This window comes from Mesorhizobium sp. P160927 (genome assembly GCF_057766385.1).
In genome coordinates this window covers 115,344-171,347 of the sequence record NZ_JBYMDW010000002.1, presented here as the reverse complement: position 1 = coordinate 171,347, position 56,004 = coordinate 115,344, and the positions used below count along the sequence as shown (strand labels likewise).

The window sequence follows — 56,004 nt, the reverse complement described above, 5'->3', positions numbered from 1 at the left end:
GGCTCATATGGCTCAGCCGAGCCAGTGGAGAAGCGACCGCCAACCAACTCGGACAAGTTGGTTGACGTTTTTACTGACGGGTTTGACGAAAATCCAACACCAACCCATTCAAGGGAGGAAGATGCTGGATCTTAGACAGCAAAGCCAACAAGGGGTAATCCATGGCCTTTCCTAATTCGTCGCCTTACGTGATTATCGGCGCTGGCATCCATGGCCTATCTACCGCATATCATCTGGCTCTAGCCCTCAAAAAAGCCCGCAAGGGTTCGGGCACGGACATTCTTGTGATCGATAAGAGCGGCATCGCGGCGGGAGCATCCGGCATTGCCTGCGGCGTTGTCCGCAACAATTACTTTCAGCCTGCGATGCGCGAGCTCATGGCACACTCAGTTAGCGTTTGGGAGAGCGACGCCGAAGCCTATCGATACAACCCGGTCGGTTACATGCAGATCAGTTCGGAATCGATGCACGAAGACGTTCGCAGCATCTATGAGCAGCAAAAGGCCATCGGCTATTCCTCGGTCTTTGTTGAAGGCAAAGCAGACTGCGACGCCTACATGAAGGACCTATTTTCGGATTGGCAGGCAAAGAACATCACCTCCGTGCTTCACGAAAAGAAGGGCGGCTACGCCCACAACGGAGCGGCGATCTACGCGCTGGCGAAGAAGGCCGAAAGCGAAGGTGTCCGTATCCTGACCGGGGTGAGGGTAACTGGCATGACCTTCGCAAACGGATCAAGCTCGGCGGTGACTGGCATTGACACCGATCAGGGCCACATCACATGCGACTATCTCATCGTTGGAGCAGGCCCGTGGGTCCGCGATTTTTGGCGTATGGCGGAGCTACCGCAGACCGTCCAGATCCAGAGCAAGGATGGACAACTCCATGGCAGTATCCCCATGTGGCGGTTTTGGCAGCTTGAGGAGGGCGTACTCGGTGTCGACCCCAACACCTTCAGAACCAACCATGGCAAGATGCCGCCGGTCATCCACGTCGACACGGACGCTCCGCTTTACTCAACCGTCGACGGAAGTCTGATCACGGAGAGGATGTGGGGGATCTACTACAAGCCCGACTTCAATTTCGGCGGCGTCCAAGGAGGTGCAATGCCTTACAAGGTCGAAACACCGGTGGACGAAGTTCAGATCGATCCCTACGGCCCGTCCTCGCCGGAATTCATCGCTAGCGAGGAATTCGCCCATATGTGGGTCTCGGCACTGGCTCACTGCAACAAACGGTTTGAAGGTACGATGGACAAGTTCCACCGCGAGCCGTCGGGCGGCATCGGTTGCTTCACACCGGACAACTTCCCCGTCTTCGAAGCATTCCGTGAGAACGTCTACATGATCGCCGACTCCAACCACGGTTACAAAATGATTGGCGTGGGTGCGCTTGTCGCAGGAGAGGTTCTGGGTCATGAATCACGCCTGCTAAAGCCGTTCCGCCTAGACCGCTATGAAAAGGGTGAGCTGCACCCAACCTCGAACAGTCCTTATCCTTGGAGCTAATCGAGTTGGACAGGCCTTCGGCGCCGAACGCCTGGAACCGGCGGACCGGCGGACCGGCGCGTGAATGTGAACATGCTCAAAAGAATGCGAGTTCAATGGTCCAAGGCTTAAGAACCAATGCATAGCGCCATCAATACCTTGCCCGTTGGGCAAGCAGAATTGGTACAGGCCGCGAGCTCCTCCTCGTACTATGCCATGGTCTCTGACCCGGCATGACCCGCTTCGGCACCAGCATTGGATGAGACCGACGATGTGAGAAGACCAGACACTTCAGCGCAGGGTTAACCCTGCGCCTGTCTGGAAAGGCTGTTTTGAAAATCGCTTGGTTGGGTTCCGCCTGAGGATGGGCTATGATCAAGGTCCGAATGAACGCAGCAGAGCCTTGGCCGGATGTTGCGGATCGCCAAGGAGACAAGCTCGGCGGCTGCGAGATGGATGATAGCATTGAAGCTCTGCTCGGTTTTGCCAGCTCGCATGGCGATACGCTTGAACTCTTGCAAAAGAAGTTCTGGAAGAGATGACGCCAACTTGATATTCGAGATCGGGAGGCAGCGGCAAGGCGCGCCTTGGATGCTGCGAGATTACGATCTTGGCGCCGCGTTCGTTCAGATCGGCAATGATGGTGTTGCTGTCGAAGGCCAAGTCAGCGATCAGCCCGCGAAGAATCATGGTGGTCATGCCGCCTTTGGAGCGGCCTAGCCTGGCTTTGAGTCCCCCTTTTGCGCCATCGTGGCGGTGGACCTTGATGATGGTTGCGTCGACCATGGCGAACTCCATGTCCGGCTGGTCCGAGCGGGCCTCGAAAAGCCGAAAAAAAACGTCGGATATGTATCTAATCGTCGTATCGCTTGAAGACGGTGTTCCAACTTCAGAAAAAGGCTGGGAGGTCACCCATTTACGGCGAACTTGATTGCACTGTTACTGATAAAGCCTTGATCCTGATGCGAGCAGCATTGATTGCTTTAACCCAGGACTCCGGACGTGGATTGTATACCAAACTGTCAGAGGAAAGCCGAGAGGAGTGGCCAAATCATGAAACTTGGCGGCAACGAAAAACGGCATGAGTGCGTCGAGTTCTTGCTCCTCGATCTGTTTTCCATGATGTCGGTGACCTGCGCGATTGAGCCGCTGAGGGCGGCCAATCGACTTCTCGGATTTGAAGCCTATAGCTGGCGCTTCTCTTCAGAAGATGGGTCAGCAGCCCATGCCTCCAACGGAATCTCCGTAAATGTGGACGAGCGCTTCGGCACTTCCGATGCACCTGAGTACCTCTTCGTCTGCGCAGGCATGACGTTCCTCGCGAAAGACCAGACCCGGTTGAACGTCATGTTGAAGAGGCGGGCACGCGAAGGGTGTCATATGGGCGCGCTGTCCATGGGCACCGTTTTTCTCGCCCGCGCAGGGCTGCTGACCGATGCGCGATGCACCCTGCACTGGGAAGGGCAGCCAGCTTTCCGCGAGGAATTTCCGTTCATTGAACTAAGCAATCAACTCTACGTCATCGACAGGAACAGGTACACATGCGCTGGCGGAGCCGCCTCTCTCGACATGATCCTGCACATCATCACACAGGCACATGGCGCGGTTCTGGCGCGGTCCATCGCGAACCAGTTTCAGGTTGAGCGTATCAGGACCGGTAATGTCGAACAGCGGTCGGGCAGCTCGGTCCGCCTCGTCACGCTTCCTCCGGAATTGGGCCAGACCGTCGGACTTATGATGCGCAACTTAGAAAAACCTTTGAGCACCAGTTCGATCGCTCGCACCTTTGGATTGAGCGTCAGGAAACTTGAGCGTCTTTTTCAGCGGCATACGGGTTACCCGCCCGCCCGCTACTACAAGATCCTTCGGCTCGAACACGCCCGGGATCTGCTGCTGCACACCAGTCTCGCAAATATTGATATCGCCATCGCGACTGGGTTCTGCTCGAGTTCCTATTTCTCAGCCTCGTACGCCGAGCATTTCGGACACACGCCGTCTCAGGAACGTCAATAAATCGGAACGGAGCGCGGTATCGCAGGCCGCCACTGCTCGCGTAGCAACGATCTTTGGGGATTTGATCAAGCGCCTCCTTTGAGGAAAGTTGTACATTGTCAGACACGATGGTGAAGGACAGTGACGAACAGAACCCGGCGGAATGCCATACGCCGGGTTCTGTCGCAGACCTGGAATGGGGTTGTGAACGGCTATTTCGGCCTGTCCGTCAGGCAGCGAGGGTATCGAATTGCTCGGCGATCGACAGACTGGGATTGTAGGCATACCTCGTCTGTCGCTTGCGCATCATATGGATCGTCTTGCTCGCCTGCGACTTGAAGCCGAGCATGGCTCGAATGCGGCGCTTGATACGCCGGTGATCCTGTTCGATCCGCCGTTGAGATACCGGCTATTGCGGATGCAGATCGGCTTCAGCGGTCGCCGCCGGGATGGCCCGGCGCAGCCAGGCCGGCACCGCGATGATCGGCGCGACCGCCGCGGCACCGGGAAGGGCCCCGTAGCGTAAAGAGGGTTTGGGACGCAGAATCATCGAAAGCAGGATGAATCACGGCGGCCCTTTGAGCAACAAAAATAGGCAAAAGCGCTGCGCCTGTCGTGGTGATACAACGAACGATAAGGCAACATTGTCGTTCGTTTTAGAAACCCGTGCAGAAACGGCCGCTCTGGCTCGTTTTTCATCGCCAGACGACCCGGTTTCGGCGTCAGATCGACGAGAATTCGCGTTCGTTGCGCGGACCGGATTCGCGCTCAATTGTCGGACGTCGCCCGGAAAGGTCGCTGTCGTCGAGCAGAAGCCCAAAAATCACGCTGATCGTCGCTGCGGGCCGTCCCACAGCAGGACGGCCTCTCCTGAACGACGGTGAGGGTTTAGTGCATATCTCCCCACCGACGCTTTCAACCCTACGGATGCAAACCCGGCGCCGACCGGTAGAAGATCACCCCCACCGACGGAACAAGCTGGCTGAGGTAATCGAAATCTCCAACATTGCCCGTCAGAACTGTCGCTCCCAAAAGACCGGCTTGGTGAAAGATCAGCGCATCGTTGAGGAAGCGGCGTTCGTGCCCCTCCCCTTTCGGCAGATGGCTCAGTCGGAACAACAGGCCGGCAAGCATGCCGGCGCGTCCCCAGGCGGTGGCGTCTGGTGCATGCAGCCGGTGCGCGGGGATATCGTCGATCGTGTCCGCAACCACTTTCAGGACCGGCTTCGTCCTCGGGTGCGCCGGGTCGAGCCGGCCGAACACGTGGCTGAGCTCGGCAAGACAAACGGCGGAGTGGTGGCAAAGCCGATAGGTTAGAAGGTCATCGACCACTTCGGGCGTGCGTCCCTGCAGGACATCCAGATAGACGCTGGTGTCGAGAAGCAGGGTACTACCGACAGGCGGTTGGTCCCCTGCCCAGGACAGAGCGGAATCCGGCCGCCGTTCCAGCCCTCCGGTACGCCGCTGTGGCTTGAGGGAACGCAGCGCGCTCCCTAGATCAAACGCCAAGATCAATGTCCGCGGGGATGCTGCCCTTGCGGCCGACGAGCCGGGCGCCAAAATTGTCCTCGATGGCAAGCCGCGACAAGGCGAGCTCAAGCAGCTCGGTGTCGGAGGTCACATGCGCGCGCTTCTTTGCCGCCTCGATCAGTTCCGACGGCACCCTGCCGGAAAGGCGTGTGTTCTTGGCCGCGCCAAGCAGGCCGACCGCCCTCGCCTGCTCAAGCACGAGGCGGTTCCGGGTGTGGGCGATCCGCTCCTCACTTGCATCTGCCGCTGCGCCGCGTGCCATCTTGTTGGGATCTCCATCTGTTGAACGGAATATAAAGAATGTTGAACATGAAAGCAAGGAGGGACCGCCTCCCAAGAGGTCATCACTGGATAGGACAGGCCTGCTCCCGGTGATGCGATACCCGGACCCGACGGGACGCAAATCTCGCAGCTATTCCGCCACGCAGCTTGCTGTGGACAATTCCGAGCTTTGGCAGCACCTTGGCCCAAGAATCGCAGTGCTGCGACATCAAAATCGACGAGACTTAATGGGCAATGCCCGCAACTTGATGGTTTCCGCCGCCGCAATCGACCCAGATGACCTGCCGGACATTGTCGACGTCGTCATGGAGATGGGGCGGCCGAATGAAGACCCCTCCCCTTCCCCGCCGGTCCTCGACCAGCGGCAGGCATCGTTGCCTACGCATCTCGAAAAGCTCGCCGACCGCGCGCGTGATTATGTCGAGGCAGCCAGTTCAGCAAACACCCGTCGCGCCTACGCCGCCGACTGGAAGCATTTTTCCGCTTGGTGCCGGCGCCAATCGTTCGATCCGCTGCCGCCAGATCCACAAGTTGTCGGCCTCTAGATCACCGCCCAGGCCTCGGGATCGGAGCGGGTCAAAAAGTCGGTGTCGACGATCGAGCGCCGCCTGTCGTCGCTGACTTGGAATTATACGCAACGTGGCCAACCGCTCGACCGCAAGGACCGCCATATCGCAACCGTCCTTGCTGGCATCCGAAACAAACACGCCGCCCCTCCCCGACAAAAGGAGGCCGTCCTGCGCGAGGATCTCATCGCTATGCTGGAGACGCTCGACCGTGGCACGCTGCGCGGCCTGCGTGACCGCGCCATGCTACTTTTGGGATTCGCAGGCGGCTTGCGCCGCTCCGAAATCGTCGGCCTTGATCTTGGCCGCGATCAAACGGAGGACGGTCGCGGCTGGATTGAATTTTTCCCTGACAAGGGCGTGCTGGTTACATTGCGGGGCAAGACCGGCTGGCGCGAGGTCGAAATTGGTCGCGGCTCGTCCGACGCCACCTGCCCGGTCGTCGCCCTGCAGACCTGGCTGAAGCTGGCCCGTATCGCCCATGGCCCCCTCTTCCGCCGCGTCACCGGTCAGGGCAAAGCGGTGGGGTCCGAGCGGCTGAACGATCAGGAGGTGGCGCGGCTGGTCAAACGCGCGGCCTTGGCCGCCGGCGTGCGCGGGGATCTTTCCGAGGACGAGCGCGGCCAAAAATTTTCTGGCCATTCGCTGCGCGCTGGCCTCGCCTCCTCAGCCGAGGTCGACGAGCGTTATGTGCAAAAGCAGCTTGGCCACGCCTCGGCGGAGATGACTCGCAAGTATCAACGACGGCGCGATCGCTTCCGCGTCAATCTAAGTAAGGCGTCAGGATTGTAGAGTGCGGTACGCCCCCCCCAGCTGCGGGTGACTCTGGATGCCGCCGATCCACCCCGGCGCCACAGATCCAACCCTCAAGTTGATGGGTTTCTAGAGTTTATTGGAGCGGCGCAAGCCTCCAGCTTGAAGAGCTGTTCCCAGCTGGGAACTCAAATTACGGGTTGTGCGAGAAGTTTGCTTCTCGATGAGTTCTCCAGGATCCTTCGCCGACACTGCTGATTGCTGTCGAATCGCGTGCGTCGCCTGGCGTTAGAGCTAGCCGCTGAGTTGCCATTCGCGAGAGTCGCTCTGCCCGGAGGGAAATGCCTCGTTGCAGGGTAGGGGCCGTGGGGCGTCTAACTTGTCAGCTAGGGGGCGATCACCGAAGCGACATCGAAGCGGCGCGGCATGGCTGCATCACAAACACAACCCATCGGCTCCAACGCAAAGGATGGTGACCCCCTGGACTGCGCGAGCTCAGTGTCTCCTTCACAACGGGAATTTCGCCGCCGCGCCAATGTGGGGGAGGGGGGATCTCTCCATGCGCCGAAACTTGCCTGCGCTTTTGTAAGGTGACTGGCCGCCGTCCGCGGAAGCCAGAGGGCAATCGGCACACCAACGTCGACTATCTACGAGAACAAAACGGGCAACGGGCTCGCCCGTGCCCCATGCTGCGTGACCAACTTCATAGCTGTCGTTTTCAATGCCTGATGCGCGACTTTGACGGCACAGGGAAGCCAGCGATAACGAAAAGTTCCCAGCTGGGAACTGCCCTGTGTCCATTTGCTCGAATGCTCCGAATCGGGCATACCTCCAGTAACGGAAAAACCGCGTAATTCGAAAAGTTGGCGTAGTTGGCGTGGCGTTAACAGCTTGTTAACCACAGTCGCTATCAATAGGCGCTGGGTGCAAGAGGAGAATCTGGGTGACGCGGCATCTAAGTAGCCTTCAGTTCATGAATACCTTTTCGACGAAACTCGAGAAGGCACTCAACAATCTTTCGCTGGCTCAGTATCCTCCTGATGCGATGCGTACGATGCGCAAATTCACTTCGACGGAAGTGGCAGCATTGCTAGGAGTGACCGAAGCTTACATAAGGCAGGTCTCCTTGAAAGGGCAGGGACCTGAGCCAGAGACAACGACCACCGGAAAGCGCCTATATTCTGTGGAGCAGGTGCTGGACCTTCGGATGCACCTGGCGGAAAAGGCACGGAAGAAATGGATCAATCCTCGTCGTGTTAAAGGTGAGGATTGCCAGATCATCGCGGTCACGAACTTCAAAGGGGGATCGTCCAAGACAGCGACCACTATTCACTTGGGTCATTGGTTGGCACTACGGGGATACCGCGTTCTAGCAGTCGACATGGATCCCCAGGCGTCGTTAACAAGTCTGCAAGGAGCGTTACCCGGATTTGACTACCGAGAGGGTGACACCCTTTACTCAGCGATTCGGTTTGATGATCCGGTGCCAACGGAAAAGATTATTCATCAGACGCATATCATCGGATTTGATGTCATCTGCGCCGGTCTTGAGCTGACAGAATTCGAGACGGCCGTCACCCTTGAGATGCGCAAGAGCGGTGGAACCAGTTTTCTGCTTCGAGTGTCACAGGCCCTCGAACAGATCGTCGACGACTACGACATCGTTCTTCTCGACTGTGCGCCGTCACTCAATTTCCTGACACTTTCGTCGCTCACTGCCGCTACCGGAGTGCTAATCCCAGTTCCAGCGCACATGCTCGATGTCGACTCCACAGGGAAGTTTTTGGAGTTGGCCGCATCTTATATGCAAATCCTGGATGAGGCTGGTGCAGGCGCACGTTGGGATTTCGCCAAATTCCTCATCACAAAGTTTGAGGCCAACGACCACCCGCAAGCCAACATGCAGGCCCTAATGCGCCAAGTGTTTGGCGAGGATTTACTTCTGAATTCGGTCTCCAAATCCACTGCGGTTGCGGACGCTCTCACTTGGAAGCAGAGCCTCTATGAAGTGCAACGATCGAGGTTTTCGGCACCTAAAACTTATGATCGTGCAATCGAATCGATCAATGCCGCGAACGCGGAGATAGAAAGCCTCATCACAATGGCATGGAGGCGTGAACAGTGAGCCGTAAAGATTCTAAGGGCATGTTTGCTGCTGTTTTGGGGCAACTCGGGGAGGACAATTCGGAGGAGGGCGTCAGCCGCCGCACGTCATCGCCGCACCTGATGAAGGTGGCGGCTGGTGTCCGCCAAATGCAAGAGCGTAGCGATATCGCCGACAAGTTACTGAAGTCAGGCGAACAGATCATTGAACTCGATCCCGACAAAATACGGCCGTCGTGTATCACCGATCGATATGATGACGCCTACGAGATTTCCGCCATTGCTGAGATCACTGAATCCATGCGGGAGCGCGGTCAGATTGTGCCTGGATTGGTTCGGCCAGTGCAAGGCAAGGATGGCGAGTTTCAAATCGTCTATGGTCGCAGAAGATTAGCGGCAGCTAAGCAGCTTGGGATCGGATTCAAAGCGGCCGTCCGCGAGTTAACTGATGAACAAGCAGTCATTTTCCAAGGCGAAGAAAACACCGCTCGAGAGGATCTTTCATACATTGAAAAGTGCGCTTTTGCGCTTGCGCAGCAGGAGGCGGGATACAAACGGGACACCATCTGCGCTTCGCTGTCGACAGGAAAATCGCATGTCTCCGAGATGATCAAAATCGCCTCATCGGTCGACAAGGAGATACTGCAATCGATTGGTAAAGCTCCCGGGATTGGTCGAGGACGATGGCAGGAATTCTCGAACCGCTATTCCATAGACGGCTCACTCGCAAAAGCTTTCGATCTTACTCGCAAAAACAAATTCCGCGACGCAACGTCCGACGACAGATTCATTATTCTGCTTGAGACGCTTCCATCGGATCATAATGCGATCAAAGAACCTGCGGGTCCGGCCAAGCCATCAAAGCACAAGATTGCTATGAAATCCTGGGCTGCTCCAGACAAAACAGTCAGGGTCAGCCTCAAGGACAACGGAAAAACTACCATGATTGCTGTGGGAGAGGCTGAAGGATCGCGTTTCGCAGCGTTTATCGCCGGACAACTGGACGACCTGTTTGAGGCCTTTCGGAAGTCCATCACGAAACAAGGAGTCTGAAACCGCAAAAGAAAAAGGCCCCCAAACGGCAAGCCGTGGAAGCCTCTCTCTGAACTAAGCACTCTGAGAATCGCATCTCCACGAATCACTGTCAAGAGTCATTGGCGTCGTTTTGGCGAGCAGGTTTCTTTTGCCTATCGAGGGTGAAAGAAAATGGAGACGAATATTGCAACGACGCCCTTTGGGCGGCGACCGATGACGCTTGGCATGATTTCAAGCCAAGTCACCGCAAGGGCGGTGCCGAAGGACGCGACCGTCCACAAATGGCATGTCTTCCAAGATATCAAGGACGCCAGGATCGCTCTGGGCGCCACCGATCGCGCTCTGGCTATTCTCGACGCGCTGTTGTCGTTCCATCCGGTCACGGCGCTTTATGGCGACAGCGAACTGGTTGTATGGCCATCCAACGAGCAGCTGATCCGCCGCGCCAACGGATTGCCCCCAACGACGTTACGGCGGCACCTGGCCGTTCTGGTCGAGTGCGGCTTGATCATCCGTCGGGACAGCCCAAACGGCAAGCGCTTCGCCCGGAAGGGTCAGGGGGGCGAGATCGAGCAGGCCTATGGCTTTGACCTCTCGCCGATCGTGGCGCGCGCTGAGGAGTTCAAGAATCTTGCGGAAGCGGTCAGATCTGAGAAGAAGGCCTTTCGTCTCGCTAAGGAGCGGCTAACCATATGCCGCCGTGACATCGTCAAGATGATCGACGCCGGGATTGAGGAAGGCGTGCCGGCGAACTGGGGAAGGGTCCAGCAGGCCTACCAGGCGATTGTCGGCCAGATACCACGCACCGCAACCAGACAAACCCTCGAGGCGATTGCCGAGGAGCTTGAAGGCCTTTGGGCTGAAGTGCGTGAGGCATTGGAATCATTTCTAAAAACACGGAAAGTGGACGCCAATGAGTCCCGAAATGGGCGCCACATACAGAATTCAAAACCAGACTTTAAATTTGAATCTGAAAGCGGCTCAGGAAACAAAGATGAAGCGGGCGGCAACGTTGACACCGACAACGTACGCAGCCTACCGAAACGCGAACTGCCGCTAGGGATCGTGCTGGATGCCTGCCCGAACATGCTTTGGCTGGTGAAGGGCTGCGGCGGAATCCGCAACTGGCGTGAATTTCTGGCTGCGGCCGAGGTTGCCCGGCCGTCCATGGGCGTCAGCCCGAGCGCCTGGGAGGAAGCGCGAACGGCAATGGGTGAGCAGCAGGCGGCGATTACCATTGCCGCGATATACCAGCGGCAGGACCAGATCAACAGCGCCGGCGGCTATTTGCGCAGCCTGACAGATAGAGCAAAGGTCGGAAAGTTCTCGGTCTGGCCGATGGTGATGGCCTTGTTGCGGGCCAAGCTTGACGCGTCGAAGACGACCGGAACCGGAGCTGAAGCCGCTGCCGTCGATTTGGAGGGGGCAGGCAAGGTTGTGCGCACCGAATCCCGGCTGGACATCAGCGATGCGTTGCGCCGCAGCCTCGACAAGCCAGGGCGCGGATCATGATCAGCCGGGCGGGTTTCGATGCGTGGACGGTGGCTGCAGCGCTTGTCGGGATGAGCGTCTTATGAGAGCATTGAGGCATGAAAAACGACACGACCGGGAACGGACGCCGGATGAAACCGCCGGAATGGTGTGGTGGAACTCACTTGCCGAATCCGATCGTGCGGCTTGGCTGGCGCGGGCCGGCAGCGCTGTTCCAGCTGCTGCCTGGGCCGCGTACAAGCGGCTCGGGAATGTTGAACGTCAGGCATGGACCGTAAACTGAGGACTGTTCTGCAGCGGGATGACGGTTAGCTCGCGGGTAGTTCGGCGACGAGCCCAACCCGGCGGGCTCGATCGAGCAGAGTCTTGACTGATGAGGCAGACCATTTTGCGCTTCTTCGTGGGGTTCGCTCATGCAGGCGCTCGAGCTGGCCAGCGATGTCTCGGAGCGACAGGTCTGGGTTAGACATGGACGACGCCGAGCCCGACGTGCTGGCCTACATGACCTTCCCCAAGGAACATCGTGCCAAGCTCCACTCGACGAATCCGATCGAACGTCTCAACGGCGAGATCAAGCGGCGCACCGAGGTCGTCGGAATCTTCCCGAACGACGATGCGATCGTGCGCCTCGTCGGCGCAATCCTGCTCGAACAGAACGATGAATGGGCAGTGCAGCGGGCCAGTATGACTCTGGAAACGATCAGCCAGATGAGCGATGATCCCCTGATCAGCCTGCCAGCCGTGGCGCGCTGATCAGCCCGGCCCATGCCGGAGAGCACGGCGACTAATGCCGCCAGCTACACCACTCCGCGGGAGTACGTCATGCCAAGCTGATGATTGCTTTTGGGTGCCATCCGGCCAAAGCCGTAGCGGGCAAGCCGGGACCGAGTCTTGCGGGCGTCGCGGCAACGCGGGGTCTGAAGTGTAGACAGGAGCCATGCGGGGTGCGGGAATGAGCCTCGAAAGGTGGATGTTCGCGGAGGCCGAGTGTGTTCCCTAGTCACTAAGGCAATATGAGCATCGTCGTTACGCGAGACGTTGCCGCTCCGTCGGGGTCGATGGCCGGATCACGCATGGAAGGTAATCATCGGAACATGAGAGGCCCGACCGGGTCCGGTGGATTGGTCTCCAGCGGGGGACAGCAGCAAGGTACTGCCAGAGCTGCCGTCCGAGCTGAGGTCGGGAGTCGGACTGGTTCATAGTACCCGTGAAGCCGTCGAAGGAAACGAGGCGAGTGGAGGGAAGGGACCAGCCTGAGGGGAGCCTGCGCGAGGAAGCCAAGGTCCGGACACAGAGCCGGGTTGCCTTGCCGCTGAACCTCGAGCGGGTGAACGCGGCGGCCAAGCAGGCTGCCCAAACCCGGTTCACGGCCCTGCTGCATCACGCCGACGAAGAAGCCCTTTACCGGGCGTTTCGGCGACAGAAGCGACAGGCGAGTGCTGGGGTCGATGGGATGACCGTGGCTAAGTACGAAGAGGGGCTGACGGATAACATCCGTGATCTCTGCGAACGGGTCCACACCGATCGCTACCGGCCACAGCCGGTGCGGCGGGTCTACATTCCCAAAGCCGACGGCGGTAAACGGCCTCTCGGGGTGCCGGCGATGGAAGACAAGATCGTCCAAAGCGCGGTGGCCGAGGTGCTGAGTGCTGTCTACGAGGTCGACTTCCTGGGGTTCTCCTACGGCTTTCGGCCGGGGCGGAGCCCCCACATGGCGCTTGATGCCCTGCATACAGCGATCATGAGCCAACGTGTGAACTGGGTGCTCGATGCCGGCATTCGCAGCTTCTTCGACTCGGTCGACCACGAGTGGCTGCTGCGGATGGTGGCGCACAGGATCGCTGATCCTCGTATCCTACGGCTCATTGGGCTGTGGTTGCGGGCTGGTCCTTGAGAGCGGCGAGAAGCAAGAGGCGGACAGGGGTACCCCGCAAGGGGCGGGTATCAGCCCGCTCCTCGCCAATATCTTCCTGCAATACATCCTCGATCTTTGGGCCCACCAATGGCGTCGTTGCCATGCATACGGTCGCGTTGTGATCGTGCGTTACGCTGACGACTTCGTCATGGGCTTTGAGAAGAAGGCCGATGCAGAGGAGATGCTGTTGGCCCTCAAGGCGCGGCTGGCCGGCTTTGGCCTGACTCTCCACGAGGACAAGACGCGGTTGATCGAGTTTGGGCGGTTCGCGGCCCTTTCACGACAGCGGCGTTGCGAGCGGCGACCCGAGACCTTCGCCTTTCTGGGCTTCACCCACTACTGCGGGCGGACCCGGGATGGCCGGTTCATCGTGAAGCACAAGACGGAAGGGGAACGCCTGACCCGCAAGCTGACGGCGCTGCGCCAGGATGCCTGGCGGCTCATGCACGCGCCAATGGCTGCGCAGCACAGGTGGTTCGCCGCCGTTCTGCGTGGACACTACGGCTACTACGGCAGGCCGCACAACTACCCAGCGCTCAACGGATTCCATCGGCAAATGCGCCGGAGATGAAAGCCGAATGGCTGAGCTACTCGACCACGATCCTTGTGTCATTCAAGCCGACGCTATGAGGGACATTCCTATGCGTCTGAAGTGGGGCGTTGGGGATCGTCAATGGCGAAGCGCCGGCAAAGATCTCAGGTCGGGTCTTCGCGCTGCAGGTCGCGGATAGCCACGCCATCGACATTGGTTGGCATCGTCAGCCACTTCCGATGCCGCAAGGTCCGCTGCGTGTCTTCCAAGCCTGTCTCCCAGTGCTCGCGCATTGAGGTGCGCGAGAACTCATAGTCCTTGGCGTGGCCTTCATAGCCTTTGTGCTGGTAGATCAGGTGGACGATGTTGACCACGCCGGCATCGGAATAGTCGGCCATCAATTCCTTCTCGCCGTCCTTGAGCTGGTCCGGCGGCACGCGCTTCAGTGCATCGAGCAGCTTCATCTTGAGCGCGTGGATGCGCTGAAAGTTATCAGTGTTCTGGCGTGTACGGCTCGAATAGATAATGTCTTTGTGGCGGGACAGCACGTCGGGCATGCTGCGTGGCAGCGCGCCACGAGCGCTGAACAGGTCGACCTGGAACACCAAGGCAGAACGGTCTTCTTTCTGGTCGAGTAGATATTGCAGCGGCGTGTTGGAGACGATGCCGCCGTCCCAGTAATATTCGCCGTCGATGCGGATCGACGGGAAGGCCGGCGGCAGCGCGCCGCTCGCCATGATGTGCTCCGGGCCGATGCGCCCCTTGTCTGTGTCGAAATAGACGAAGTTGCCAGTCCTGACATTGACGGCGCCGACGCTGAGCCGCTTCTTGCCGTTGTTAAGCACTTCGAAGTCGATCAGGCTCTCCAGAGTGTCCTTGAGTTCGGCGGTGTCGTAAAAGCTGGTGGCGCCATCGGCGCCAGGCGGCTGGAACCACGGGTTGGGGTTGCGCGGCTTGAAAAAGCCGGGCTGGCCCATGGTCATCGTCATCCACGAGGAGGTGCGGTTGCGGATGTCGCGGTAGATGTCGCCTTCCGGCGTAAAGGCCCAGATGTCGCGGCCCGAAATCGTCTGCCAGAATTGCTCGAGCCGCTGCAGCCGGCGGCCCGGCTCATTGCCGGCAATAATGGCAGAGTTGATGGCGCCGATCGACACGCCCGAAAGCCAGCTCGGCTCGCAGCCTGCATCGGCCAGTGCCTGGTAGACGCCCGCCTGGTAGGCGCCGAGCGCACCGCCCCCCTGAAACACCAGTGCGATGCGGTAATACTGCGCCGAAATTTCCGCGATGGTGGCGGTGGCTTCCTTGTTGTGATTGCGTTCAAGCATGGCTTTGTCTCCGATTTGTTGGGCTCTGCATGGCTGATGCGATCAGGTGCGGTCGGTCAGTGAGATCGTTGTGCCACCTCGCCCAGACCAAGCGTCAGATCGCGAGTGGCCGGTGTCGAGCACCGGGCAGCCGGGCATGCGCCCATGGCATCGGAGCGCGGCGGGCGCCGTCCAAGCTCGCCGTGTGTTGCTTTGCGGCACCCATCAAAATACGCATCGTTGTGCCCAAAGTTGAATACGCCTGCGGCGGAGAGAAAATCGTCAAACTCCGTTCCATTCTCCGCCTCGAGAATGGATCCCGCAGCCCTTCTCGATAAGAGCCCACGTTAGGGTTTTGAAAGCAGCCAGGGAATTGGAGGTGCTTTCTTAAACCATAAGTCTTCCCTTTCCAAACGATGGCGCCACGGCAGCAAATTGGAATTCTGATGGCTTGGCAGCTTGGACCCTGAAAGTCTGGAGTAAACGTTACAACGATTGGTAGCTTTCTGCTGCAAATGTTTATATAAACTTGCCTGACGAAATATGGCAGTAGCTTAACGGAATCGTTATATAAGTGAGTCGATGTATAGAAAAATTAATTAATTATAATGGTCATATTTGTTACCATTTATGTTACGGTTGAAATGCCCTTATGCATCCTACACCCCGTATATTGCCGTCATAGTGAACAGTGGCAGAGACGACCACGAGCGGCGGACGAATCGGCGCTTCGCCTGCCAAAGTGAAAGGAGCAGCCACTGAGATGCAAAAACAGCGTGAGTACGTCAGAGAGATCGCTGACCAGAAGGATAACGAAATGGCCAAGTCCGAAGATAAAGACGTCGAAATTATCCACTTTCCCGCATTTGACCCGGTCAAAGCGGCCGATCAGCTGCATTCGGTCGCCCAAACGGCCGAGCAGTGGTCAGGAGCTCTTCTCAGAGTCACGCCGGGCGCTGAAGACGCCCAGAAGATGCTTAAGACTATCTTCGAAAACACAGCGGCGGTCGGTATCGAACTGTCGCTGAAGGGGATCGCTACATTCTGGGCCAACGCCGAGGCAGATCTCTCCCATCTGCAGGCGCTGGTTGGCGCCAAGCTGCCGTCGCAGTTTATCGCGCTGCAGTCGACCTTCTTGCGCAAACGGGTCGAACTCTTTGTGGAGCAGGCCAAGCAATTCCAGGCACTCGGAACTAGGGGCGTGGCCGACGTCAACAAGCCGGCCAAAAACGCCTTAGATCCGGAAAAGGTAGGCGGAGTTGCGGAAACACCCTGAGCGCCAGCAGCACCCGCATCGCCTCTCGTCGGACGAGGGCACATGAATGGCCCGCGTGGCGCGCGTCTGGGGTCTTGCTGTCGATGTCTGGGAGAACGAAGAGGAAGCGCGCGATTTCTTGTTTCGGCCGCACCCGATGACTGAGGACAAGCGACCGATCGAGGTCGTTATCCTGAGCGAGTTCGGCGCCGAAATGGTGGTCGATATCCTCGGAGGTCTGAAGTATGGCCTGGAGCTGACGCCGCAAGCTGTGATGTGTCGGATGGATCTGCGACTCAGACGATTATCCGCGCCGCCCGCCCGAGCGGGCGTTCGGCATCGTTGTAGTAGTTCGACGCCTGCTGCACGGAGCGATGCTGCGACTGCTGCATGGCTTCCGGAAGCGGGATACCGCGGCGGGCGGTTTCGGTGAGATAGCCGGAGCGCAGGCCGTGGGCGGAAAACGCCGCGGGGTCGAGCCCGGCCTCGGCGATGCGGCGCTTCAGGATCAGGTTGACGGCTTGCGGCGTCAGGGCTCGTTTTTCGAGGTTGCCCCAGCGATCGATGCCGCGAAACACGGCGCCCTCGCTGATCCCGGCCCGCTCGAGCCAGTCTTTCAGGGCCAGCACCGGGCGGCCGACGAGCAGCACGAAAGCATTCCCATCGGCCTGTGTCGTCTTGGTGCGGCCAAGCCGGATTTTTAGGCAGGGCAGTTTTAGCCCCTCTGGATCCTTGGGATCGGCCGGCACAGGCTCTTCCTCAACGAACTGCTCGACACGCAGGGACGAAACCTCGCTGCGGCGGCGGCCGCCGGAGGCGAAGGCGGTGATGAGGATCGCGCGGTCCCTGACGTCAACGAAACGGTCGCCGGCGCAGGCCTTCAGGAGGGCGGCCAAGATGTCGACGGTCACCGCCTTCCTGCTCTTGCGGCCGCGCGGGCGGGCGCTGGCGCGTACGGCCAGTTTGATGGCGCTCTGCAGCCCCGGCGCGTTGAATTTGCCGCGCAAACCGCGCCATTTGGTCAGCGTCGACCAGCTCGACAACCGCCGGCGCACGGTGGCGGGCGCGTGCGGGCCGTCAATGCGCAGAAGCCCTTCAGCTTTCAGCGTTATCGCGACTTCGGCGGGCATGCCGTGCGCCGGATCGGTCTCCCGTTTCGAAAAATCCCAGAGATGATGGGCAACGAATTTGATCAGCAGTGCCTCCGGCGCGGGCCAGGGGAGCGAAAAACCGGTCGCGGCAAGCGACCAGGCTTGGAGGTAGCCGAGATCCGAGGCCAGCGCCCGCAGCGAATTCTCGCCGATGCCCTCCTTGGCGAGGTGGCGCAGGGTGGCGACGTCGTCGTCGGTGAGGATTTCGGCCAAAAAGTCGCGGCGGTCGAAGGGCAGCACGGACTCCAGCGCGTCCAGCGCTTCGGCGCGGCGCAGTTTTTGGTCGGATGCGGGCTTTGGCAGACGAAGGTCCATGACGCCGGCTCAGAACAGATATTTTCTGTCTGCCCAGGCAAGCAGCACGGCCGCATCGTGGTCTGGCAGGCGCACGCGCCCGGCGCGCAGTCCGTCGGCGATGATGTCCCCGACATCCGGATCGACCCAGTGCCCGTGCGTCATGAAAAAGAACCAGGCGAAGGCCAGTCCGATTTTTTGGTCGATCGCCTCGGTGCGTTCCACCAGCCGATGTACGGATACGCCCTCTTCGCCCAGCAGCCGCTCGGTCGGCATCTGCAGCAGTCGCGGAATAAGCCCGATCTCGCGTTTTTGGCCGGGACCCTCAAAATCGTGGATGTCGAAGGCCCAGTGGTCAAAGATGCGTACGCTTGCGGCACTTGATCGCGCCCAGTCGGCAAAAAAGCGGTTTTCGCGCGGTACAAAATCGAACCAGCCGGGATTGGCTTCCAGGAACGGAATGTCCCTGACCCCCTCGGGGCCGACCTCGTGGATGACGCGGTTTTCGAGTTCGGGCCGGCTTGCCTCTCCGGCGAGCTGCTGCGCCCCAACCGCGGACTCGCGAGAAACCAGGGTCGGTTCAAACAGATGGTCGGCGCTATAGGGGCGATAGTCGGGATCGACCACCGGGCCGGCCAGATGTTCCGACTCGCCGCCGAGCGAGAGCTGAACAAAATCGGCGACGCCCGGACCGGTCGGCGCAACGGCGAAGACGGAAGCGCCGCGCCATTCCGAGAATTTTCTCCGCTTTCTCGATGCCGGTTCCAGAAGGCGGTGAGATCGCCATCGACTTCGGCCAGTGCGCGCTCGACCCAGGCGCGATGGTCGCCGCGGCGCGTGCCGTCGGCAGCGACGACAGCATGAGGGTTGCTCCAGTAGGGGTCGTCGATCCTCGCGACGGTAAAGGCGAAGCCCGGAAAGGCCTTGTTGAGGGCAGGGGCAAGCTCGGCGTCGGCCGACTGCGGCTGCAGAGCTGCGAGCACGGTTTCGACGGAAGCGGCGTCGGGCAGGCGGACGGGTTTTTGCTCGGGCATGCCGGGTGCTTCTCTATTGGTCTATTGGCCAGAAAAGGCCGTCCAGAACGCCGACCGTACGACGCCGGCGGCCATCTTGGGGGCGATTTTGGCTGATTTGCGCAGCGAGAGCAATCACTATCGATAAGAGGTCATTATCGATAGTGACTTTTCGCCCTGAAGAAACACGTTGTAAGTCCAGTGAGACCCACGCTAGCTTGACCAACGCGAATCAGCCATCATGAAAACAATGGCTTACACGCTCGACAAACTGCCCCTCGAGACCCTGATCGGGTCGGTTGCCCGTGCGACCGAGGTTTTGGTCCGCCTCGACGAGCGGGTCGCCCGTTCGCCGGTCCGCGACGGCTTGGTCGAGCGCCAGCATTTTGCCGACGCGGCTTCCGCGCTCTGGCTCGAGGGCGAACTCGTCCACCTCGAGGACCTGGTCCTGCACGACGCCCACATGGACATCCGCACCCCGACCCACGAACTCACCCGGGCGCACGCGGTGCTGCGAACCCGCCGGCGGATTTTTGCGCAAAAGCCGGACTGGGCGCTCAGCCGCGACGGTTTTTTGGCGCTGACCGGTCGCGGCGGCGCCATGCCGGCGGCGGGCCAAAAAAGCCGGGAGGGGGAGGGGGCTGGAGCCAGCTCCTTTGAAGCCGACGATCGCGATGACGCGGAGGCCGATCTGCTGGCCGAAGAATTTGCCGAGATCGATGCGGTCCTGGCGCGCTCGTCCAGGATTCTCAGCGGCGCAGACGTGCCTGGTCGAAAGGAGGAAGCGTCAGGACGTGACCGGCCGGAGCCGCAAAACGGCCTGATCTACGATCTCGACTGGAATGAAGAAGAACGGCTGGCTGAATGGCAAGCTGTGATCGCCAGGACGCGCGATCTGCCAGTCGTCCTGCAAGCGGCGGTCCTGCTCGAAGCCTGGTCGGACATCGAGGTGCTGCAGCATGCCACGTGGCTCGGGCCGCTGCTCGTGGCTGCACTGCTGCGCCACGAGGGGCTTGCCGCCAACCATCTCGCTTGCCTGCATCTCGGCTCGAAAAACATTCCGCGTGAGCGGCGGCGGGCGCCCAATCGCTCCGATCGGCTGCTCGCCTTGCTCGATGGAATCCACGACGCAGCAGTGGCTGGCCTGAAGGAACACGATCGGCTGGTGCTGGCCAAAAGCCAGATGGAGCGGCGGCTCAAACAACGGCGCGCCAGCTCGAAACTGCCCGATCTGGTCGAGCTGGTGCTCTCGCGGCCGCTCGTCTCGACGGGCATGATCCAGGAGCGGCTAAAGGTGACAAAACAGGGGGCGCTCAACCTGGTCGGCGAGCTCGGCCTGCGCGAGATGACGGGCAGGGGAAGGTTTCGCGCCTGGGGAATAATCTGAAGCGAGGATCGAGAGGTTGCCGCCCTTGTCGTGGGCGATGACAAGAGACTAAGCTACTGATAATGCAAGATTATCGTTCGTTTGATCTGTGCGACAGGCTGTGCGTTTCGGTGCGAAATTGATGGCGCAAAGCGCACAGCCGCTTTACCCTCCAAATCATGATTCGCCTTGATCCCTCGACCGCCGGCTCTTCTGCGCCGCCCGCCGTCCCCGCCTGGGCACTCGCGCCGGGCCGCGATGGCAGCGACGCCGGCGCCGCCTTCCAGGCCGGCGCCGCCCTGGGCGCGCTCGACAGCCTCGCCCGCGCGCAAGCCAGCTGGGCCGGCGCCTGGCGCCAGCGGCTGGCGCTTCGCTGCGCCGCCGCCGCGATGCGGCTCGCCGGCCGCGCCGAGGACGAAGCCGCCCTGCGCGACGCCTGGCATTTTTGCCCGCCCGGCGCCGATCCCGGCCCGGCCGGCGCCATCTTTGGCGCCTGGCGCCAACTGGCGCTGCAGCCGCCGGCGGTCAGCGCCGAACGTCTGGCAAAAATGCTCGAACTGCTCGGGCTCGCCTGGGACAGCGCGGCGCTCGCCGAGCTGTGCACGCAGATCGACGATCAGGTCCGCGCCGGCCGGCCGGCGCCGTTCGCCGCCGCGGCGATCGCCGCCCGTGTCGTCGCGCTACGCCCCGATGCCGAGCTCCTGGCCTGGTGGCTGGCCGACCTGGTGCTGGCGCAAAACCTGCGCTGGCCGCGGCCGCTGCCGCTGTTTTTGGCCCAGGCGTTTGGACCCGCCCTTCGCGAGGCCGGCGGCGGCCGGAGAAAAAACCGGGCGAGAAAGATTTCGAGCGCGCGGTCTGCGTCGCGCTGGTGCAAGCGGCGGCGGATGCCTGCCGGCTGGCCGGCGAGGTTTCGCGGCGCGCCGAAAAGCTCATCGCCATCGCGCCAAAGCTGCGCGCGAAAGGCGCCGGCGACGTGATTTTTTTGCTTCTCAATGAAGACGCCGTGCCTGGCACGCTGACGACCAAAACCCTGTCGCGCTTTGCCACGCGCCGGCTGTTCGAGCGGCTGCTAAAACTCGAGGCCGTGCGAGAACTCTCCGGCCGCACCAGCTTTCGGCTGTTTGGGCTCTGACGATGAGTGAGGCCGCCGCTCGCCGCAAGCCAGACGATCAGCCGGCGCTGCTCGACACCGAGCTCGAGCATCTGCCGCCGGAACTGCGCTGGCGCGAGTGGATGGGCCGCGTCGAGGCGGTCATCTTTGCCGCCAATGAACCGGTGACGCGTAGCGTACTTGCGCGGGTGGTGGGCAAGAACTGCAATCTCGAGCTGATCATCGACGATATCCGCGCCGAGCTCGCCGGCCGCCCCTATGAGCTGGTCACGGTCGCCGGCGGCTGGCAGCACCGGACCAGAAAGGCTTTTGGCGACGCCATCCACGCCGCATTTGGCCAGCAAGGCGGCCAGGGGACAAAAGAGCTGTCGCGGTCGGAGGCGCTCGTGCTGATGTGCATTGCCTATTTTCAGCCGATCACGCGTGGCGAGCTGTCATCCTTCTTCGGCAAGGAGGTGTCGCGCGATCTGATCGGCGTGCTGCGCGCGCAGGAGCTGATCGCCTCGGGACCGCGCAGCCCGCAGCCGGGCGCGCCCTACACCTATGTGACGACGAAAAATTTCCTGTCGCAGTTCGGGCTCGACACGCTGCGCCAGCTGCCGGATTTCGAGGCGCTCGAGGACGCCGGGCTGTTGTCGAAGAAGAAGCTGCTGGCCGGCGACATCATGCCCGAGTTTTCACCTCATCATAGAAACGCCGACGTCGAGATCGAGTAGCATTGCGGAAGGTCGCGGCCGCCTCAATACGCTGACTGCTTAAGCAGACAGGGGCCAGGAGTTCTTGGCGACCGTCGCGTTGTCCGAATTTGTAGGCATATGTCGGGCAAGTAGCGGTTTATTCAAAACGTTCGTCTCGGCGGCGCACAAGCTTGCGCTACGAGCAGCAACTCGCTGTCGTGCTCGTGCCGTTGTTGAAACAGCCGCCGGAAAAGACCGTCGTCAGTTAGTCCGGCAAGCGATTCATTCTTGCCCACCGTGGCCGCGAGTGCCAAGGCGATCCGGGCGTTTCCGCCTGAGAATTCGGAGATGGTTTGTGCATCGACATCGGAGAGCGATGCAAAGCGCCGGCTGACCAGTTTCTGGGCTAGATCGGGCGACGACGGTTCCAGCGCAAAAACTTCGGTGCCCTCGGGTTCGTCCTCCCGGATGTCGTATTCGATTGTGATTACGCTGATCGTGCTGCCGGCGGTACGGACGAGTTCCGAAAGCCGCCGGTGCAGTTCCTGCGGGCAATTGTCTATGACCAAGATCGCCCGCGTGCGTCGGGCGGCCAGATTGCTAGTGAGCGCGATCGGTTGCGGATCAGGGGTGTCTGCCATGTCGGCATAGATGGCTAGCGATGGGTCGAGATTGCCCGCGCCGACAGCTGGATCGAAAAGTGCTTGGACGAAGCGGGTTTTCCCCACACCGGAAAGTCCAACCAAACGCACGACTTTACCGGGTTGCCCCAGAAGATCCCGGATTTTCTCGAGGCCAGCGAGCGCGGAGACCCCACCACCATTTTCCGCGCTGTCGGTCCGGATGCGCAATGTGTCATCCAATAGGTAATTATCGTCGCGCCAGCAGGCGCGTGCGCCCAAGAGCCATAGGGTTGCCATCCTGACAGGGATTTGCCGATGCGATCGCGAACCCATGGGATGAGGCCTGAATGATCGCGTACCCATGTCGCGACGCGCCCGCGATCATAAAAATCGAGAGCGAGCTGATCACGCTGCGGAATGTCCTTGACCGCATCGGCCATCGCCTTGCGCCGGTTGGCAAGCACACCGTCGGCCGTCGATCCGGTCGCGCTGACAATGATGTAGGCGCCCGCTTGCGTCGCCAGTTCCTCAATGACGGGGCGGACCATTCCGGCAGGGCGCATTTCGGCGAGAATTTCGCCGCGGGGCATGTCGGGGTTTCTTCACTTGAAAGCCGGTGGCGGCGCGTGGGACGAACCCGTCTATCGGCGTTCCGGCGGGAAGGGAAACGCGGACGTCGAGGCCGCCATCGGCGGCGGTTTGATTGCCGCCCCAGGTCACGGCCGAAGCGGGCAGGCCACGGCGGCGCAATTCCGCTTCGCAAAGAAGAGCGACAAGGGCCCGAAGGTCCTCGTCGCTCAAAAGAGCGATGTCGTCACCGGTGATTTCAAACATGCCAAAACCTAGGCACGCGAGTGATTCCGGTCAAATATCCGCCGAACGGCAGGATTTTGAGCCTGCACAAAGAGAACGGATCTCGTCAAATACTGAAGCTACGCGCTTCGATAGCAAGCGCCTGAGACTGCGAGTTTGGCCTCCTTGGGAAAGGATTGGCGAAGGTGACGCGTCCGTCCGGCAGTTTCTACTATTCCCAGAATCATGCTCGGGTGTGCAGTACAATTTAATCGCATGTCCTGAAATCACATCGACATAGAAGCCCTCTGAATTACTCTCACCGCAGAAAAGCTAGTCGGAAGTCGAGTATCGAACCAACCCGGTAGTGTCGCAAACAGTTAGAAAGTGATCGGAATGGGACGCACGGATCGTTTGAAGGAGCTTGGCATCCATGCGCAGCCGGACCACCGGCTGCTCCCAAAGCATGTCCTCGAGCAGATCGAAAAGCTGCCCCGCAACGAGCGCCGCCTGCGCAAGAAGGTGATCGATCGGGCGCTTGGCAGCGCCTACAAGCGCATGATTGCGGATAACAGTTCGGGTGCAGGTTATCCGATCGACATGCAAATCAGGGAATTCCTTATGGAATACAACGACAGGCAATTGGGGCATGGATTGCTGACATTGCCGTCGACCTTCAACGTGATGGAGGGTTTCCTAGAGTTTTGCGCCGAGCCGCCGGTACATTTCTTCGCTCTGCGGCCTGAAAAAGATCATCTCTTCTCCCTCTCGGATTTCTTCGATTTTGCGACCAGTGGGAATCGTCGCGAGGACGGGCTGCGGACGCTGGCGGGCTTGCCAGACGGGCTCATCCTGAATTTCACACCCATCGGCGACGTCCGCGACCTTGCCTTTTTGCATGCCGACAGCCATCGCTTCGTCATTGCGGGATTCACGCTGGTGCGCCGCGACGACCAACTCCACTGGGCGATGGTCGGGGGGCCAATCGTCGATCTTGATGAGGAAACCCACAAACTGCGCGAAACAGGCACTGGCGCCGTTCGTGGCCGCCCGCCTGAGAAGGCGCACATCGACGTCAATCCGGACCTCGAATATCGCGCCGAATCGCTCAAAGGTACCGACGATGTTTGGAAGACGGTGGTTTATGGGCGTTTCAATCTTCGCACCGAAAGCCACGAGGTAAGGGGGATCGCTCGCGACTACGGCAACCAGTACTACATCATTGCCGACGATCCAGACATGTTTGACGCTCCCGATCCGTCGAAAATGTCGGCGAGGGACCGTGAAACCGCAGAGAGCATGATCGCACGCCTGGAAGCCGACCATCTGTTGATCGAACTGGCGGAGACCTGTTTCCTGCTGCCGTCGTACTTCGATTTTCGGATCACCTTGATCCGTGAGTCCATCCGAGCAACTGCCATTGGCGAAATGTCCGCGCTGGAGCGCAACCGTATCAGCGGCCTGGCCGATTCCATTCGCCCATACATTCGCAAGGTTGCGGCCCTGGAGATCGTCGATCTCGGTCAGGCGCCCGTTCTTCGCAGCTACAACCCACCCAGTTTCCGGGTGGAGGTCGAAGGATTTTGGCGACGGCTAACGCCGGACACACCCGGCCACGATCAGCAGGGGAACCCTGTCAGAGGCCGAACGTGGGTGAAGGGCCATCTGCGATGGCGCGACAGGCCCAGTAATCCGCACGTCATCTACCTCAAGAGTTCGATCTCCTCGGCACGCGCAAAGGCAGCAGCTGTGCTGGCAAGCTACGCCAGCGCTGCCATTGTCGGTGATGAGGTGCACCTCCCGCAAGAAATTGTTCCGTCGGAACCAATGATCGGAACCCGCGGCTGGCTCTATGTGATGCGCTGCCCGCTCATGGATGACGACGTTTACAAAATCGGTTGGTCGAGCAGGCACCCCAAAGATCGTGCCGCCGAACTGTCCAACGCGACAGGGGTTCCGATGGCATACATTGTGGTTGATTGCTGGAAACTGGATGACGCCCGGGAAGCTGAAGTCAAGGTGCATCTTGCTTTGTCGTCTTTCCGTATCAATCCGCGTCGCGAGTTTTTTAGGGCGCCATTCTCGGCAATCCGATCCAGCATAGTGAATACGATTGGAGCGCGTGACACTGTCTCAGAATAAATTGAGCAGATCCTTCGCATGCAACGCACTTTCTCTCAGTCAGCCAGTGCAATATTGTCTACAAATGTCCCATGCAGTGAGCGAGCGCAATGTTCTACCTTGCACAGTATCCGGAAGATCCCCCAGGTTATGCGGAGCCCCTATCCACTGCCGCTGCATGGGAGCCGTGGCTGAACGCAACAATACCCGCGGGTCTCGACGCCGGAGTCCAGAACCGTCTAGGTGCGAACCTTAAACACATACTCGTCGGCCTGGAGATGAAAGCTGCCTTGATAGTGCCGCATGCTATGCGGGTTTCAAAAAAGGCGGTACTCTTTGAATCTTACAGTCAGCTGTTGACATTCGAGTTCTGTGTCGGAGTGTTCTCGGTCTGCGAGGGCATTGGTTCAGCGCTTTGGCTTCGTAGTCAAAATAACGATGGAGCCGCCGCCCCAGCGATCGCGCCGAACGATTGGATTGGGGCTCTGGTGGCGTTGGCGGACCCGCATGGCGCGCTCGGCTTCGAAGCCAAGCTGCGCGGCGCAAAAGCCGTTCGGGACAAGATCCATCAGGATAGACTTGGCGCGCGTACGGAAATTGATTGGCACGCTTTCGATTACAACCACGCGTTTGTTCCTGCAAAGGATGCGCTTAGCATCGTGTTGCGCCTGCACGTGGCGAGCCTGCCCGCAAACACCAATCTGAATTGAAATCCTACCGTGCAAGTAACCATGGCTTCCGTCCGACCAGGACAGCGTTTCCATGCATTCGTAGCTAATCTGGAACGCATGCTCGCGCACCGGGATGGTGTGATTGTGGAGTTTTCCCCGCGCTTGCGCGACAAGGACACGGGACGGCTTCGCGAACATGACGTCCTGATTGTCCGCGATACGCATCACGGGCCAAGCACAACCGCCATCGAATGCAGGGACCAAGGAAGAAAGGTAGGGGTTCCCCAGATCGAAGCTTTCGCTAAGAAATGCGAAAAGACCGGAATCCACCGCGGGATTGTCGTTTCTGCGAACGGCTTTACGAACACGGCCCGCACCAAGGCTGCTGCATTGAACCTGACGTGTATGGAGTTGTCGGAGGCAGAGACCTTCGAATGGGTCGGCAACGTTACGATCGTCGGCCAGTTTTACAACTTCACCGCAATCGAAATTTTTGTCCGCGTGGTGGAGGATGGGCGAAAGGCCGCTAAGCCAGCTAAGGTGTATAGGCCGGACGGCGCGCTTTACGCCGGTGAGGACGCGCGATCCGTCATCCTGGACCACCTACCACCCGAAATCCGCAGCAGCTCCAACCGCCCGCGCTGAGCAGTCGAATCGTTGTGCCCATGAAGGGGTTCTACGTCATAGACGCTTTGGACCAGCGTTTGCCTGTGGAAGATGTCACGTTCAGGTACGCGTTGGAGATCGAGGTCATCGAGCGACCGTTCACGCTTCATCGATACGCCGGAGAAAACGCTGCTTTGGAGATCGCTTCTGGGCAAATCACCTTCTCCAGCGGGCAATCGATGTTGGCTTTCGTCAAATCGAAGGATGGCGTGATGGGCTACATCGTTTCGACGAACGCTTCGGAACACCGAGTAAAGGTCGGCGATCTTCCGGAGAGGCGGTTCACCTAGCTTCGCCTTCTAGGAATCGCGGGGTCTCACTCGTCATTTCTATTGGCGGGGCGATCAATTTCTATGTCGAGATTTGGAAAGAGGTCCGGCCATTCTGTCCGGTGGGCCGAGCACGGCCCAGAATGGGTTCGCTGACTTGACTGGCAATGACATTGTTTCACTATATACGTTAGACGGATTCGGAGAAATTGGTGCCAGATCTCGCCTCTGAAGCAGTTGCCGCTGATAAACCACAAGACGTGATCCGTGAAAGCATCTTCATCAGCCACGCGACGCCGGAAGACAATGCATTCACGCTATGGCTGGGAAATCGCCTCGACGCCATGGGCTATGACGTCTGGGCCGATATATTTCGTCTCAAAGGTGGAGATAACTGGGAGGTTATCCTTGAACATGCGATCCGTAACCTCGCCGCAAAAGTTCTAGTCGTCTCCAACCCGGTCAGTGTGACCAAGCAAGGGGTAAGAAACGAAATCAGTATTGCTATGGCGACCGGTAAGGGAATTAAGGACGATAGCTTCGTTATTCCATTGCGGACAGCGGAATATGAGTCCTCTTATCAGATCGTCCATGCCCAGCGCGTCGATTTTGGCGGAGGGTGGGCCCAGGGCTTGCGTGACCTGCTCGAAACCTTGGATGTCGCTGGCATACCGCGCCGAGGCGTGTCCGAGCGCTCCCAAATCTGGCGCGAGATTTCTCAACGAGATGGGCGCAATGTGGTGGAGACCAGCGAACGGCTGGTATCGAACTGGCTGCGGGTAAAGGCCTTACCGCGGGATCTCCGAATCTACGACTTTGCCGGCGGGATTTCGATCGGTGCGAAGGATCGCGCCATAGAGAGCTGTTCACTGCCGCTGGTGCCCAGGGGGCGCGGGTTTCTCAGCTTTGCCTCGCCACCGGCACTGCATGAACACTTCGGCGACGATCTTCCCATAAGCATCACGGGAATAGTGGAAACGGAGGAGTTTCTTACAAGAGGCGCGCCCGGCTATCGTATTGATGTGAGTGATGCGCGACGCCATCTCGTCGACCTGATGAGAAAAGGGTTCGATCGACGCCTCGAGCACGCCAGGTTGCGATCTACGGAAATGGCAAACGGCCGACACATGTGGTGGCCTGAAAGGGATCTGGTCGGACTGGAAAAGAAAGCCTTTGCCTGGAATGAAGGCCCATCTGGACGTCGCCAGCTCGTCGGGCAATCCAAGGCGCGAAACGTGTTCTGGCATTATGGACTCAGCATGTGGCCAGCTACCACTCCGTTTATACATTTTCGTCTATCCGGACATGTGATCTTTACGGTGGATGGTCGGTCGACTGTCGGTGACGCGAGCCGCATGCACAAGATGCGCCGGACCATGTGCAAGTCTTGGCGTAATGATCGTTGGCGGGACCTGATGCTTGCCTCTCTGGCATGGGTCGCCGGCGATGCGTCCGAGTTGTCCATCGACATGGGTGGTGATGCCGTCATCAAACTTGAATTGCCTCCAGTCCAATTCGACGTTCCGTTCGGCCTGGAGGGGGAAACGCCTACAGCTGAGGAGCAGGACGATGAGGAAACGCGCGACATCCTAGCAAGCTCCGACGAGGAGCCGGACTTCGAGGATGAGAATGACGCCGACATACTCGAGGATGAGGACTGACGCGTTGAGAGCCATTCATGTCGACGAGCCAATGCTCGAATTTCGCTATGGCCAGCGTATGGTCTACCCGCGGGACGGATTGTTTCTGTTCGGCCCTGGCGATGGAGGACGAGCACCGATCAACTTCGGCGTAATTGGCACGCCTGCGGGAGTCGCTCGCTTTCGTAAGTGGATGGGCTCGGTCGGCAATCTCATTGAGGCCGCCAATGGCGACCCGCAGCATGTGCCGTTTCCAGGATATGGCGCTGCCTTCGCGAGTGCCTGGCCCGACCAACCACCTTACGTCATCGATAGCATCGACCCCGCGGCCGTGTCTCGCGCGCTTCGCCTGGAGAACCGAAATGAGGCGATCAAGACCACTGTGGATCTGTACGTCGACCCGCTGGTGGCGGCCGCCAATCGCCTAGAAGCCCCTCCGAATTTTTGGTTCGTGATCATTCCCGAGGAAATCTACAAGCTGGGCCGGCCGCAATCGAGCGTCCCTAAGGCGGATCGGGTCCGTGGATCGGTAAAGCTGTCGAAGTCCGCTGCCAGGGGTCTGATGTTGCAGCCGACGTTCTTTCCCGAGGACTTGGAAGCGGCGAAGATTTATCAGTATGCCACCCACTTCAGGCGCCAACTAAAGGCACGCCTGCTCAAGGACCGGATCGTCACCCAGATCGTCAGGGAAACTACCCTGGCTCCAAACGATTTCCTGAACAAGATCGGAAAGCCGATTCGGCGGCTGGAGGATCCCGCAACTATCGCCTGGAAAATCTTGACCGGCGCCTACTACAAGGATGGTGGACGGCCATGGCAGTTGGCCGACGTCAGGCCCGGTGTTTGCTATGTCGGCCTTGCGTACAAACGACAGGACAACAATTCCGATGACCGTTTTGCCTGTTGCGCAGCCCAGATGTTTCTTTCGAGCGGTGAGGGTGTCGTATTTCGTGGTGCGCTCGGTCCATGGTTCCATTCCGAGTCGAGGCAATTCCATCTGAGCGAGGACGCGGCACGCAACCTGGTAGAGATGGTCGTCGGCGAATACAGGCTGATGCATGATGGACAGGCTCCCACCGAGTTGTTCATTCATGCCAAGTCCTCGTTCGCGGACCCTGAATGGAAAGGCTTCGAAGCGGCTGCTCCGGGCACAAATGTCATCGGGGTACAGATTTCCGATGCCAAAGACCGTATGAAGCTCTACCGGCCTGGTCGATATCCGGTCATCCGGGGGACGGCTCTGATCCTGCACGAGCATCGCGCGTTCCTTTGGACGTCAGGATTCGCGCCCCGTCTTGATACTTATCTGGGGCCGGAAACGCCAAACCCCATAGAAGTGCGCATTCACCGCGGGGAGTGCGATCTGAAGACGGTTCTCAGTGATGTGATGGGCTTGACGAAGATCAACTTCAATTCCTGCCTCCACAATGATCGACTGCCGGTGACGATACGTTTTGCCGATGCAGTGGGAGACGTGATCCTAGCGGCGCCGCAGACGGGCGAGCCCAAGCTGCCGTTCAAATATTACATATAAGACGGACTTCGATCGTTTGGAACAACTCCGTCTAGATCTGGCCGAGCAGTTGCCTCAACTGCCGATAGAACAGGCGCCGTCCGCTCTTGCGCGCCACGTCCTCGGTCATGTAGCGCTTGTTGTTGACGTATGTCTCATGCGCGGTTTTGGAGATCCTTGCATAGATATCGAGCTCTTGCTGGCTTCGAAGATACGGCCATCTTTTCAGATATTCGGGAAGTGAGGTCTCGTCACTTGCGTACGTGGCGATCGGGTAGTCCTTTTCGGTTGCGACACCGATTTCCCACGGTACCCACCATGATCCCTTGGTCGCTTGCGACACCACTGCAAGCAATTGGTCGCACTTGTCGAGTTCGTCCTGGAGATGCTCGCCGAGTTGATCGCCTTTCTTGGAAGACTCAGGATCAACGACGTCAAGATAGGAGTCGATTGTATGATATATCCAGAGCCGCTTCGCGATCCAGGTGGCGAGTGCGGTATCGGTCTGCTGATGGGAGATGAAGATTTTCATGAATTGGAGCCGTCCCATTGGACGTCGCGACTTATCAGACCTAGCGCGATAAACTGTTGACCCAGGCTTTGCGCTTGCGACACTTCCGCAAGCGGCTGATCCGTTGCTTTCGCCAGGCAGGTCACTGCCTTTTTTCCCGTTGGATGCGACAAGCCAGTCGCGAAGGCTGACGCATACCCAAGGCGATCCATGCCGTCGCCCGCTTCGTGGCCTGTCACGGCAACGCGGATCAAATCAAGTCCTCAACGACCAGCCGCCAATAGAACTGACCCAAGGCCGTCAACTCCACTGAGCCGGATCGCTCTGCAGTCCAATAGAGGTCGGAGCCATATCTCGGCATGAGTAGGCCAGCGAGTTGGAGCGTCTTGAATTTCTTGAAGACCTCGACATTTGCGGCTTTCGCGGCACCGTTGGTTTCCTCGTAACTCATGTCCAGTCGATATTGGGCGTCCTTGGTGCTGAAGAAATGAGGGAGCTCACGCAAAATCGTATCCGGAACTTTAGGCAAACACAGCCGAATGGGATCGAGCCTTGCGGCATGGGACTTGTAAAGCGGCCGTTGTGCCCAGGACCCGATGGCAGATTCAACGTAGCCGTAAATGGCCGCCGCGGAGACCCGCCCTCTGACATCCGCTGCGCCCCCGCGCAACGCACCCAGCACAAGGTCGGTGAACAGGCCGTGACCATCGATTTCGCCAGCGGTTTGAGTGGGTCGCGACGCCGCAAGGATGGTAACGCCTTCGCGAAGGGTGGCTTGGTAGAGTCCTGCGGTCTGCAGACTTGGCGAGTTTCCGGCCGCGCCGCTGAAACAGCAGTCTAGGACGATCAGCACGGAGCGAGTGGGCGAATCGTTGGCCAGTTGAACGATCTCATTCATGGGTAGGCCAAGGTCGTCTTCTTCTCCATCCTGAGTGACGAGAAAACCGCCCAATTGGCTCGGCCCACCATGGCCGGCAAAGTAGAAGACGGCGTCGCCCTTGAAGGAACCGAACAGCTCTTTCCATCGCGCACGCAAGAACGGTCGGGTAATGCGATCTGTCACCGAACTCGTAAACTTCCGACAGTCGAAATTCACCGAACCGTCCTCGTTGCGCGCAAGCACGGTCAAAATCGAGTCTGCGTCCGCCACGCAACCCGAGAGCGGCGAAAAGTTATCGTAGTGATCGATCCCGACGATCAAAGCCCGCCGGTCCATGCTAGAGGTCCTCAAGGAATGAGCTGACGTTGTCCCACGTCCATCCGACGACCTGCACGTATCGGAATTCGGAAGGCAAAGAATATGGCCGGTTGTCCTGAGTGGCGTAGACGCCCAGCACCGGTACCCCTTCCTGAAGCGCCGCGCGCACCTCCCAAAGTTGGCCGTCAGCTTTGGCGGTGTTCTTCGTAACCATTGCAATCATTCCGTCGCAACCTTTGATCCGAGTTCGGCACTGGGTTTTCCAAGCCTCATCCCAAGGACGCTTGACAGACATGTCCACGAATTCGAATGGCGTGCGCTCGTTTCTGGCTTGCCCTACCATTCGCGTGCGAGCCCATTCGTCTTCGATGGCAAAGGAAATGAATATCCCATGATTTCTAGCCACTTGCGAATTTCCAATAATTGGTACGTAGAACCAAACGCAATAATACAGCGATTCTAGGTGGAGGTCTCCCGAGACGGCGGATAACCCGGCGATCGACGAGACCCTGAGCTGTCAAAAGGCGATCGATGCCATTTCTGGCAGAAGGGCAGCCAGACACTCTTCGCAGGCGTGATCGCGGGTAGCCCCGTCTGACCCTGCAGCGAGCATCCGCAGTACGACTTCAAGATCCTTGGGCAAGATTAGGCGTGACACAGCATGATGAAATTATTTGACCCGATATTGCCAGACAGCAAACTTCACAAGAGCTTTCACGAAATACGAAACAATGAATGCTATGCGAAGGTAAAGCCAATTATTCAGGGTTGGGCAGAGGGCCTGCTCGAGAGGAGCGGGGAGGCAAGGAAATTCGTCACTGAATTTCAATCGACATTCAATTCGTCGATGTGGGAGATGTACCTCAACAAGGCTTTGAGTGAACTGGGATGCAGCGTTGATTACTCAAAGTCGTTGCCGGATTTCGTGGTGAAGACACCGAACAATTATCAATTCAACATTGAGGCGGTAATATCAGACCAGCCTGCCGGCGGTGATGAAAAGGAGCCCTTCGACCATCAAGGGTTCAAGGATCGCGGCGCCCTAACAGGCTGTTGAAAAAGGGGCTCGCGGTTGGGGTAGCTCCGTGATTCACTCATTTCGCGAGAATGCGGAGGGTGAATCGTGCGCGGCGGCGACAATCGAACTGGCGAGTTGTTCAGCTACGTTGATCTCGAGGCGCGGGTTCGGCGCGATCATCCACTGCGCGCGATCCGTCGGATAGTGAATGAGGCGCTGGCAGCGTTAGAGCGGGACTTCGCGGCGCTGTATTCGCCGATCGGGCGACCTTCGATCCCGCCGGAGAAGCTGCTCAGGGCAATGCTGTTGCAGGCGTTCTATTCGATCCGCTCTGAACGGCTTTTGATGGAGCGGCTGGAATACGATCTTCTGTTCCGCTGGTTCGTCGGCATCGGCGTTGACGACGCGGCCTGGGATCACTCGGTCTTCTCGAAGAACCGCGACCGGCTGCTGGAGGGCGACATCGCGGCGAAGTTCTTGAACGCTGTCCTGGCGCAGCCCAAGGTGAAGAAGCTTCTCTCCACGGATCACTTCTCAGTCGACGGCACCTTGATCGAGGCCTGGGCGTCGATGAAGAGCTTCAAGCGGAAGGACGGCTTGGATGAGCCACCGTCGGGTGGCGGGCGCAATGAGGAGGCGGACTTCCATGGCCAGAAGCGCTCGAACGAGACGCATGCCTCGACCACTGATCGTGATGCTCGGCTGTTCCGCAAGGGGAAAGGCAAGGAGGCCAAGCTCAGCTTCATGGGGCACGGGCTGATGGAGAACCGGCATGGTCTTCTGGTTGATGCCTGCCTGACGCTGGCCGACGGGCATGCCGAACGAGTGGCGGCTCTGCACATGATCGAACCCCGCGCCGAGCGACCGCAAGCCATCACCCTCGGCGCCGACAAGGCCTATGACGCGGAGGACTTCATTAACGAGTTGCGCTCGATGAAGGTGACGCCACACGTGGCGCAGAACACGAACGGGCGCCGTTCCGCTATAGATCGTCGCACGACCCGGCACGTCGGCTATCTCGTCAGCCAGCGCATCCGCAAACGCATCGAGGAGGCGTTCGGCTGGATCAAGGTCATCGCAGGTCAAGAGAAGACGAAGTTCCGCGGTCGCGACCGCGTCGGATGGGCCTTCACCTTCGCGGCTGCCGCCTACAATCTGGTGCGGCTGCCCAAGTTGATCGCGGTGCCGACATGAGCGCGCCGGCGGACTGCAAGCTGATTGACCGCTGGCATATCGTCGAGGCCGATCTGTGGGATTGCGGCTATCTCAGCCTCTGCGGTCCCGCCATGGTCACCATCGGGGCCGACAACACCGGTGAGATCGCCTTTGGCGCTCTGCAAGCCAGCCTCGATCTCAACTACGGTCCCTCGATGGTATTCTTCACATGGGCCGGCTTCGACGAAATGGACGAAGCCACTGGTGATGGCTCCGCCGAACTACTCGACGACGGCTCCATCGAGATCACATTCGCCTATCACAATGGCGATGAGGCTATCCTCAAAGCCAAACGGGACACTTCTTCAACAGCCTGCTAAAGCTGGTTGGAAAAATCAGAGACAAGTTGAAAATTTTCCAAGGGAGCGATGGCAAGAAGCATCCTTATTGCTCGCTAGCCCACGTCAAGGACCGGCCGTTCGTCATTGCTGTTGCGCCATTCGACAACATGCGATCCCTCATGCAGAACAACGAGCTGATAAACCTGGTCCTCTTCGGAATTGGCGCACCAGTACTCGAAGGAACTGAGCTTAGGCAAGACAGGATAAGATCGATCGCGACGGCCTCCGGCGCGCCGGTTGAAATGGGGATTTTCACGAACGATTCCTATAGGGAGATCAGCGCTGTCATCTTCTCCACAGTCGGAACTTTCGGCAAGGCAGTCGCTGAAAGCAGGATTGAGAGACTGATCAGGGCGACCCGCTATCGAACGATCGAGAAGGACAGGATTCCGCTCGGCTCACCATTGTGGCAGCTCGGGGTCCATCGATTTCAGGTAGACAAAATGAACTATCTAAAGACACAACGATGGGATTTCGGCAGCGACATCATAGGGTCCGATGTGCACATCCTGCATTCCTCGTTTCATCACGAGGGCCATCTTGATGGGCTGCACATCTACTTTAACCCGTACGCGGAAGTACCATTTGAACCGGATTTTGCCTGGCCAGGGGAAGTTTCTCTAAATTACTATGACGTAACAACTGACAAGCCAATTCAAATACATCCTGATGGCGCGTTGGTTTCCCGACAGGTTTTTGAGTTGAGCCCTTTCTGGCTGCACCAACTCCTTACAGGCTATGGTTTTGCTTAATTGGATATTGAGTGCCGCGGTACCTCTCACCGGTATCGGGAAGAAGCCGACCTTCGGAGGGAAGGACAAGGTTTTTTCCATCACGTGTGGTGCCTTGTTCTTGGAACGGCACGCTCCATCCTGTACGCCGATGATCTTCGCCGGGGCTTCTTAATCAAGGTGCTCGACGACCTTGAGATCGCGGCGCCCTATCCTTACTTTGTATCCAGCCATGTGAGGCCAAGCGGCTCGTCGCCGAGGTCTTTTCAGCGATTCTGGTGGTGCAAGCTCGACAATTTCGGCTGAGCCGGTCGGGACCTGCGGTGGTTGCCAGCGCCGGAACGCGCGAGGTCTATTCGAAGTCCTCGCCGAAGATCAGATTCTTCTTCCCGCCCGCCACCTCGAAATACTCCGCCCGGCACGCCTTGCCACGAAAGGCAAGCATGGCATAGCCGTGGTTGTAGACGCCCGGGCCCTTGCCGAGTTCTGTCCCGGGAATGATGGTCGGTGTGTCGCCCAAATCGCCAACCGGCTCATAGATCTGGTCGAGCACCGAAACCGGGACGGCGCCGTGACCGACGCAGCGTCCGCGCGCAAGGCCGGCGAACGGGTTGTAGATCGCGAGATTGTGCTCATGCCCCCAGAACCATGCAGCAATCGCCTTTTCGGCAGAGAGCCGTTCGAACGCTGTCAAAAGCTTCGGATTGACGGCGGTCCTCTTTCCGTCCGCACCTGGCGCTCCGATGGCCGAGAACGCCGAAAAAAGCGGATGATGCGACAACAGGATGGTTCGCCCTGGAAATTCCCGGATGCGGTCGCAATGCCATTCCAGTTCGTCATCCTCAAGATAGGTCAAGGCGTCGGCTATTCCCGACGGGTTGTCGTCGTGCAGCCCGGTGTCCATCGCCAGCAACTGCCAGTTTTCGTCAGCTGACCGCAGGCAGAAGAAGCTCGCCGGCTGCGTGAAAGGCGAGGGGTTCAGTTGCTTGATCAGGTCATAGAAGCCCACACCGCCACAATACATGTCGTGGTTGCCGGAGAGCGTGAATACTGGCATGGCCGCAGCCTGGCGAAGCACCAGATTCATCAGCTGCAGGAAATTCTGTGCGCATTCCGATGGCGTGCCGGAATAGTAGATATCGCCCAGATGGACCAAGACGTCGGCCTGGTCCGAAGCCAGCGCTTTCAGCACCTCGACGGCCGGACGGGCGCCTGTGCCCCAGTCCGCGAGCAGCCCGATACTCGCATCCGCCTTGATTTCGATGACCTGGGCGCCGGTCTGAGCCGGCCTGATATACGGAATCGGCTTTCGCTTGCCGCTGGCGTCGAAATAGGACCTGTACTCCCTGAGCGTTCCAAGCCAGGCCGGGTCGCAGGTTCCCGTGGTGAACTCGTCTTCCAATGCGACGATCGAGGCCTGATTGCCGAGGGCGACGGCCTTGAGGTAGCGCAGACCCCACTCCGCGCAGGCGCGTGCGATTCCGAGCTTTGAGAGATCGCGTGCGGCAGGTGTTGCATCGTCTTCTTCACCGCGCTCGCGTCGAGCGATCGATGTGGCGATTGCCTCCAGGTCGCTCTTGGCGGAAGACGCGATCTGGCTGCGTGGACCGCCGCGCGACGCGGATTGCTGGTCGATTTTTTTGCCGACATCGACGGCGGCTGACTGGAAAAGCGAGAGCAACGGGTCGCGGAAGGTTTCGAAGTCTTCTGTCAAACCGAATACCCTCTGGACGCCAGCCAGCGCCTTATGATCGGAAAGTACTTTTCCACCTGCTCCCGGTCGCTCTGACGCTCCTGTTCGGGTAGGTCATCGTAGGCCATGGCGATCTGTCGCTCCCAACGCTGAACCAGATCCGCGGGAAGCACGAGAGAGCCGTCGGGCAACCGTTCGCCCTTCGAGTGCACGAATGTCTGCCAGTGCGCCCAGCGCTCATGCTCGACAGCAGCCAGTTCTTCGATCAGGCTGGCCAGGTCGTTGCGGTGAGCATTGGTCATCGACAAACACTACCGCTAAATCAGCCGTCGGGCGACTAGGTTGCGATAGTGCTCACCCAGAGCCGTCAGGTGGCACGATTTGCTGCTCATTGCGGCATGCCACATATGATCGGCGTCGACGGGCCTGACCAGATTAACTTTCACATAGTTCTGCAAGATTCTGAAAACAGCGGTCTTTGCCGGGTCGGGGGCTAGAATTTCTGCTGCATTCACAGGCTGGCCCGGGCGCTCAGGCTCATAGGCGGGATCCAGCTGAAAATTGTGGCCAGGTTGCGGGAAGAGCTCGGCCAGGCGGCGAAGATCGTCCAGCGAAATCGGTGGCGCCGCTCTTCTGAGCGAGACGAAATTCTTCACGTTGGTCTTGAAAACGGGGCGCTGGCCCCATGGACCCAGCGATTGATCAATATGGGCGTAGGCGCTGCCGGGCGTAATGTCACCGACCAGATTCGCCGCCGCGCCGTTAAGGGCGTCGACCAGCAAATTTGTAAAGACGCCAGGAGCGCCATTGGCTCCTTCATAGGCGTATTGATCGGCCGTCGAGGCGGTCAGCAGCGTCATGCCCGGCCCGATTTCGGCAATGCCGCCACTTCCCGCGCGGTCCCCGGCCGCCCCGCTGTGGCAACTGTCAAGGATGATGATCTTGTTGGCGGCACGCGAGGAGCGGGCAAAAGTCATCACCTCGCTCAGCGGTATGCCGTCGAAGCCGTCCATCGCGTCGCTTGCGCAGACGAACCCGCCCGTCTCGTCAACGTAGCCATGACCGGCGAAGTAAAGCAGAGCGATCTCGGGATCGTCCTTGAACAAGGCCTGGATCGCCTGGCGAAGGTCTGATCTAGTTACGGCATCATGGACGCCGCTTGCCGTCATCACATTGGGTGTGGCGAAGTTGACGCTGCCGTCGGCGTGTCGGGCGAGCGCGCAGGCCACCGAATTAGCATCCTGCACAGCGCCTTTAAGAGGCTGCAGGCGGTCATAGTGGTCAATACCGACAATGAGGGCTTTGCGCATCCAGTTCACAGGGAATCGATGAAACCGGCGATGTTTGTATCGCTCCACGGCAGGGTTTGCACGCCTGCAAGCGCAGTGCGATCCGTTGCGTAGGCCCAGATCCCGAGCAGTTTCTTCTGCTCGTCCTTCGCGCATTGGATTTCCCATTTCTGTCCGCTTGACGTGAGCGAATTCCTGCTCACAAGGGCGATCACCCCGTCGGAGCGGCGAATGCGCGTGCGCACCTTGTCTTTCCAGTCGTTTTCATAGGCTTCCTTCACCGACATATCGATGAACTCGAAGGGCGCCCTTGCATGCAGCGACTGCCCTTTCAGGAAATCGCGCTGCCGTTCGTCTTCGATGGCAAACGCCACAAAGATTACCTTCCTGCTCGTCATGGTGACCACTCTCTATTGCCCGAGTGAAGCTCGCAACGACGTGTGGAACGAGCGGAAGCCTGTCCGTCGGGCGTCTGCTTCGCCTTTCTGCACGCGTGTCTCGACCAGGGACTGAGCCCGTTTCGATTCGCTGATGTATTTGTCCAGATCCATGCTGGTTCTGAGATAGGGCCATTTCAGCAGATACTCGGGCACCTGCGAGTTGTCGGCGACGAACGAGGCGAGAAATCGCTCCTTTTCGGTGGCGACCCCGATCTCCCACGGCACCCACCAGGAGGCCTGCGTCTTGGCACTGATGACCGCCAGCAATTGCGTGCACTGAGCCAGCTGGTCGCGGATGTAGTCGGCGAGCTCCGGGCCGCCTTTGCGCAGTTGGGCGTCGATCACGTCAAGATACACGTCGAGCCCCCCGGCTCGAAGACGCTCCGCGACGTAGGTCGCCTGATAGCTATCCTCTTGCTTGTGAGAGATGAAGACTTTTACAGGCATCGTATACCCTCCGCTGCAACTACGCGTTACACAGGATAAAATGCCGTGCAAGTGTATTGTTGCGAGGTATCTGCTTTCCAACAGCTTCCAGAACCGGGCGGGCAGGGCTGTAGCTGTAACGACTTGCGCGGCGTGCGGATAGCCTGAACTCCGCCAGGTCACGTTCTACGCGCGCAGCAGCCGGCCGACTTCCCCAAGGAGCGATTTATCGCCAGCGATTTCAACCGTGCCGCTGATCAGGGCTTGCCGCGTGTCGATCTCCCCAGCCAGCATCTTCGCCATCGCGTGTGGCGGGACAGAAGGTGTTTGTCAATGCGGGCAAGGCAAGAAAGGCTTGGAAGTCCAGAGCACTCGCCTTGCCTAGACGGCGATGCATTGCCCATGTCCCGAACCTGCCGCTCATACAAAGAAAAAGCCACTGCCGGGCGGAGGTGACAGCGGGCTTGATTTGAATGCATCGCAGGAGGAGGTGCGCCGCATTCAGCGTTCGCATCAGCACATCTGGGAGGGGTAAAGGAGCAACGAAAGGATCATATCGAAACGCAAAACTATTGCAATGCACAAATTTTACACATCGCACAGGCCAAGGCATTGCTTGGGCCGGGCGTCATGACAGGATCCGCCAAGAAAGGGGAATCCGTACAGGCTCTGCTGAAGCGGAGCAGCTGGCCGCGCCAGCCATGAACCTATTTGGCATGGGCATTTTCGAAGAAGATGCTCTTTACAAGAACCTGCCATGGGCAGCTAATCATTGTGGGCTCAAAGAGGGGATGGTTGGGAACCCGGGAGGAGATGATCGATGGATTACGAACTTGGTATTCGCAATCAAGATGACGATAAGCCTTACGAGCTTACCTCCTTCGCAAAAAAGCATGGCCTGGCTCTCCCGATTGCGGATGCCGTACTGTTTGCAAAAGGGCCGTCTCGAACGGCGTGTGACACCGCTGCTTTGGCTTTCCTCTGCGCCATCGCCACATATGCCAGGAAACAATCGGCGCGCTAGTTTGAGAAAATCCCAGTAGCGAATCGCGGCGCAAGTCCGGTTTCCTTGGCAGGTGGCTGATACTGCCGATCCGGCCGCCTTCACACAGGCCGATCGAAAATTCATCTTCGGGCAGGATAAGTCCGAGCGCCGGCTTGAGATTGCAACGCTAGCGGCTTTGCGACGAGCTGGATGCCGGATGTCTCAATCATATCCATGAGTTCGCACCCGTCGAAGCCGACATTCGCGAGGTCAACAACGATCAGTGGTGATCGCCCGCATCTTTCGTGTTCACAACGTGAGGTCGCATCGGTACCGAGGTCAGAACAGAAGTTCGCGGATTGTTCTGTCAGGGGCCGGTTTCACAGCAACGTACGCACCGGGCCACGATGTGAGTCTCGGAGGGCTTCCAAGCGCCGATTTGGCCGGTTAGAATTTGCGGGGGCGCGAACAACGGATGAACGAACGGCATGATGCTGGAAAAACTGCGGGCCTGTTGGGGTTTTACCCGACTGTCGAAAGGAACGTCGCCCTGGTTGAGGGGTTTCTGAAGGGCAAGCGCTTCGCCGACCTGGCGCAGGAACATGGCTTATCGACATCGAGAGTGCGCCAAATCATCGAGAGGGCCGATCGGCTCGTGGGCGGCGGCATCCTGTCCGAGGCTAAACCGTCCAAGGCCTCGCCTCGAACCGAATTCGACTATCCGTATGTGTGGAACCTGGCCGAGATGCACCGGCTCGGTAGCGTCACGCCGCATCATTTTTTTACGGAGTTGGAACGCGCGGGATCGCTGGAGCGGCTGGTTGACAAGATGAAACGGTTGCCGAGCCGCGCACGAACAACACGTGAGTTGGCGCGCCTCGTTTGGCTTAAGGAGAAGGGCGAGAGCCCATGGCCCGCAATGAAGCGATCAAGCATTGCGATCGTGCAACCAGGCTACCCAGTCGACCATCCGGACCGCGGCCTTCAATGCCAGCTCGCCTTGGAATCGGCCCTCCAGCAATTGGTTGAGCGCGCAGAGGAATCCGGCTGGACCGAGGACGAGATAGACTGTGCGCTCCTCGAGCTCGCTCGCGTGCGCTTCAAGAGGCAGCAACCGAACGGTGCGCGCCATCATCGACGGTCGTGATCAGGGGGATTGGTCCAACCCCTGATAATCGCCATCTACTATCCCACTGCCGCCGCGCGTCGGCAACGGCAGCTCGCCTGCTTGGATGGTGAAATACGCGAAAACCTGCACGTTATTGCGCCAAATCAGAGTACATGCTGCGAAGTTTATTGACATGATCGAGGTCAATCGATGCAGAGATCGGCACAGCAGATCGAACGCATATCTCACTGGCGTGAAGCATTTCGCGACGACACGACAGGCATCCACAAAACCGTTCAGGACCTCCTCTGGAACTACGCTGCTTTCCGGACGACGGTAAGGATCGTGCGGCTCGCAAACGACAGGCGCGAGGCGCGTCCGCCACTCAACCAAATGCTGTTCAACCTTATATCAGAGGGTTACTGGTCGAGCCTGCTTCTAGGCACAAGACGGCTTCTGGACAAAGCTCCCCTCAACGGCCCAAAGGGCGTGTATTCGATCCGCTCTGTCGTAAAGGACGTGGAGACAAGCCGCGAATGGCTCACCCGGAGGATCTACGTCGAGAAGGTGCTGGATGCTCAATACGATCTCGATCGACTACGCCGGGAACAGCATGAGAAACTCACCGCGGCGAAGGGAGGGGTCATCTGGGGCGATCCTGAACTGATGAAGAGCGAAGCCGCGCACCGTCATTTCGATACCCTAAGCGGTGTATCCCACTTGGCACGTAGTCCCGATGATCTCGTCGATCCGGCGATCTTCACCCGGATCGAGGCCCGCCTAGCAGCCCTGGATGGAATCGCGGTGCATGTCAGCACACACGTAGCCCATGCCGGCAACAAGGAGAGCCGCCTTAACAAGCTGCTCGACGATTTTGACGTACGCGATGCGCAAAAGACCCTTAAGCAGCTGAAGGAAGTTGCCGACCTGACCGGGGTCTGGTTTGCAAATGAAGGCGGCACGGGCCTTACAACATATATCGGAGACCAGTTCCAGGGCCTCGATCAGCCGGTTGTACAAAAGGCGGACATCACTGATCTGGCCGAACAGTGGCGTGTGATCGATCGCGAGGTCGCGAACTGGTCAATCGATCCGGCGGGTCTCTGAATGCTGCCTGCCTTTTTGTGCTCCTGACCGCCGAGCAGTTCGATCGATTGTCGGGACGAAGCGCACAGCGGGCGTACCGTGTCGAAGATCTCAAGGGAGCCGAGCGTGATGAAATTCTCGCTGGCCTGGACGCCGTCACCTTGAGGGATAACGGAGAATGACCGAGCCTGAACACGGCCACATCACTCTCTATTCCTACCTAGGGGCGGGCGAATTCGATCGCGGTGAAGAAAGTGGCCGAACGGCTCGGCCGACTTGCGTGATGGCAATCGTCGCAGGCAAGGATGGCGGCACGCGGCCTCTGCTTTTTCCCATCACGAATAAGGCCCCGGGACCTGACCGGCGTCGCGTCGAAATCCGGAGACTGAGGCGAAGAGGGCGAAGCTCTATACGCCGGCCTGGGTCATGGTGGACGAATTCAATGTCGATGACCTCGCCACCTCATGGGCTTTGGAGGCCAGCTCACGCGATGTTTCATGGCGAAGCTTGCGGCTGAGGCAGCGGGGCCATTCGGGCCAAAAACATTCGCAGCATACCGCGGGAATAATCATCGCAATGCTCGCTGAAATCCGGCGCGTCCCTCGAGGGGCGTGCAGGATTCCCCGGTCGCCTTTCCAGCCTCCCCATCGATACCTGCAAGAACCTGGAACGCGGCTTTTGCAGCTCCTTCACCGCCAGTCCTAGGCGACAACGCTACGGGCGGTCAGCCCGATCAGGCTTGATGTGCTCTCGTATTCTGGGCGGCCATGGTGTTGCCCGGATGGGTTCTTTGTGCGGACGCCACTATCGTGGCGGCGTCGTCGGGCACAGGAAGAACGGTTTTTTCGCCTAGACCTTGATGAAGCCGGCATAACTCAGCCGCAAAGTGCCGCAGGCATGAATCCGCTAGGTTTCGTGGCGAGTGACTTGGCTCCTGTGCGGGGTCCATTTCCCGCTCTTTCGGCTTAATTCCCTTGTTCCAGCCCGGACCTTGCCGATCAACCCGCTTCGGGGTCGGACTACGCAAGCGTGCCGTCGCTCAAGGCTTCGCCATCGCGATGATCGCGATCCCGGCTGGACCCGACGGGCGCCTGTCGAGCGGGGAATGGTCCCCGCGAACACGGGAGCCAAACAAATGTCGCACGAACTCAGCCTCGCTCAGAGCCACGCCTGGAACCTCGCTCGCACCCTGATGACGCCGGTCATCCTGTTCAAGGTCAATGACAACGAGTACGGCGTTCTCCCTGCCGAAGACCTCGACGGCGACGAGATCGAGGCGATCGCCGAATACTGTCCATACACAGGAGGCCGGCCGGTTCATTGAACCGGCCTCTATGCCACGGCGTGCCGCTTGCGAGCGGCAGGCCGCAAGGGAGGCTGCGCCGCGGCGAAAGCCGCGCCCTTGCGCCCTTTGCTCTTCGCGGCGGTTGGGGAATGTTCCGCCAATTGTGCGGAAGAAATTGACTTGAAGAAAGGCCGGCCGGAAGGCTCTCCGGAGAGAAAAATGGAAAAGACGGATAGAGAAGCGCTGCGCGGCCGGGTCGGCTGTGCCGCGGTGCTGGAGACCAGCGGCTTTACGGTCGACCTCAAGAAAAGCACGCGCAAAGCGGTCAAATACCGTCGTGGTGACGATATCATCATCGTCATCCATGACGGCAAGGGATCTGGTTCGACCCGTTGTCGGATCGACATGCGCAGCGCCCGAACCGGGAGCATGTCGATGCCGGATTTCTCTATAGCGGCGAGTGGTTCGAAGTCGGCCGCGTCGAGCACCACTACATGCTGGGATCCTGCCACCGCTCTGGATGCGGGGCGACATGTTCGCGCTGCGCGAGTTCCTTACCGACAGCATCACCAGCGTCTTCTACACGCTGCGCATCGACGGCAAAACGCGCTACTTCCATGCCTACTGCGACCTGAATGTGGCGCGATCGGCTGCCGAAATGCGCGATGCCATCGTCGAGCGCGAGTCCTGGCCGGTGAAGGCGATGACGCGCGAGGAGCGGCTCGAGCATATCTGGAGCGCCACCCACGATGAGTATCGTGGTTACGCAGGCGAACGCTGGATGCCTGAGCATCGCGGCAAGCGCACAGTGCTCTGTTATGGCGGCCGGCAGCACGCCATGCTGAAGCTGCTCGATGAGCTCACCGATGATGAGATCGTGGCAAAGCTGCCGGTGCATCTGCGCCACCTTCCCCTGGCCGTTGCCGCGTGAGGGGGATGCGATGTTCACTTTTCCCATTCTTGCCGTTTGCAAAGTTACTCGAGCGCGGAAAAACCGATGCCGCTAACAACGGCGGTTTCCGCAATCCCTATTATGGCCTCAAGCCCGGCCAGGGCGAGATCCCCGGCCTGTGGCTGGTCGGAGACCAAGGGGCCGGCGAGCGCCCGCTCGTCCTCTATTCCGAAGAATGCCACCCGATCGGCAACCCCGACTGGTTTCACTACAAGCAGCGCCATTTCGGTGGCGACGACGGCATCGAATTCATCGACGCCGAGCAACTGATCCCGCTGTTCGATCGCAACCTTCGCTGCACGCATCTCAACGTGCAGCTCACTGAGACCGAAGTCTCGCTGTCCCTGATCGCCCGCTAACCCCCAGCAAACCTGCCAGCCCTTTCACGCGGCCGCCAACGCCGTCCGCGCGATCGTGCTCGCCCTCAAATCCAAGGAGATTTTCCATGGCTCATGACGACCCCTTTACCATCGACCTGTTCGGCAGCACGGCCATTTCGTCCGGACTTGGCCTTGGCGTCACGGCCTTCGCGGCTGACTTCCGGCCGGGCGATGAAGATGATCCCGATTCTTCCGCGCCTTCGCCGGTCACGCCGGCGGTTGCAGCCATGCAACCGACGTCGAAGCCTCGACGGGTTCATGGACTGAACTTTTATCTTGCCGGCGATCGGCTGGCCCGTGGCTGGAAGGATCGGGCCCGCGACAACATCGCTTCGATCAGGCTCGCCGCCGAGATCGAGGCCGACGATCGTCCTGCCCCGCGTGAGGAGCAGGAGCGGCTGATCCGGTTCACCGGCTTTGGCGCGTCCGACCTTGCCAATGCGGTCGGGTTCTTGAACCTGGCGTTGGAACCGGCCTGTTTCCGGCGCTGATGCCCCAGTCCCTGCGCGGCGTCTCCCACGTCACCGGGATCGAGTTCGATCCCGTCAGCGCGCGCATCGCCGGGCTGCTGCAGCCGCAAGCGCGGATCATAGCCGGCGATTTCGCCCGCACCGACCTGCCGGCGAGCTTCGACCTCGCCATCGGCAATCCGCCGTTTTCGGATCGAACCGTGCGCTCCGATCGGGCGTATCGGTCGATGGCATTGCGGCTGCATGACTATTTTATCGCGCGCTCCATCGACCTGTTGAAGCCGGGGGCATTCGCCGCCTTCGTCACCAGCTGCGGCACTTTTGATAAGGCCGACAGCACCGCGCGCGAGCATATCGCGAAGACCGCCGACCTGTGCCGCCATCCGCCTGCCCGAGGGCAGTTTCCGCGCCGACGCCGGCACGGATGTCGTGGTCGACGTCCTGTTTTTCCGCAAGCGCAAGATCGGCGAGCCAGAGGGCGACCTGTCATGGCTCGACACCGAGGAAGTTCGGGCCGCGACCGCAGATGAGGGCGCGATCCGCGACCTGGGACGCGATCATCATCACGCACAGCGCGGCGGGAATGAACACTGCATTTCCTCGCGCATGCCGTTGTCCGAATTCATCCCTTGCCGGTCTTCCCGGCGGGTTTGCTGCGGTCTGAACCGGCGGCTGTCCGCTTCAAGGCCGCTATCGCGCCGCGGGGCGGCCGGATCGCGCCGATCTCGGCAAGGCTGGCCCGCGTCCCGCGCAGGGCCAGTGAAGAACTGACCCCGCTTGTCCGCAAGCCAACCTCGCTCGCCTGGCAGGCTCCGGACCCTGAAGCGTCCAGCTTCCGCCGGTTCCTTTTGACCGCACCCGCAGGAAAGACCGGCAAGGGCCGGAACACCTGAAGGGCATCGCTAGAAAGGAAAGCTCAATGTCCAGTTCAACCCGCTCCACCAAGGCCAAGGCCCGCGTCGTCCAGCTCCGCAAGGGCACAACCCTCGAAATGGTCCGGCTCTGCTGCCCGGATGGCCACCAGGCCACCCTCATTTCCGAAAGCTTCGGCCTCTCCATCCTCGACAGTGACGGCATCCGTGAATTCCATGAGCGCAGTCTGATCGAAAGCGCCGATACGCTCTCCGAGGGCCTTTCCGAAAAGGCCATGCAGATCCACCTGCAAAGAATCGTCGGGTCCCATGTCGGCTCCGCCTTTGGAGCAGGCCAGTTCTACTCGAAGGCCGTCACCGAGGCGAAGGATGCCACGGCCAAGCTCGCCAATGACACCCGCGACGAGGACATTGATGGTCCGGTCGGCTTCGACAGCAAGGCCCAACGCAAGCGCGAATTCGCCGCCGAAATGGGCCTTCAGGCGCATGCCCTGCGCATGGCCGCCGAGGGCGCCGTTGCCGCCTACGAGCACATCGTCGGCGAGAGCTGGAAGCCCTACGAACGCCAGACCGAGAACCCCGGCCAGACCGTCAACCGGCAGGCAGCCGATCTCCAGATGGCGGCCCTTGGCTAACTGCCATCGGGCGGAGCATCGGCTCCGCCCGATCTTCTCATACTGAGGCTGGTGTCCGTTCGGGAGCCGGCCTCTTTGCTGTGCCAAAGGCACCCGGCTCAAAGATGGACACGGCAAGTGATTAAGACCGCGCCAATCGCGGCCGTCACGAATGATGGTCCTGCTCCGGTCCTCGTCCCGCGAAACGGCTGCGCCGTCCTCCACTGACGTTGCGGCCCGCAAGCGATGGTTCTCAGCTTCCTCATCGATCCTGCGCGGGTTCGCGGACCTGCGGTCCTGCGCGTGCGGACCTCGTGACGGCCGCGATTGGCGCGGCCTCGAATGGAGGTTTGAAATGGACAGGAACAACAACAAGCCCCGCGTCGACATCTACGCGAAAATCACCGATCGTATCGTCGCGGATCTGCAGAAGGGCGTGCGTCCCTGGGTCAAACCGTGGAGCGTTGCGAATACGACCGGTCGCATCACACGGCCGCTCCGTCACAACGGCCTGCCGTATCAAGGGATCAATACACTGCTTTTGTGGTCGGAGGCGGTCGCGAGGGGCTTTGTCTCTCCGGTCTGGATGACGTTCAAGCAGAGTGTGGAGCTCGGGGGTCATGTTCGCAAGGGCGAGACTGGCTCCATGGTTGTTTACGCCAGCCGCTTCACTAGGACCGAAACCGACGCGCATGGCGAAGAAGTCGAGCGGGGTATTCCGTTCCTCAAGGCCTACACGGTGTTTTGCGCCGACCAGATTGAAGGTCTGCCGCCGCACTATCATGCGGCACCAGAGCCTGCCGCCGATCCTATCCAGCGCATCGAGCATGCCGACCGTTTTTTCGACAACACCGGAGCGGTTGTGCGGTATGGCGGAGACAAGGCCTATTATTGTCCCTCTTCCGACCATGTGCAGTTGCCGTCACCGGAATTTTTCCGTGACATGGCTTCATTTGTCGCCACGAGAGCGCATGAGACCCTGCATTGGACATCGGCTCCTCAGCGGCTGAACAGGGACCTCAGCCGCTACCACAAGGATCGCACGGATCGGGCGCGCGAAGAATTGCTCGTCGAGCTTGGTGCCGCGATGCTCTGCGCGGACCTCGACATCGTCCCTGAGCTGGAGCCGAGGCCCGATCATGCCGCCTACATTCAGGGCTGGGCCAGCCTGCTGGGCAGCGACAAGCGGGCGATCTTTCAGGCGGCCGCCCACGCACAACGCGCGGTCAATTATCTCCACGAATTCCAGCCCCAGGCGGAAGAAATGGCGAGTGCGGCCTGATGTTACGCGCTCCGCTGTTGCAAGGGGAGAGCGCCGAGCCCTCCCCGATCCGCTTTCGCGTCATCAGTTTGGGCGCGGGAGTGCAATCGACCCCTTCGTCCTGATGGCGGCACACGGTTATTTTTGCCATATATTCGCCGATACTTGCTGGGAAGCGGTCGTTGTCTACGACCATCTTCGCTGGTTGCCTCGCCGAATGTGCTGCCCTTTGCGCGAAATCTCCCCAACGTCGCTGAGGGCAAGCATCGGGCATCGATTCCCGCTTTACCCCCGGCACCGTCGACCGGGATTTCCATGCGGATAAGCCGAGCCGCGAGACCATAGAGAAGCGCATAACTCGGCGGGATTGCCTCAACTAGGTCGACACTTTGACGTGGCCGGCTAGGGCCAGCTCGACCTTTGGCCAAATGAAGGATGTGCGGCGTGTGATGGTCCAGTTTGGCAAGCGTCGTTCGCTCGGCAGAGCACATCAGGGTGAGCCCCGCCTTGCGGCTGGCCCCGTTCGGGCGGTAACCCGAGGCCGAACCCCGATCAGCCGGCTGGTGCCGGCGTCCAGCCCAAAGATGCCTATCGATGTCCGCTATGCGGCCGCTCCTGCTTGAACAGCAGATTATCGGGCTCCTGGGACTCGCCTCGCGGCCCGTCATCGTTCGACCGATATCAGGAGGCGGGTCCGGCTCTTTTCGAGCTGTCCGTCGTTCTACAATGACGCGTGACGGGGACGGCCAGGCTTGATGGTGCCTGACGTTAGTCGAAGTTGCGGTGATCATGCCGATGGGAGCTCGACCGTCGTCTGGCCGGCGGTTTCATGGAAAGGCCCACCACCTGCGTCCTCGATGGGGCTGGTCTGACCGAAGGCCGTCTTCGCTGCGCTACGCCTCGTTCTCAAACCCGCAACAGCCGGTCGCGACTTTCTTCCCCTGACGGCTGCACCGTCATTCCGCGCGGAACAAGAAAGCCTCGCCCTGGCTGCCCTTCACTTTCGTTGCGGCCCTAAGGACCACCCCATTGCGCACACGCAATGGGGACCCCGGTGGGTGCGGGCCGATCGCCTCCGGTCCATCGACCGCCATCGAGGTCGCGGTGGTCGCGGCCCGAGAAACTCACGGAGACGACAAATGGCTACCATCGGCACATTCACCTCAAACGGCAACGGCTTTTCCGGAGCCATCAAAACCCTCAACCTCAACGTCAAAGCCAAGCTGATCCGCGTCGAGAACCCTTCCGACAAAGGCCCCCACTTCCGCGTCTACTCGGGTAGCGTCGATCTCGGAGCCGCCTGGCAGAAGGTCTCCAACGAGGGCCGCGACTATCTCTCGGTCAAGCTGGACGACCCGAGCTTCCCCGCTCCGATCTACGCCACCCTGATCGAGGTGGAAGGCGAGGAAGGCCTGCAGCTGATCTGGTCTCGCCCCAACCGGGACTGATCGCCTCGACGAGGGCTCCGCCGCAAGGCGGGGCCTTCGGCCGTTCCCAAACCAAGCCCGCAGGCGGAACGAGAAAGCGTGACGAAGCGATGGCTGCGGAGCAGGGGCTCGGGTCCCGTCTTCTGGTCGCGTCTCAGTTGGGATCAGTCGTTGTGAGGAGTCCTGATCGCCTTGGCCGACCCGAAGGCCTCCTATTCAGTTTCAGGCGAAGAGGCTTCAAGCGCCAGCACATCCAGCCCCTCAATCTCCTGCATCACTTTTCCGGCGATACCCTGCAAGTCACCATACATGCCGACAGTCGACTCGATCACCCCTTGGATCTGCGCCTCGCGCTTGGCCCACAGGCGTGTTGTGACCTTGCGTTCCTTGGCGAGGTCCTCCTGCATATCCGAGAATTTCTCTACGATCGCCTCGACACGGTGGCGGAAGCGCGGACCGGTCAGATAGCCGTAGACCTGTTCCATTTTTGTGGCCTGGCCGTCCTGGACGAGGCGGGAGTTCGCCAGTTCGATCAGGGATTGCCGAAGCATGATGGCGATCGGGATCGCACACTTGGGATGGGCGACATAAACTCCGTCCACAAGATCGAAGGTTTCCACGCCGGGAGGCAGCGCTTCCGAGATCATCAGCGCAATATCCGCTTTCGCGGCTCGTTGATCTCCTCTGAGTTTCCCAAGCCAGCCCTGGCTCCAGTTCTTGGTGCGTTTCGATTCCCACAAAATGGCGCCGCATGGCTGGCCGGCGGGTCCGACCACGCGGTGCAGGACATCTCCGCCGAACTCGCCCTTGGCGACCGGTTCGATGGTGTCCATCGGGAACCGGCTGGCAATGAGGGACTCGAGCTCAAGCTCGAGGACCTCGCCCTGCAGCTGCTGAGAACCCTGTTCCGCACGGCGCTTCAGCTCCTCGATCTGACGCTGCATGCCGGCGATCTGTTCTTCTTTTTCCGCAACCTTCATTTTGAGGCCGTCTTCGGCTTCGGACCTCGCCTTTACGCGAACGGCGTCCAATCCCTCCTGGATCTTCCTTTCGATGGTCAGCGCCATCTCGCGCTTTTCATCGTCAAGCGCACGCTGCTGTTTGAGAAATTCCGCCTGTTGCTGCTGGGCCTCGGCGAGCTTTTCGTCGCGCGCCTTCAACGTCGCCTCCAGCTCGGCTAGCTTGTTATCCCTGTCCTCCAGATCTACCGAAAGCAGCAATTTTGCCTTGCGGGCTTCCTCGACAGCGATTGCGGCACGCTCAAGCTTGATTTGCTCAGCCACCTGGTTGCCGATGTCCTCTTTGGCGGCGTCGATCGCGGCCCGCTCACGTTTAAGCTCTTCCTCCCGGGCCGCCATGGACGCGTTGCTCTGCTCCAAACGCCGTTCATAGTCCTCGCGAGTCGCGGCAATCAGCGGCGCCGCGAGCGACTCGTTGAGCTTGATCTCCGTTTTGCAGCTCGGGCAGCTGATTGTCGGTTCATTGAGAATCCTGGGCTGCACAGTCATTTGGCGCGCTGACTCACTGAGGGCTGATGTAGTTTCAGACTATATATTACCGCTCTTTTTTGGAAAAGAACAAAGAGCGAACAAGGGTGTTATCCCCAGCGTAAGGACGGAACGCCGATTTCGTCGTCGAATTCCCGGCAAAACGGCACGGTGAATCCGCCGTCTTCTACGAATGATTGTTTCTCTTTTGCGATCTGATCGGCATTCCGCGGGGACGTGACCCGAGAATGAAATCAAACACGGCTTGAGGCTGACCCAGCGCTGTCGCCTGCAAGGCTGCCGGAATCCTTGCTGCGGCTTCGGCCTGTTCGGCAAGCACGGTAAGTGACATGCCGAGCGCGCATTCGAAGGCGCGATCCGGCGCGTTCATCAGCCGACGAAGGAGCGCCGCGGCGCGTCCGGCATGACGCAGCGCCGCCGCATGCTTGCCCTCGCGGATCTTCACACCGGCCGCCGATAACAGGATCAATCCCTTGAAAAGCATCCGAAGCGGAGCGCCTCGATCTGCAACCTGCCAAAGACCTTCCCAAGCCTCATGGGCTTCCCAGTAATAGCCATGATTGAAGAGGTCGATACCCCAAAGGAACATGTCCGAGTCAAGCGACGCCTCTTCAGCAATCTGAATTGCTTCGCTGTGATAGCTGTGTCCTGCAGGATCGCGCACGGGATGCGGCTGCCGGCCGGGAAGATACGCATAGGACGGAAAATTCTTTTCCGGTAGCCAGCGCGGGCGCAACGTCGAACCAATAGCCATCAAAGACGCATTTTGTCACTTGGCAATCAATTACGATAGAGGTGATTTGGCCGCGACGGGCGGGGCCCGCAGGCCGGTCGCCCCTCGTCCGGTACTATGGAACAGGAACGCCTTGCGGGTTGTCTCCAGGCAGTCTCGTGTGCCCGCGCGTCTACCGCCCAGCGCAGCTTGAAAGGGTGCTCCCGACCGAGCGGCGTCAGACGGCTGGCCTTGTGACAGCCCCGACGCACAGCCCGGCGTACCGCGCGGCAACTTCGAGAGCATCTCATCTAACCCCCACATTTCTCCGCTATTCCGGCGATACATTCCTCGAGACGCTCCAGGCGGAATTTCGCAATGCGAAGTTCGTTCCCGGCTTCGAAACGTCGATGGCGTCCCTGAGGTGTGGTCGCAATGAGGTTGCGCTCAAGTTCGGCAATGTGCGCACGCACCTGTTGGGCATCGTCCTGACGCAACGCCTTGATCCATCCACGCCCGCGCATCAGTCTTCCTGCCAGTACCCCGAAAGTCATGCCCGAGTTATGCCACCGAGACCCTAATTTGCGGCAAGCCGAAACAGTCGAAATTTAACTTCCGCTGACGCGATTATATTTTTGACAAGGCGTTCATCCGGTGGAACGGGACCAGGCTCGGTGAAGAACCTCTACCGGCCTTGCTCGATTGAACTCGTGCCCTTGGGCGCGAAGAAACACGTCCATCTGAACCTCTGGTAGGCCTCGAACTTCATATGCGGAATGATCGTTCGATAGAACGTCATCAATCGCTCACAGAGATGATAGTGATCATCGGGGGAGGCTTGGACACGCTCCCTAGGGATAAACCACTCTGGCTCTTGTGGCTCATTCAGATATGAAGGGCGAGGCAGGCTGACGTAATAGCCGTCTTTCGTCTCCCTGACATCGCGAGGGTCTATCGGATGGCAATCTTTGTTGCCGCAGCAATCATAGAGCAGGACCGGGTCTTTTTTGCCGGTATACCAGTCGTGAGCATCCGCATTGCCAGTTAAGACAAGCCACGCCAGCGCGATACGTCTTCGTGGCTGTCTCATGACACCTCCCCCACATGCCGCATAGCATATATTAGCGAAGTCTAATTGTCATCCTGGAGCCGCATGCGGTCGAAGCCGCCAACGGGTTTGTCAAATATACAATCGCCTCCGCACACGCGAGGAAAACGAAACAGTCCGGCAAGAGAGGGTGGCGACAGGATTGTCGTGGGCCTTGATGCGAGGGCACCTCAAACAGTTCTTGCTCTCAGCCGCAGGCAAGACGGTGCTTTCGGGCCGAGGCGTGCTCCATGAAAGGGCCAGAGAGTTGGGCTGGTATGTGGATAATCAGCGCTGGTGTCTTGCCGATTGCGCCAGCCGGCGCGCACTCTCGCCGCCATGGTGGCGGAGCATGTTGAATTGGCCTTGTTTGAGCAGTCGCTCGGCAATATCGAGGGCCTCAATCGACCGTTCTGTGATCGTGTGGCTGACGCTGCGGAAAAAACCGCAGGGTCGGTTCTGTTCGATGTTCGCGTCGACGGCGATGTCTGCGTACAGCGGATGGCTGCGATTGGATATGGCGTCACCGGCACTGCGGTAATCGTGATGGAGAAGAACGGACAACTTAGATGCGCATCGATCAACGAAGACAATGCGCTTTTGGTGGCGGAATTGGCTGCCTGGAATGCGTCTCCGCTGCGTGAGCAAGCGAGGGTTGACCACCGCGCAACGGCCAGCATCCTGCTAGCCAAGCTTCGGAGCTCAGGTCACTTCGCCCGTTTCTAGCCGGCTCAGCGCTGCTCGTACCCGGCGGCCAAATTGCTCCTCGGCTCACACAGGACCGGATGGCTGCGGTATAAGCGCACGATGGAACTGGCCATATAGTCCAAAGGTCTCCCGATGGCGTTGATTGTGGACCGGCGGCTGCGTCGCTTCGATTGAGGATAGCCCGAATCTGGCTGACCTTTCAGGCAGGAGCGCGTTATGCGACCTCGCCTTTCACGCCCCACCAGCGGGTCGTTCAATCCACTTGGTCAACGTAGCCTAATCGCGTACCAAGAACTCGTGCTCATCCAGTTGGCGCGCCTTGGTGCACCAAAAATGCCAGAGAAGAAAATTCCCCAAAATGCTCTACAAAACCTATGATGCCGCCACGGTCGAACCGAAGATCGCCCAAAAATGGGATGAGGCAGACGCTTTTCGCGCCGGTGCGAACGCCAGGCCGGGCGCGGAAACCTTCACCATCGTGATCCCCCCGCCGAACGTCACCGGTTCGTTGCACATGGGGCATGCGAACGGACGCTTGCAGATCTTTGACAGGATCGATTCCCTGATAGACGCAGGCGATTGTGGGGCCGCGATCCAAGAGGCGCGCGACTTGCTACTTCAATTCGAACAAAGGTCCGATGCGCTCACACATGCGATCGACGACTTTCTGCTCGATCTCATGACACTGGCTTCATTGTTGAATGTTATGGACGCGGCTTTGAACTTCTGGCGCGAACGCTTGCCCGTAGAAGACTGGCAAAGGTCAGGCTTTTGTCGGAAGGGGTCGATTCCGCCAGGGAGAAATGACACCCAAAGCTTGCTGGCTGAACCGGCGATCGCGCCGCGTTCCACACAGTGACGAAGGCAGTCAACGACGTTCGGCCGCCAAAAAAATAGGGCCATCGGTAAACCGAGGCCCTTTAGGTGTGAAGGTCAAAACCTTCAGAGGGGAACAGCTGATACGATGGAATGGGAGGAAACCATCGCGTGCATCAGCTGTAGGCTTAATGGCTAAAAGTTGTGCAATGCGCAAACACGTTTTGTGCAATGCAGCTATGCAAGAACGGAGAGGGTCCCTCTCCACCCCCAAAATTTGCGTTTGAATGTTTGTGCTGCTCGCAGGTGCTGATGAGGGAGATCCTGACGCTCGTGCACCTCCGGCAGGAGCAGAGACGATCATCGCTCGATCGGCGGTTTCGATCTCGAATGTGAGGGTCAGCGCTTCGGCGGGGAGCTACCGTTACAGCACCATGCCGATGCGGACCGGCGTGGGATTACGATATCGAGCTCCCCACGACCGTGACGCCGCTTGGGCCGTCCCGCCCTCGAGCCCGCCCTCGACGATCTAGAGGGTGAACGGGAGCGCTTGCGCCAGCTTTTTGCCCATGCGCCCGCAGGCTCGCGTCATACCAGTCGCGTGATAGTGGTGACTTTTGCGTTCACCGGCGATCTGGCCGCGAAGCGTCGTCAATTCGCCGAGGTGGAGGCAACCGACATCGATCGCGGTGACGAAGGCGAGGTCACTTGTACGTAGGGCGCTTCCGATAGCGGATGAATTTAACGGCTCGAATTACTCACTATGCGATCCAACTTCCGCGTCGCGAAAATTCCCAGTATTGTTTCAGATGATAAGCTGACGTTTGCTACGCATCAACCTTAGGAGTGCTGCGACAGGGCGAATACGTTCATCGCCTTTTGAAACGTCTCAGCCCACAAGTCATCGGTCAACGCACAATAGCGCGCGAGAAACAGCAGCGAGCGGACTTCAGCAAGGCCCATGAAAAGGGGCAACACGTCGAGTTCAATCTTGGACAACGGGCGGATCTTTTCATATCCGGATATCAATGAAGCGACCATCTCACCGGAATTGGGGCTTTCGGCGCGCGCTAAGTGCCATGCCGCCGTGCCGAGGTCGAGAACAAGAGGGCCGTGCCCAAAATCATCAAAATCGAAAAAGTGGACCTTCCCCTGGTGAACGCGAGTATTGCCTGTCCAGGCATCGCCGTGACACAGGCCGGCTGGAAGGGAGTGCAACTCAGATCGCCGCAAGCATGCCAGGTAGTCGTGCTCAATCACTCCCGAGACTTCGCGGCTCTCAAGGATGGGAGAAAGTGCCAGCAACGTATCTTGGACTATCGCTATCGGCTCAAGGCTTCGGATGTCTCCGCCAATGGCGGTTGGCATAGCCAGGTGCAGGTGCGCGATGGACGCGCCAAACTGCGCCATACCAGCAGGTGCTCCAATGTATCGCCACTAACGCCGGATGACGATAATCCCGGCCAGTGCGATGAGAACGATACCCAGCATTGAAGCCGTAATCATCGCAGCCTCCTCGATACAAGCCGGAGTCGTGGTCGCTGGAGACCGGGCGTCTTTGCCGGATCGGGCAAGCCGCTTGTGGTGTGCCCGCCGCCATCCTGACCTATCCTGACAGACAAAAAGATCAAAGCCAGAACGGCGGCGACGGTGGCATAGCGGAACAGGGATCGTGTCAGAACATGGCGGGAACATTTTTGGCCCAGCGCATTAGTGAAG

Annotated in this window: 52 protein-coding genes and 11 pseudogenes (1 of these 63 cut by a window edge); 41 read left to right on the top strand and 22 right to left on the bottom strand. The window is 59.4% G+C overall.

Annotation, left to right across the window (positions count from 1 at the left end):
* The first annotated feature begins 161 nt into the window (after nt 1–161).
* Nucleotides 162–1,508, top strand: coding sequence for an NAD(P)/FAD-dependent oxidoreductase (locus AC3CB8_RS30675; protein ID WP_352727125.1), 1,347 nt, complete (start codon nt 162–164; stop codon nt 1,506–1,508).
* 354 nt (nt 1,509–1,862) lie between these two features.
* On the opposite strand, the gene AC3CB8_RS30670 is transcribed toward AC3CB8_RS30675, so the two are convergent.
* Nucleotides 1,863–2,273, bottom strand: coding sequence for a hypothetical protein (locus tag AC3CB8_RS30670; protein ID WP_435053110.1), 411 nt, complete (start codon nt 2,271–2,273; stop codon nt 1,863–1,865).
* A gap of 267 nt (nt 2,274–2,540) precedes the next feature.
* On the opposite strand from AC3CB8_RS30670, the gene AC3CB8_RS30665 reads away from it, so the two are divergent.
* On the top strand, nt 2,541–3,500 hold the full coding sequence (locus tag AC3CB8_RS30665; RefSeq protein WP_352727123.1) for a GlxA family transcriptional regulator: 960 nt from the start codon (nt 2,541–2,543) through the stop codon (nt 3,498–3,500).
* Between the two features lie 208 nt (nt 3,501–3,708).
* Here the strand turns inward: AC3CB8_RS30665 and AC3CB8_RS30660 are convergent.
* From AC3CB8_RS30660 to AC3CB8_RS30650, 3 genes and pseudogenes are all read right to left on the bottom strand, one after another.
* Nucleotides 3,709–3,926 (bottom strand): annotated as a pseudogene (locus AC3CB8_RS30660) (DDE-type integrase/transposase/recombinase); the annotation flags it as partial.
* A gap of 474 nt (nt 3,927–4,400) precedes the next feature.
* The gene (locus tag AC3CB8_RS30655; protein WP_023785188.1) at nt 4,401–4,988 is read right to left on the bottom strand and encodes a type II toxin-antitoxin system VapC family toxin; all 588 of its coding nucleotides are present in this window, start codon (nt 4,986–4,988) and stop codon (nt 4,401–4,403) included.
* Complete coding sequence (locus AC3CB8_RS30650) at nt 4,978–5,271, bottom strand: hypothetical protein (protein ID WP_352727120.1); 294 nt, start codon at nt 5,269–5,271, stop codon at nt 4,978–4,980. The genes AC3CB8_RS30655 and AC3CB8_RS30650 overlap by 11 nt, the downstream gene beginning before the upstream one ends.
* Nucleotides 5,272–5,518: 247 nt before the next feature.
* Here AC3CB8_RS30650 and AC3CB8_RS30645 point away from each other — a divergent pair.
* The 4 genes and pseudogenes from AC3CB8_RS30645 to repC all read left to right on the top strand — a co-directional run bounded on the left by AC3CB8_RS30645 (nt 5,519) and on the right by repC (nt 11,260).
* A pseudogene (locus tag AC3CB8_RS30645) lies at nt 5,519–6,649 on the top strand (site-specific integrase).
* Nucleotides 6,650–7,553: 904 nt separating this feature from the next.
* Entirely contained in the window at nt 7,554–8,735 is a 1,182-nt protein-coding gene (repA, locus tag AC3CB8_RS30640) for a plasmid partitioning protein RepA (RefSeq protein WP_352727118.1), read from the top strand.
* Nucleotides 8,732–9,766 carry a plasmid partitioning protein RepB gene (gene repB, locus AC3CB8_RS30635; protein ID WP_352727116.1) on the top strand — a complete coding sequence of 345 codons (1,035 nt, stop codon included), beginning with the start codon at nt 8,732–8,734 and terminating at the stop codon, nt 9,764–9,766. Before repA ends, repB begins: the two co-directional genes overlap by 4 nt.
* A 153-nt stretch (nt 9,767–9,919) precedes the next feature.
* A complete protein-coding gene (gene repC / locus AC3CB8_RS30630) occupies nt 9,920–11,260 on the top strand; it encodes a plasmid replication protein RepC (RefSeq protein ID WP_352727114.1) in 1,341 nt (446 codons plus the stop codon).
* 287 nt (nt 11,261–11,547) lie between these two features.
* On the opposite strand, the pseudogene AC3CB8_RS30625 reads toward repC, so the two are convergent.
* Nucleotides 11,548–11,706 (bottom strand): annotated as a pseudogene (locus tag AC3CB8_RS30625) (recombinase family protein); the annotation flags it as partial.
* 1 nt (nt 11,707) lies between these two features.
* Between AC3CB8_RS30625 and AC3CB8_RS30620 the strand changes: the two are divergent.
* From AC3CB8_RS30620 to AC3CB8_RS30610, 3 genes and pseudogenes are all read left to right on the top strand, one after another.
* Nucleotides 11,708–11,992: pseudogene (locus tag AC3CB8_RS30620) on the top strand (transposase); the annotation flags it as partial.
* A gap of 481 nt (nt 11,993–12,473) precedes the next feature.
* On the top strand, nt 12,474–13,133 hold the full coding sequence (locus AC3CB8_RS30615) for a reverse transcriptase domain-containing protein (protein ID WP_488377390.1): 660 nt from the start codon (nt 12,474–12,476) through the stop codon (nt 13,131–13,133).
* On the top strand, nt 13,105–13,725 hold the full coding sequence (locus tag AC3CB8_RS30610; RefSeq protein WP_352727073.1) for a reverse transcriptase domain-containing protein: 621 nt from the start codon (nt 13,105–13,107) through the stop codon (nt 13,723–13,725). Before AC3CB8_RS30615 ends, AC3CB8_RS30610 begins: the two co-directional genes overlap by 29 nt.
* Nucleotides 13,726–13,850: 125 nt before the next feature.
* On the opposite strand, the gene AC3CB8_RS30605 is transcribed toward AC3CB8_RS30610, so the two are convergent.
* A complete protein-coding gene (locus AC3CB8_RS30605) occupies nt 13,851–15,011 on the bottom strand; it encodes a patatin-like phospholipase family protein (protein WP_352727075.1) in 1,161 nt (386 codons plus the stop codon).
* Between the two features lie 742 nt (nt 15,012–15,753).
* On the opposite strand from AC3CB8_RS30605, the gene AC3CB8_RS30600 reads away from it, so the two are divergent.
* A complete protein-coding gene (locus AC3CB8_RS30600; protein WP_352727077.1) occupies nt 15,754–16,266 on the top strand; it encodes a phasin family protein in 513 nt (170 codons plus the stop codon).
* Nucleotides 16,265–16,495: pseudogene (locus AC3CB8_RS30595) on the top strand (antitoxin Xre/MbcA/ParS toxin-binding domain-containing protein); the annotation flags it as partial. The gene AC3CB8_RS30600 and the pseudogene AC3CB8_RS30595, both read left to right, overlap by 2 nt.
* A 46-nt stretch (nt 16,496–16,541) precedes the next feature.
* Here the strand turns inward: AC3CB8_RS30595 and AC3CB8_RS30590 are convergent.
* A complete protein-coding gene (locus AC3CB8_RS30590) occupies nt 16,542–17,711 on the bottom strand; it encodes a site-specific integrase (protein ID WP_352727079.1) in 1,170 nt (389 codons plus the stop codon).
* Nucleotides 17,712–17,720: 9 nt separating this feature from the next.
* On the bottom strand, nt 17,721–18,317 hold the full coding sequence (locus AC3CB8_RS30585) for a hypothetical protein (RefSeq protein ID WP_352727081.1): 597 nt from the start codon (nt 18,315–18,317) through the stop codon (nt 17,721–17,723).
* A 128-nt stretch (nt 18,318–18,445) separates the two neighbouring features.
* On the opposite strand from AC3CB8_RS30585, the gene AC3CB8_RS30580 reads away from it, so the two are divergent.
* The 4 genes and pseudogenes from AC3CB8_RS30580 to scpB all read left to right on the top strand — a co-directional run bounded on the left by AC3CB8_RS30580 (nt 18,446) and on the right by scpB (nt 21,896).
* Nucleotides 18,446–18,820, top strand: a complete 375-nt coding sequence (locus AC3CB8_RS30580; RefSeq protein WP_352727083.1) for a hypothetical protein — start codon at nt 18,446–18,448, stop codon at nt 18,818–18,820.
* A gap of 124 nt (nt 18,821–18,944) precedes the next feature.
* Nucleotides 18,945–20,090: an RHE_PE00001 family protein gene (locus AC3CB8_RS30575; protein WP_488377389.1), complete on the top strand. Its 1,146-nt coding sequence runs from the start codon at nt 18,945–18,947 to the stop codon at nt 20,088–20,090.
* Between the two features lie 158 nt (nt 20,091–20,248).
* Nucleotides 20,249–21,201 (top strand): annotated as a pseudogene (locus tag AC3CB8_RS30570) (DUF1403 family protein).
* Nucleotides 21,202–21,203: 2 nt separating this feature from the next.
* Entirely contained in the window at nt 21,204–21,896 is a 693-nt protein-coding gene (gene scpB / locus AC3CB8_RS30565) for an SMC-Scp complex subunit ScpB (RefSeq protein WP_352727087.1), read from the top strand.
* 122 nt (nt 21,897–22,018) lie between these two features.
* Here scpB and AC3CB8_RS30560 read toward each other — a convergent pair whose 3' ends face one another.
* Complete coding sequence (locus AC3CB8_RS30560) at nt 22,019–22,708, bottom strand: hypothetical protein (RefSeq protein ID WP_352727088.1); 690 nt, start codon at nt 22,706–22,708, stop codon at nt 22,019–22,021.
* Between the two features lie 360 nt (nt 22,709–23,068).
* Between AC3CB8_RS30560 and AC3CB8_RS30555 the strand changes: the two genes are divergently transcribed.
* The 7 genes from AC3CB8_RS30555 to AC3CB8_RS30525 all read left to right on the top strand — a co-directional run bounded on the left by AC3CB8_RS30555 (nt 23,069) and on the right by AC3CB8_RS30525 (nt 30,173).
* On the top strand, nt 23,069–23,326 hold the full coding sequence (locus AC3CB8_RS30555) for a hypothetical protein (protein WP_352727090.1): 258 nt from the start codon (nt 23,069–23,071) through the stop codon (nt 23,324–23,326).
* Between the two features lie 342 nt (nt 23,327–23,668).
* Nucleotides 23,669–25,414, top strand: a complete 1,746-nt coding sequence (locus AC3CB8_RS30550; RefSeq protein ID WP_352727092.1) for a GIY-YIG nuclease family protein — start codon at nt 23,669–23,671, stop codon at nt 25,412–25,414.
* 89 nt (nt 25,415–25,503) lie between these two features.
* Nucleotides 25,504–26,103: a hypothetical protein gene (locus AC3CB8_RS30545; protein WP_352727094.1), complete on the top strand. Its 600-nt coding sequence runs from the start codon at nt 25,504–25,506 to the stop codon at nt 26,101–26,103.
* 78 nt (nt 26,104–26,181) lie between these two features.
* Nucleotides 26,182–26,709 carry a restriction endonuclease gene (locus AC3CB8_RS30540; RefSeq protein ID WP_488377388.1) on the top strand — a complete coding sequence of 176 codons (528 nt, stop codon included), beginning with the start codon at nt 26,182–26,184 and terminating at the stop codon, nt 26,707–26,709.
* 20 nt (nt 26,710–26,729) lie between these two features.
* The gene (locus AC3CB8_RS30535) at nt 26,730–27,020 is read left to right on the top strand and encodes a hypothetical protein (RefSeq protein ID WP_352727098.1); all 291 of its coding nucleotides are present in this window, start codon (nt 26,730–26,732) and stop codon (nt 27,018–27,020) included.
* A 191-nt stretch (nt 27,021–27,211) separates the two neighbouring features.
* Nucleotides 27,212–28,660 (top strand): toll/interleukin-1 receptor domain-containing protein, encoded by a 1,449-nt coding sequence (locus AC3CB8_RS30530; RefSeq protein WP_352727100.1) that lies wholly within the window; start codon nt 27,212–27,214, stop codon nt 28,658–28,660.
* Between the two features lie 31 nt (nt 28,661–28,691).
* Entirely contained in the window at nt 28,692–30,173 is a 1,482-nt protein-coding gene (locus AC3CB8_RS30525) for an argonaute/piwi family protein (RefSeq protein ID WP_352727102.1), read from the top strand.
* Nucleotides 30,174–30,204: 31 nt separating this feature from the next.
* Here AC3CB8_RS30525 and AC3CB8_RS30520 read toward each other — a convergent pair whose 3' ends face one another.
* The 3 genes from AC3CB8_RS30520 to AC3CB8_RS30510 all read right to left on the bottom strand — a co-directional run bounded on the left by AC3CB8_RS30520 (nt 30,205) and on the right by AC3CB8_RS30510 (nt 32,267).
* A complete protein-coding gene (locus tag AC3CB8_RS30520) occupies nt 30,205–30,684 on the bottom strand; it encodes a toll/interleukin-1 receptor domain-containing protein (RefSeq protein ID WP_352727104.1) in 480 nt (159 codons plus the stop codon).
* 229 nt (nt 30,685–30,913) lie between these two features.
* On the bottom strand, nt 30,914–31,879 hold the full coding sequence (locus tag AC3CB8_RS30515; protein ID WP_352727107.1) for a caspase family protein: 966 nt from the start codon (nt 31,877–31,879) through the stop codon (nt 30,914–30,916).
* Between the two features lies 1 nt (nt 31,880).
* The gene (locus tag AC3CB8_RS30510; protein ID WP_352727109.1) at nt 31,881–32,267 is read right to left on the bottom strand and encodes a TIR domain-containing protein; all 387 of its coding nucleotides are present in this window, start codon (nt 32,265–32,267) and stop codon (nt 31,881–31,883) included.
* Between the two features lie 255 nt (nt 32,268–32,522).
* Here AC3CB8_RS30510 and AC3CB8_RS30505 point away from each other — a divergent pair, with 255 nt between their 5' ends.
* The 4 genes from AC3CB8_RS30505 to AC3CB8_RS30490 all read left to right on the top strand — a co-directional run bounded on the left by AC3CB8_RS30505 (nt 32,523) and on the right by AC3CB8_RS30490 (nt 35,187).
* On the top strand, nt 32,523–32,918 hold the full coding sequence (locus AC3CB8_RS30505) for a hypothetical protein (protein WP_352727112.1): 396 nt from the start codon (nt 32,523–32,525) through the stop codon (nt 32,916–32,918).
* A 66-nt stretch (nt 32,919–32,984) separates the two neighbouring features.
* Entirely contained in the window at nt 32,985–34,073 is a 1,089-nt protein-coding gene (locus AC3CB8_RS30500) for an IS5 family transposase (RefSeq protein WP_352727456.1), read from the top strand.
* A complete protein-coding gene (locus AC3CB8_RS30495; RefSeq protein ID WP_019859992.1) occupies nt 34,070–34,414 on the top strand; it encodes a hypothetical protein in 345 nt (114 codons plus the stop codon). Before AC3CB8_RS30500 ends, AC3CB8_RS30495 begins: the two co-directional genes overlap by 4 nt.
* A 26-nt stretch (nt 34,415–34,440) precedes the next feature.
* On the top strand, nt 34,441–35,187 hold the full coding sequence (locus tag AC3CB8_RS30490; protein ID WP_352726765.1) for a hypothetical protein: 747 nt from the start codon (nt 34,441–34,443) through the stop codon (nt 35,185–35,187).
* Between the two features lie 331 nt (nt 35,188–35,518).
* On the opposite strand, the gene AC3CB8_RS30485 is transcribed toward AC3CB8_RS30490, so the two are convergent.
* Genes AC3CB8_RS30485 through AC3CB8_RS30465 form a run of 5 tightly spaced genes read right to left on the bottom strand, consistent with a single transcriptional unit; the run spans nt 35,519 to nt 39,035 of the window.
* On the bottom strand, nt 35,519–36,880 hold the full coding sequence (locus AC3CB8_RS30485; RefSeq protein ID WP_352726767.1) for a metallophosphoesterase family protein: 1,362 nt from the start codon (nt 36,878–36,880) through the stop codon (nt 35,519–35,521).
* Nucleotides 36,877–37,161, bottom strand: a complete 285-nt coding sequence (locus AC3CB8_RS30480) for a hypothetical protein (protein ID WP_352726769.1) — start codon at nt 37,159–37,161, stop codon at nt 36,877–36,879. Before AC3CB8_RS30480 ends, AC3CB8_RS30485 begins: the two co-directional genes overlap by 4 nt.
* A gap of 15 nt (nt 37,162–37,176) precedes the next feature.
* Nucleotides 37,177–38,169: a caspase family protein gene (locus AC3CB8_RS30475; RefSeq protein ID WP_352726771.1), complete on the bottom strand. Its 993-nt coding sequence runs from the start codon at nt 38,167–38,169 to the stop codon at nt 37,177–37,179.
* A 5-nt stretch (nt 38,170–38,174) separates the two neighbouring features.
* Nucleotides 38,175–38,546 (bottom strand): TIR domain-containing protein, encoded by a 372-nt coding sequence (locus AC3CB8_RS30470; RefSeq protein WP_292519550.1) that lies wholly within the window; start codon nt 38,544–38,546, stop codon nt 38,175–38,177.
* Nucleotides 38,547–38,558: 12 nt separating this feature from the next.
* Nucleotides 38,559–39,035 carry a toll/interleukin-1 receptor domain-containing protein gene (locus AC3CB8_RS30465; protein ID WP_292519461.1) on the bottom strand — a complete coding sequence of 159 codons (477 nt, stop codon included), beginning with the start codon at nt 39,033–39,035 and terminating at the stop codon, nt 38,559–38,561.
* Between the two features lie 799 nt (nt 39,036–39,834).
* On the opposite strand from AC3CB8_RS30465, the gene AC3CB8_RS30460 reads away from it, so the two are divergent.
* From AC3CB8_RS30460 to AC3CB8_RS30410, 11 genes and pseudogenes are all read left to right on the top strand, one after another.
* Nucleotides 39,835–40,038: a hypothetical protein gene (locus tag AC3CB8_RS30460; RefSeq protein ID WP_352726774.1), complete on the top strand. Its 204-nt coding sequence runs from the start codon at nt 39,835–39,837 to the stop codon at nt 40,036–40,038.
* A gap of 436 nt (nt 40,039–40,474) precedes the next feature.
* Nucleotides 40,475–41,146, top strand: coding sequence for a hypothetical protein (locus AC3CB8_RS30455; protein WP_352726776.1), 672 nt, complete (start codon nt 40,475–40,477; stop codon nt 41,144–41,146).
* A 171-nt stretch (nt 41,147–41,317) separates the two neighbouring features.
* Nucleotides 41,318–42,214, top strand: coding sequence for an AbiU2 domain-containing protein (locus AC3CB8_RS30450; RefSeq protein WP_352726778.1), 897 nt, complete (start codon nt 41,318–41,320; stop codon nt 42,212–42,214).
* Nucleotides 42,215–43,328: 1,114 nt separating this feature from the next.
* On the top strand, nt 43,329–43,517 hold the full coding sequence (locus AC3CB8_RS30445) for a hypothetical protein (RefSeq protein WP_352726780.1): 189 nt from the start codon (nt 43,329–43,331) through the stop codon (nt 43,515–43,517).
* Nucleotides 43,518–43,697: 180 nt separating this feature from the next.
* Nucleotides 43,698–43,879, top strand: a pseudogene (locus AC3CB8_RS30440) (hypothetical protein); the annotation flags it as partial.
* A pseudogene (locus AC3CB8_RS30435) lies at nt 43,871–44,409 on the top strand (DUF1419 domain-containing protein). The pseudogenes AC3CB8_RS30440 and AC3CB8_RS30435, both read left to right, overlap by 9 nt.
* A 10-nt stretch (nt 44,410–44,419) precedes the next feature.
* Nucleotides 44,420–44,789 (top strand): annotated as a pseudogene (locus AC3CB8_RS30430) (DUF3085 domain-containing protein).
* 86 nt (nt 44,790–44,875) lie between these two features.
* Nucleotides 44,876–45,823 (top strand): annotated as a pseudogene (locus AC3CB8_RS30425) (Eco57I restriction-modification methylase domain-containing protein); the annotation flags it as partial.
* Nucleotides 45,824–46,199: 376 nt separating this feature from the next.
* Complete coding sequence (locus AC3CB8_RS30420) at nt 46,200–46,787, top strand: hypothetical protein (protein WP_352726782.1); 588 nt, start codon at nt 46,200–46,202, stop codon at nt 46,785–46,787.
* A gap of 334 nt (nt 46,788–47,121) precedes the next feature.
* Nucleotides 47,122–48,048 (top strand): ArdC family protein, encoded by a 927-nt coding sequence (locus AC3CB8_RS30415; protein WP_352726865.1) that lies wholly within the window; start codon nt 47,122–47,124, stop codon nt 48,046–48,048.
* Nucleotides 48,049–49,166: 1,118 nt separating this feature from the next.
* Entirely contained in the window at nt 49,167–49,475 is a 309-nt protein-coding gene (locus tag AC3CB8_RS30410) for a DUF736 domain-containing protein (RefSeq protein ID WP_023819777.1), read from the top strand.
* 191 nt (nt 49,476–49,666) lie between these two features.
* On the opposite strand, the gene AC3CB8_RS30405 is transcribed toward AC3CB8_RS30410, so the two are convergent.
* The 4 genes from AC3CB8_RS30405 to AC3CB8_RS30390 all read right to left on the bottom strand — a co-directional run bounded on the left by AC3CB8_RS30405 (nt 49,667) and on the right by AC3CB8_RS30390 (nt 52,764).
* Nucleotides 49,667–50,962 (bottom strand): DUF2130 domain-containing protein, encoded by a 1,296-nt coding sequence (locus tag AC3CB8_RS30405; protein ID WP_352726784.1) that lies wholly within the window; start codon nt 50,960–50,962, stop codon nt 49,667–49,669.
* Between the two features lie 166 nt (nt 50,963–51,128).
* Nucleotides 51,129–51,716, bottom strand: coding sequence for a DUF309 domain-containing protein (locus tag AC3CB8_RS30400; protein WP_352726786.1), 588 nt, complete (start codon nt 51,714–51,716; stop codon nt 51,129–51,131).
* A gap of 269 nt (nt 51,717–51,985) precedes the next feature.
* Nucleotides 51,986–52,198 carry a hypothetical protein gene (locus tag AC3CB8_RS30395; protein ID WP_031193926.1) on the bottom strand — a complete coding sequence of 71 codons (213 nt, stop codon included), beginning with the start codon at nt 52,196–52,198 and terminating at the stop codon, nt 51,986–51,988.
* Nucleotides 52,199–52,359: 161 nt separating this feature from the next.
* The gene (locus tag AC3CB8_RS30390) at nt 52,360–52,764 is read right to left on the bottom strand and encodes a hypothetical protein (RefSeq protein WP_155924271.1); all 405 of its coding nucleotides are present in this window, start codon (nt 52,762–52,764) and stop codon (nt 52,360–52,362) included.
* 336 nt (nt 52,765–53,100) lie between these two features.
* Here AC3CB8_RS30390 and AC3CB8_RS30385 point away from each other — a divergent pair, with 336 nt between their 5' ends.
* From AC3CB8_RS30385 to AC3CB8_RS30375, 3 genes and pseudogenes are all read left to right on the top strand, one after another.
* Nucleotides 53,101–53,487, top strand: a complete 387-nt coding sequence (locus tag AC3CB8_RS30385; RefSeq protein ID WP_435053107.1) for a hypothetical protein — start codon at nt 53,101–53,103, stop codon at nt 53,485–53,487.
* 340 nt (nt 53,488–53,827) lie between these two features.
* Nucleotides 53,828–54,010: pseudogene (locus tag AC3CB8_RS30380) on the top strand (class I tRNA ligase family protein); the annotation flags it as partial.
* Between the two features lie 825 nt (nt 54,011–54,835).
* Complete coding sequence (locus AC3CB8_RS30375; protein ID WP_352726790.1) at nt 54,836–55,003, top strand: hypothetical protein; 168 nt, start codon at nt 54,836–54,838, stop codon at nt 55,001–55,003.
* A 122-nt stretch (nt 55,004–55,125) separates the two neighbouring features.
* Here the strand turns inward: AC3CB8_RS30375 and AC3CB8_RS30370 are convergent, their stop codons facing one another.
* Nucleotides 55,126–55,695 carry a phosphotransferase gene (locus AC3CB8_RS30370; RefSeq protein WP_352726791.1) on the bottom strand — a complete coding sequence of 190 codons (570 nt, stop codon included), beginning with the start codon at nt 55,693–55,695 and terminating at the stop codon, nt 55,126–55,128.
* 176 nt (nt 55,696–55,871) lie between these two features.
* Between AC3CB8_RS30370 and AC3CB8_RS30365 the strand changes: the two genes are divergently transcribed.
* On the top strand, nt 55,872–56,004 hold the 5' portion of the coding sequence (locus tag AC3CB8_RS30365) for a hypothetical protein (protein ID WP_023819769.1). 56 nt of this gene lie beyond the right edge of the window; the window shows 133 of its 189 coding nt (coding positions 1–133); the start codon lies at nt 55,872–55,874; the stop codon falls past the right edge of the window.

Excerpts from the sequence above, each read along its gene's own strand:
- AC3CB8_RS30520 (WP_352727104.1), bottom strand. The coding sequence starts at position 30,684 with ATGAAAATCTTCATCTCCCATCAGCAGACCGATACCGCACTCGCCACC.
- AC3CB8_RS30455 (WP_352726776.1), top strand. The coding sequence starts at position 40,475 with ATGAACGAACGGCATGATGCTGGAAAAACTGCGGGCCTGTTGGGGTTT.
- AC3CB8_RS30550 (WP_352727092.1), top strand. The coding sequence starts at position 23,669 with ATGGGACGCACGGATCGTTTGAAGGAGCTTGGCATCCATGCGCAGCCG.
- AC3CB8_RS30495 (WP_019859992.1), top strand. The coding sequence starts at position 34,070 with ATGAGCGCGCCGGCGGACTGCAAGCTGATTGACCGCTGGCATATCGTC.
- AC3CB8_RS30370 (WP_352726791.1), bottom strand. The coding sequence starts at position 55,695 with ATGGCGCAGTTTGGCGCGTCCATCGCGCACCTGCACCTGGCTATGCCA.
- AC3CB8_RS30525 (WP_352727102.1), top strand. The coding sequence starts at position 28,692 with ATGCTCGAATTTCGCTATGGCCAGCGTATGGTCTACCCGCGGGACGGA.
- repC (WP_352727114.1), top strand. The coding sequence starts at position 9,920 with ATGGAGACGAATATTGCAACGACGCCCTTTGGGCGGCGACCGATGACG.
- AC3CB8_RS30465 (WP_292519461.1), bottom strand. The coding sequence starts at position 39,035 with ATGCCTGTAAAAGTCTTCATCTCTCACAAGCAAGAGGATAGCTATCAG.
- AC3CB8_RS30470 (WP_292519550.1), bottom strand. The coding sequence starts at position 38,546 with ATGACGAGCAGGAAGGTAATCTTTGTGGCGTTTGCCATCGAAGACGAA.
- AC3CB8_RS30390 (WP_155924271.1), bottom strand. The coding sequence starts at position 52,764 with ATGAGACAGCCACGAAGACGTATCGCGCTGGCGTGGCTTGTCTTAACT.
- AC3CB8_RS30460 (WP_352726774.1), top strand. The coding sequence starts at position 39,835 with ATGGATTACGAACTTGGTATTCGCAATCAAGATGACGATAAGCCTTAC.
- AC3CB8_RS30670 (WP_435053110.1), bottom strand. The coding sequence starts at position 2,273 with ATGGTCGACGCAACCATCATCAAGGTCCACCGCCACGATGGCGCAAAA.
- AC3CB8_RS30590 (WP_352727079.1), bottom strand. The coding sequence starts at position 17,711 with ATGGACCTTCGTCTGCCAAAGCCCGCATCCGACCAAAAACTGCGCCGC.
- scpB (WP_352727087.1), top strand. The coding sequence starts at position 21,204 with ATGAGTGAGGCCGCCGCTCGCCGCAAGCCAGACGATCAGCCGGCGCTG.
- AC3CB8_RS30540 (WP_488377388.1), top strand. The coding sequence starts at position 26,182 with ATGCTCGCGCACCGGGATGGTGTGATTGTGGAGTTTTCCCCGCGCTTG.
- AC3CB8_RS30395 (WP_031193926.1), bottom strand. The coding sequence starts at position 52,198 with ATGCGCGGGCGTGGATGGATCAAGGCGTTGCGTCAGGACGATGCCCAA.
- AC3CB8_RS30400 (WP_352726786.1), bottom strand. The coding sequence starts at position 51,716 with ATGGCTATTGGTTCGACGTTGCGCCCGCGCTGGCTACCGGAAAAGAAT.
- AC3CB8_RS30555 (WP_352727090.1), top strand. The coding sequence starts at position 23,069 with ATGTCGGGGTTTCTTCACTTGAAAGCCGGTGGCGGCGCGTGGGACGAA.
- AC3CB8_RS30605 (WP_352727075.1), bottom strand. The coding sequence starts at position 15,011 with ATGCTTGAACGCAATCACAACAAGGAAGCCACCGCCACCATCGCGGAA.
- AC3CB8_RS30415 (WP_352726865.1), top strand. The coding sequence starts at position 47,122 with ATGGACAGGAACAACAACAAGCCCCGCGTCGACATCTACGCGAAAATC.
- AC3CB8_RS30545 (WP_352727094.1), top strand. The coding sequence starts at position 25,504 with ATGTTCTACCTTGCACAGTATCCGGAAGATCCCCCAGGTTATGCGGAG.
- AC3CB8_RS30575 (WP_488377389.1), top strand. The coding sequence starts at position 18,945 with ATGAAAACAATGGCTTACACGCTCGACAAACTGCCCCTCGAGACCCTG.
- AC3CB8_RS30405 (WP_352726784.1), bottom strand. The coding sequence starts at position 50,962 with ATGACTGTGCAGCCCAGGATTCTCAATGAACCGACAATCAGCTGCCCG.
- AC3CB8_RS30480 (WP_352726769.1), bottom strand. The coding sequence starts at position 37,161 with ATGACCAATGCTCACCGCAACGACCTGGCCAGCCTGATCGAAGAACTG.
- AC3CB8_RS30665 (WP_352727123.1), top strand. The coding sequence starts at position 2,541 with ATGAAACTTGGCGGCAACGAAAAACGGCATGAGTGCGTCGAGTTCTTG.
- AC3CB8_RS30420 (WP_352726782.1), top strand. The coding sequence starts at position 46,200 with ATGTCCAGTTCAACCCGCTCCACCAAGGCCAAGGCCCGCGTCGTCCAG.
- AC3CB8_RS30515 (WP_352727107.1), bottom strand. The coding sequence starts at position 31,879 with ATGGACCGGCGGGCTTTGATCGTCGGGATCGATCACTACGATAACTTT.
- AC3CB8_RS30385 (WP_435053107.1), top strand. The coding sequence starts at position 53,101 with ATGGTGGCGGAGCATGTTGAATTGGCCTTGTTTGAGCAGTCGCTCGGC.
- AC3CB8_RS30580 (WP_352727083.1), top strand. The coding sequence starts at position 18,446 with ATGCCGGTTCCAGAAGGCGGTGAGATCGCCATCGACTTCGGCCAGTGC.
- AC3CB8_RS30535 (WP_352727098.1), top strand. The coding sequence starts at position 26,730 with ATGAAGGGGTTCTACGTCATAGACGCTTTGGACCAGCGTTTGCCTGTG.
- AC3CB8_RS30445 (WP_352726780.1), top strand. The coding sequence starts at position 43,329 with ATGTCGCACGAACTCAGCCTCGCTCAGAGCCACGCCTGGAACCTCGCT.
- AC3CB8_RS30450 (WP_352726778.1), top strand. The coding sequence starts at position 41,318 with ATGCAGAGATCGGCACAGCAGATCGAACGCATATCTCACTGGCGTGAA.
- AC3CB8_RS30675 (WP_352727125.1), top strand. The coding sequence starts at position 162 with ATGGCCTTTCCTAATTCGTCGCCTTACGTGATTATCGGCGCTGGCATC.
- AC3CB8_RS30505 (WP_352727112.1), top strand. The coding sequence starts at position 32,523 with ATGATGAAATTATTTGACCCGATATTGCCAGACAGCAAACTTCACAAG.
- AC3CB8_RS30410 (WP_023819777.1), top strand. The coding sequence starts at position 49,167 with ATGGCTACCATCGGCACATTCACCTCAAACGGCAACGGCTTTTCCGGA.
- AC3CB8_RS30650 (WP_352727120.1), bottom strand. The coding sequence starts at position 5,271 with ATGGCACGCGGCGCAGCGGCAGATGCAAGTGAGGAGCGGATCGCCCAC.
- AC3CB8_RS30600 (WP_352727077.1), top strand. The coding sequence starts at position 15,754 with ATGCAAAAACAGCGTGAGTACGTCAGAGAGATCGCTGACCAGAAGGAT.
- AC3CB8_RS30475 (WP_352726771.1), bottom strand. The coding sequence starts at position 38,169 with ATGCGCAAAGCCCTCATTGTCGGTATTGACCACTATGACCGCCTGCAG.